Genomic DNA, 57,671 nt, shown 5'->3' on the forward strand with positions numbered 1-57,671 from the left:
CAACTTGCGAGGAAGACCGTGAGGTCTTTTGAGCAAAGGGTAGACTTTCAATTAAAGTTTAGTAAACGAATATTAATACGGCTCGGTAGCTCAGTCGGTAGAGCAAAGGACTGAAAATCCTTGTGTCGGCGGTTCGATTCCGTCCCGAGCCATCAAAAAGGGAGCATGTACTAAGGTACGTGCTCTCTTTTTTTTGTTACATAAATGTAATATTAAACCTTATTACCTATTAACCTCATTGAAATATTAAAAAATAGGTGGAACCGGCCTAAATACTAGCCAAAAGTAATAGAATATCTTTGATATAACTGGATTTTCGGACTATTTATCATCTATAGAATGAGTCGAAATATCCAATATCAATTTCCATGTAGCTGACAAAAAACGTAATAAAATGTCAGGTATTATACATTTTTGTTACATTACAAAGACCAATCATCTTTTCAATAAATGATATGGTAAAGTATAAAGGTATTGTTTTATCGAAAATATTAGTCTATTAGTACTAGCCTATAATGGGTTTCCGGATTGTGGGAGGATTATTCATGGAGAATTTGAAAAAGAAGCTGTCCAGATTTTCGGGCAAATCATCATTTCAAATGAAGCCAGTGATCAAGAAAGCGGTAATCACTGCATTTGCCGTATCCGCGTTGTCGTTTGGTGCAGGGGATGTAACACTTGCTGCTGACTCTAACTTAACTACTGTTTATTATGTATATGCAAATGATAAATTTATCGGCACTGTATCGGACAAAGCGAAAATTGAAAAGCTGGTTCAAGAAAAAATCGATGGAATGAAAGAGGAATTCAAAGATTTAAATTTGTCCCTCGATTCTGACGTGAATTTTGTACCGGAACAGGTATTTCGCTCCGCTGCTGGTGTGAACACAGATCAGGTAGCAAAAGTGCTTGATGAACAATTTAACGTACAGGCAGAGGCGGTGTCACTGGTCATTGACGGCGAAACCGTTGCCCACCTGAAAGACCCGGCTGCGGCGGAATCTGTTATCAATCAACTTAAGCTGCAATTTGTTTCCCAGGAGCAATTAACTGAAATTGAAACAAGAAAGAATAACCCTAATCTATCTTTACCACAATTACAAGAAAACGAAACTCGCATATTAGACGTAAGGCTCTCGAAAAAGGTTTCATTTTCTGAAGAAAAAATTGATCCAAAACAAGTTTTAACCATTGAAGAAGCGGTTAATCTGCTCAAAAAAGGCACTTTGGAAGAGAAAAAATACAAAGTAAAAGAAGGAGACGTGCTTGGAGGAATCGCAGACGCCCATGGCTTGCAGGTTGCCGAGCTGATCTCTTTAAATCCTGGACTCACTGAAGATACTGTTCTAAAAATAGACCAGGAAGTAAATGTAACAGTCCTGGAGCCTTTTGTTGATGTAGTAGTAGATGAAGAGATTTATCAAAAGGAAGCCATTGCCTTCCAAAAAGAAATAGTAACCGATTCTTCAATGTTTAAAGATGACACAAAGGTTCAACAGGCAGGCCAAAATGGGATAAATGGGGTAACCTATCAGGTCTCAAAGCAGAATGGAATTGTTATCCAAAAACAGGCTGTTAAATCAGATGTTCTGCAGGAGCCAGTAAAAGAAATTGTCATTAAAGGAACAAAAGTAATGCCATCAAGGGGGGAAGGGTCGTTTGTATGGCCAGCGTCCGGCGGGTATGTATCAAGCCATATGGGTTATCGCTGGGGCAGGCAGCATAAAGGGATCGATATCGCCAGACCAAGCAATTACACGATCAAAGCAGCTGATAATGGAGTTGTTGTTTCAGCCGGATGGGATGGCGGATATGGAAATAAAGTCATCATTGACCACCAAAACGGTTACCGGACAGTTTATGCCCACCTTGCTTCAATGAATGTAAGCCCGGGTCAGACGGTGCCTCGCGGATCACAAATTGGGGTTATGGGAGCGACCGGTGATTCAACAGGGGTCCACTTGCATTTTGAAGTGTATAAAAACGGAAGTCTTGTTGATCCTATTACAGTTCTCCGATAAAGGTTTAACGAATAATAAATGAAAGTCTCTAGGAAAAATCTAGAGGCTTTTTTATTATCCGTACGCTGCGCAATTGCTATAAGTGGATAAATTCCGTGAATCAGGCTTTGAAGTTGAAAAAAGCATCCAGCTTTTTGTTCTATACCACAATTATTATTTCCAGCCCGGCTATAACAGATGAATTAACTTTTATATCATGTTAAAGTAAAGATATATCATACAATTGTACACTTCCACGTTTTAGATAGAATACAAAGCATTAATTAAAGGAGAAAAGGTATGGAGAAAAAGATCCTTGTAGTGGATGACGAAAAACCAATTGCAGACATTCTGCAATTCAATTTAAAAAAAGAGGGCTACGATGTATATTGTGCCTATGATGGCAATCAGGCGATCGAAATGGTAGAAGAGATCCAGCCGGATTTAATCCTGCTGGATATTATGCTTCCTCTAAGAGATGGCATGGAAGTTTGCAGGGAAGTCCGTAAAAAATACGAAATGCCGATCATCATGCTCACAGCAAAGGATTCAGAAATTGATAAGGTGCTTGGCCTCGAACTTGGCGCTGACGACTATGTGACCAAGCCATTCAGCACGAGAGAACTGATTGCACGGGTGAAGGCAAACCTCCGCCGCCATCAGCAAATAGCTGCAGTGCCTGGTGAAGGTGAGGAGTCCAATGAGATTTCAATTGGAACCCTTACAATCCACCCGGATGCCTACGTAGTTTCAAAACGCGGTGAAACGATTGAGTTGACTCATCGGGAATTTGAACTTCTTCATTATTTAGCCAAGCATATTGGGCAAGTCATGACAAGGGAACATCTCCTGCAAACAGTTTGGGGATATGACTATTACGGCGATGTGCGTACAGTCGATGTAACCGTAAGGCGCCTTAGGGAAAAAATCGAGGATAACCCGAGCCACCCGACATGGATTGTGACGCGCAGAGGAGTAGGCTATTATTTAAGGAATTCGGATCAGGAGTAAAAATATAGAATGAAAAAGGTTGGTTTTTTTCGCTCGATACATCTTAAGTTTGTGATCATCTATGTGCTCCTTATCCTCGTTGCGATGCAGATTATCGGCGTATATTTTGTCAGAAAATTGGAAGATACACTACTATCCAACTATCAGACATCCCTCACACAACGTGTAAATATGCTTGTGTACGACATAGAAGAAGAAATGGTAAAGGAACGTGGCAAGGAAGACCCACCATTGGACGTAGCTATTCGAAAAATCCTGCAAGACTATAAAGGTTCCGATATATCGGAATTACGGGTGATTGATGGTGCAAGCTTTAAAATTATCGCATCATCTGATAACCAGTCGATTGAAGGCCAGAGGACAACTGAATTGAAAATCAAGCGCACGATTGTGCTTGAAAAGGAAGAGGGCGAAAGTCAGATTGACCCGAAAACAGGCCGCAGGGTTTGGGTCCAATTGACCCCAATTAAATCAAAAGGTGAAGTTATCGGTGCCGTTTATCTTGTCGCGAAAGTAGAAAATATATTTTCCCAAATGAAGGATATCAATAAAATCCTTGCCAGTGGTACAGCAATCGCTCTCGTGCTTACGGCGGTTCTTGGCGTTCTTTTGGCCCAGACGATCACCAGGCCGATTGCAGATATGAGGAAGCAGGCGCTTGCCATGACAAGGGGAAATTTCTCCCGTAAGGTAAAAGTGTACGGATATGATGAAATCGGGCAGCTGGCGATTACGTTTAATAACCTGACAAAGAAACTGCAGGAAGCACAGGCAACTACCGAAGGTGAAAAACGGAAATTATCATCAGTGATATCATATATGACCGATGGAGTCATTGCGACTGACCGGAAAGGCCGGGTCATCCTTATTAACGATCCTGCAGCCCAGATGTTGAATGTTTCACGTGAAACAGTCCTTTCACAGCCGATTATTTCGGTTTTAGGATTGGAAGAAGATTATACGTTCGATGATTTGCTGCAGGAAAAAGAATCGGTAATTTTGGATTATAGTTCAAAAAAGAAGCATTTCATCTTAAGGGCAAATTTCTCGGTCATTCAAAAAGACAGTGGATTTGTCAATGGTTTAATTGCAGTTCTGCATGATATTACTGAACAGGAAAAGATAGATTCGGAAAGGCGCGAATTTGTGGCGAACGTGTCTCATGAATTGCGGACTCCGCTCACAACGATGAAAAGCTATCTTGAAGCACTCGCAGAAGGGGCCTGGAAGGATGAAGACATAGCACCCAACTTTCTGCAAATTACCCAGAATGAAACTGAAAGAATGATTCGGCTTGTAAACGATTTGCTTCAGCTTTCAAAAATGGACAGCAAAGATTACCGCCTCTCGAAGGAATGGGTTGATTTCGGAGTGTTTTTCCACAGGATTATCGACCGTTTTGAACTGACAAAGAACCAGAATGTGACCTTTATCCGCAAGCTTCCAGAAGACTCCCTTTTAGTAGAAATCGATGAAGATAAAATTACTCAGATATTGGACAATATAATATCCAATGCCATGAAATATTCACCTGAAGGCGGCCGGATTACCTTTAAGATGTCTGTACATGAAGACCATATTTTGGTTAGTGTATCTGATGAAGGAGTTGGAATTCCGAAAGAAAACATTAAAAAGGTGTTTGACCGCTTTTATCGCGTTGATAAAGCAAGGACGCGAAAACTTGGCGGAACAGGGCTTGGCCTCGCGATAGCAAAAGAAATGGTGAATGCCCACGATGGGGAGATTTGGGCCGAAAGTATCGAAGGTAAAGGGACAGAAATCTTTTTCACCCTCCCATATGATCCTGTGGCGGAGGATGATTGGTCATGACATATGAAAATATTAAAACCGCACTGTTAACGGTTCTGGTAGCTTTAAGCGGAGCCCTCACATGGGGGATTTGGACTTTTCAGCCGAATCTCGAAACGATGGAAAATGCAGATACCGTGAATGAAGTCGCGTTGAGTTCGAAACAGGAATTAAAGAAAGTTGTTAAGCCCCATCAAGTCATCTACCATTACCAGGGGAATGATTATGGGACAATGAATAATAATGATTTGGACAGAGTCATCAACGAGCTGGACAAATGGAAGTTTTACGACGTAAGAAATTATTCTGACAGGATGGCCGAGTTTAATGAAAAAGTTGGCCGTGAAGGAATGGCTGAAATCATTTTTCCAGATGACATTCCAGTAGAATTGTACCAGAAAGTATTGAATTTTGATGATAAAGAGCTTCCGAGATTTGAGTTTGACCGAATCCTGATTAACGTCCACACCTCAGGCAAGCAGGAAGGGGAAGTCTATTTTCTTTCATCCAAAGCGAAGCAGGCCTATATTTGCCACGTAAACCCTGCATTTATTAATGAATTTAATAACGAAATATACCATAATGCGGATGAACTGCCCCAGTATTTCCAGCATCAGTTGAAAAATGGCAGAGTGGTCTATCTGCCTGAAGAGAAAATAGAGATGGCCCAGTATAAATACCGTACTGTTCAGCTTGATTCTGAGCAGTTAAAAAATGCTCTGTTTAAAGATCCGAGATTTGTGCAAAAAAGCTACAGTTCAGGTATAGAGGAGTACACCGACGATACAAGCAAAATGACTGTGAACACCAACATCAATATGATCGAGTATATCAATCCTCTAAGTGACAAAGAATCTGTGTCAGCGACCAGCAATGCAGTACAGAAAAGCATCGATTTTGTCAATGGCCACAGTGGATGGACCGGCTTATACAGATTTGCCGACAGGGATGATTCTGACAGGGCTGTGACCTTCCGTTTATACAGCAAGGATGGCTACCCTGTTTTTAATCCGATTGGCATGTCAGAAATCAAACAGGTTTGGGGACAGACAGAAATTAATAAGTACACCCGTCCCGGGTTCCAATTACAGCTTCAACTCGATACAGCTGAGGAAACAATCATGTCCGGCCGCGAAATCCTGGAAATGCTTGGACAACAGAAAGACATTAAACCAGAGTACCTGGATGATCTTACTCCCGGATACTACATGAGGCAGGATTCTGACAATCCTTCGCTCATCATTCTTGAGCCTGGCTGGTTCTATTCGTATAATAACCAATGGAATGAGCTTACAACGGACGGGACAGGAGGGGCGAAAAGTGGATTGGAGTAAAATCAAAACCATTTTCATCTTGACGTTTCTCCTGCTGGATATTTATCTGGTCTTTCAATTCATGAATACGAGAAACTCAGCAAAATACGAATTTATAAAAGAAGCTCCTTTAGAAGAGAAGTTGAAAAATGATGAAATCACGTATGAAGAGCTGCCAAAAGTAATTCCTAAGGAAAGGTATGTCAGTGTCAAACCCAAAGTTTTTACCGAGGACGACATTAAGGGACCGACAGGCAGCCCGTCAATCCTTGCGAATGGAACGATTCTGAGGGTTGAATTGGACAAGCCAGTAAAATTGAGCAGTAAATTTGATGAGTCCGAATTCAACAGTTCATTTGTAAAGGATGAAGTTCCTTATGGTGACCAATACCGATTCTGGGAAATAAACGAGAAGGACAAGCAAATTACGTATTTCCAGTATTACCGAAATAAAGTACTGTACAAAAATGCGAATGGCCAAATTACCTTTTATTTGAATGATAAAAATGAATTGGTATATTATGAGCAAACTTATCTGGAAGTGGTCGAAGAACTGTCTGAAAAACAGGAGGTTTTGCCTCCATTAAGGGCAATAGAAACGTTATTTAATAAAGATTTATTAAAGCCAAAAAGTGAAATTACACATATAGAGCTTGGGTATTCGACGCTTGTGCAAATCACTGGTTCACAGGTTTTGGCACCGACGTGGAGATTTGTCATTAACGGTGAAAAAAGCTTGTTTGTTAATGCATTTGAAGGCCATGTGATCCCACTTGATGATGAAGAAAAACAAGTAACGGAGTGATGATATGTCGTTGCATTTTAGTGTACTCGCGAGCGGGAGTACTGGGAATGCGGTTTATGTAGAAACGGAGGACCACTCCTTTTTGGTGGATGCCGGTTTAAGCGGCAAGCAGATGGAAGCATTATTCCAGCAAATCGGCAGGGACATGAAGGATTTATCAGGTGTCCTTGTTACCCATGAACACAGTGACCATATAAAAGGAATCGGGGTCGTAGCCCGAAAATATAAATTGCCCATCTATGCCAACGAAAAAACGTGGCGGGCGATGGACGGCCTTATAGGTGAAATTGCTACTGAGCAAAAATTCAGTTTTGACATGGAAACTGTCAAAAGTTTTGGCTCCCTTGATATCGAATCGTTCGGAGTATCACATGATGCAGCTGAACCAATGTTTTATGCTTTTCACCATGCTGGAAGGAAATTGGTGCTGATCACCGATACCGGCTATGTCAGCGACCGGATGAAAGGGATCATTTCAAATGCAGAAACTTATGTCTTTGAAAGCAACCATGATGTACAGATGCTCAGGATGGGACGGTATCCGTGGAATGTAAAACGCCGTATTTTAAGCGACGTCGGGCATGTTTCCAATGAGGATGCGGCGATTGCCATGAGTGAAGTAGCCGGTGACCGGACGAAGCAGATTTACCTGGCTCACCTTAGCCTTGACAATAATATGAAAGACCTGGCAAGAATGTCTGTAGCACAGACACTTGAAAGCAGGGGGTTGATTGTGGGTGAGCAATTCAGCCTGTATGATACAGACCCGAAAACACCCACCGCTCTTACCGCAGTTTAATCAAAACATAAAGGGAATAAAAGTTTTGCCTATGGCCATTCTTTCATTCCTTTTTTGTTATGTCCGGGATACGCGCGATTTTGCGAATATTTTTGTTCTGAAACGGTTTATTTAAAATTTTTAAGGCTACAGAGTATAATTAAGAGAGATAATGTTTGCTGATTAGTTCAACTGTATCGACAGAAAGGATGGGTATACATTGGGTTATTACGATCAAGACTATCAAAGCCGATATAAACCGCAAAAAGGGAACAGGGGCGGATTTTTTCTTGCAAGCCTGGCAGGGGCGATTGTTGGAGTTCTTTTAATCATACTTGCCATTCCAACCCTGTCTGAATATGGTGTCCTGCCTTATAAAGTGGTGCCTGACAACAGCCTTCAGTCTGCTGATGGGCAAAATCAGGATGACAACAATGATGTTATACCTGGGGAAACGAGGAATGTCTCCGTTGATGTCTCTACCGGAGTAACGAAAGCTGTAGACAAAGCCGGGGAAGCGGTTGTTGGAATTACCAATATCCGCAGCGGCGGTTCAGGTTTCTGGTTTGAAAATGACGGCGGCAGACAGGCTGCCGGAAGTGGTTCAGGTGTTATATACAAGAAAGACGGCAACAAGGCCTTTGTGGTAACCAATCACCATGTGATAGAGGATGCAACAGATCTTGAAGTAAGCTTAAAGGACGGTACAAAAATTCCGGCGGAGCTGCGCGGCAGCGATCCATGGACAGACCTTGCCGTTCTTGAAATTCCAGCGGAAAAAGTGAAAACAGTGGCTGAATTCGGGGATTCAGATAAGCTGCGGGTTGGGGAGCCTGTCATTGCCATCGGGAATCCACTCGGAGCCACATTTTCGGGGTCAGTAACACAAGGGATTATTTCCGGACTGGAACGTGCAATTCCTGTAGATATCAACCAGGATGGGGTACCTGACTGGCAGGCAGAAGTGCTTCAGACAGATGCCGCGATCAATCCGGGTAACAGCGGCGGGGCGTTAGTCAATATAGACGGGCAGCTAGTCGGCATCAACTCGATGAAGATTGCCCAGTCAGCGGTTGAAGGAATCGGTTTATCGATTCCAGTGAATTCAGCCCGCCCTATCATCAATGATTTAGAACAGTACGGTGAAGTAAAAAGGCCATACATGGGAGTGGATCTGTATTCAGTGAACGAGATCCCGGCCTATGCCCTCCAGGAAATAAAGCTGCCGAAAGACATCAATTATGGTGTGGCATTGCGGCGAGTAATGCCGAATTCGCCGGCTGATAAAGCAGGTTTGAAGGAACTGGACGTAATCGTGGAAATGGACGGGGAGCAAATTAAGGATGCAGTCGATCTGAGAAAGCATCTTTACAATAAAAAGAAGGTCGGCGACAATATGCAGATCAAGTATTACCGCGATGGGAAACTGGAAGAAACCACATTGAAGCTTTCAGGAGAAATTTTTTAAACAATTGTGGATAACCTAAACAGGAGGCTGAAAGGCTTTCCTGTTTTTTTATGTTAAAATAAGCTGTGGATAAAGTATGTTACTGGCTTTTTCGCCTGAAAATCTTTATTATACGTCGGCCGCGGGCCGGTACAGTGATATGTAAGGAGTGTGCAAAATGATTTATTGCTGCGAGGAACATGTTGAGGTTGCCTTGGATGAGGTCGTAGACGAATACGAAACAGCCCCCAAGCTAACGAGAATAGATGCTGTGGAAAACAAACGTTCCACCTGTGGATACTGTGAACAACTTGCTGTATATATTGTAGCGAACGAGTGATCCCATACAATATGTGGATATCAATGTGAATATGTGGATAACTATTGTGGATAAAGTGTTTGTAAACTGTTTGTAAGCTGTGTGTAAAGAGGGTGTTACATGTGAATATCTCCATTGTTACGGTGGGGAAGCTCAAAGAAAAATATTTAAAGCAGGGAATCGAGGAGTACACGAAAAGGCTCGGCAGCTACGCAAAGGTCGAGATAATTGAGGTTGCGGACGAAAAAGCACCAGAAGAGCTGAGCAAGGTTGAAATGGTTCAGGTAAAACAAAAAGAGGGAGAACGGATCCTGGCAAAAATCAGTGGTGATACATATATGATTGCCCTGGCAATTGACGGGAAGCTGAAGTCATCAGAGGAGCTTGCCGACACCCTTGATAAGCTAGCAACCTATGGTAAAAGCAAAGTCGCCTTTGTAGTCGGAGGCTCGCTCGGCCTTAGTGAAGAAGTCCTTAAGCGTTCCGAAGAACAGCTAAGCTTCTCAAAAATGACCTTCCCGCACCAGCTGATGCGCCTCATTTTAGTGGAGCAGATTTACCGGGCATTCAGGATCAATCGGGGGGAACCGTACCATAAGTAAATGCGGTTTTTGCTTTCTTCTCCATTCATAAGACAAACCTTGCACAATTGTGTTAAGGTTTATTTTTTTAGGGATACCGATGCTGAAAATTTATGGTGACCGCAATATTTTGCGGTGTTTTTCAAAAATTCTGCGGTTTATAACCTGAAAAAAGTCAATACAATAATATTGCTCATAACCTTTTAGCATTGATAAACGAGTATAGGAAAAATCATACGTTATAGATTACTGTCCAGACATAATTCTATTTGGAGGTGAAAATATAAAGATATAAAGACGATAAAACAATACTTTAAATTACCAGGTAATCTATATAGGCATTAAATGGAAGTAGAGAAACTAAAAAAAAGCAAAAGGGAGAGGCTGAAAATGTTAAACGAGAATAGAGCGAAACAAAGGAACAGTTTGATTATTTTCGTTATTGTTGTTCTGGTAAGCGGCTGGCTTGGCGTATGGGTTCATTCTATTCTTCCCGAACAGCCGGAAGGCAACTCTTTGGGTATGCTGCTGTGGCTAGTGTTACCATTTTTAACAGCAATACTAATAAGAGTTTTCAACCGTGATTGGAAGGACATGGGTATTAAGCCCAATTTTAGAGGTAACATTAAGTGGTATCTTGTGTCATTTGCTATCTATCCGTTAATTACAATTATAACCGTTGGCTTGGCATTGCTTTTTGGGGGGATTAAACTATCTCATATTGAAATGTCTGCGTTTTTATCACTTGTAGCTATTTCTGCTGGTGGTAATTTTATCAAAAACATATTTGAGGAGTTTACATGGCGTGGATACCTGACACCAAAACTAATGGAACTAAAGATGAATGACTGGCTTATTTATCTGATTTCTGGGCTTGTTTGGGCGTTGTGGCATGCAGCGTATTACATGGTATTTCTGCCAAATGAGTATTTTGGATCACTTTCAAGAATGGAAATGCTTTTGACAGGCTGTGTGCTTATGGTGTGTTGGACTGTTATGTATGTTGAAATATACAGGCTTACAAAATCCGTCTGGCCATGTGTGTTGATGCATGCAATTGAAGATGCGTTTCCTACTGTTTTGGTAGCAACAAGTGGAATTATTACATTTTTAAACAATGTAGACGTTTGGCTTAATCCAATTAGCGGAGTTATGGCAACTGTTTTATTTCTTGGAATAGGCCTGCTTCTTAGGTCAATAAGAATTAAAAAACAGGCCAATATTAAGGATTTCAGCAATCAACCGTTTACAATATAAAATTTGTCACTTTACTACTTCCACTAATAAATAACTTCATTTAAATACACTAGAACGAACCTTACCATAAGTAGAGGCGTTTTTTAAATAGTTTTATTTAAAAGTATTTATCAAGGTAATCAGTTGCTAAAACATGTAGAAGATAAAATCAAACAAAAAAATAGTGTATATGAAAAAATGGAGATAAAACAACGTTCTTAAACGATTGCATCATCCCCATTTTGTTGGGACTATTGTCGAGTATCCAAAATTTATGTTGTAAATTTTGGAAAAAATTTAATTTAATATAAGCCGTCCATGTAGTACTCTAAAACAGTAAACAAGTTTTGTATGGTTATTACCGAATTAAAGGAGGAACGTGGATGAAAAAACGGCTTTATTCTGCACTGTTGGCTGGGCTGGCCGCTGTTTTACTCTTTTCTTTAATGGGATTCAGCACGCAAGCAAAAGGCAAGCACAGCTTTAACCTAAATCTGATCAATTTAGAAAGTGGAGGGATTGGAGTTCCATTAGGGATGGCTAATGAACAATTTCCTGGGCTTTACCATCAGCCAACTGATGGGATTATCGCTGGTAATGGAGGCATAGGGTTTGGCTGTGTGCCCGATGTACATGAGTTTAACAAAAGTACTGCGGGAGAACATATTGTCTTTACGGCTGGGGTTAAAGAATTTGCTACCCATGCAGCTGCCGCTAAATTTCTGGATTATTTCTCAATTTATGTAGAAATTAGGAGCAATGGGAAAAAAGTTTTAGAGTTACCTTTCCAATATCATGTTAACCACGAAACGGGGGAAGTCGCAGTAGACCCTAATACAGGCAAACCTTTTTGGGTAAGCGCTCTCTATTTTAAAAATGCGTATCCTGGAGCCACGGTGATAGATCTTCCGACAGGTGAATACAACTATAAATTTAAAGCAATATCAAAAGGTATTAAGGGCCATGGTAAAAAGGGCTACGTTCTGGATGTCTGGGCGCCTAAAAATAATAAGTTTACCATCGTAGAATAACAAGTTAATCAAGAAAGGAATGAGGAGCATGTTATGGCTCCTCGTTCTTTATATCGGCATTAATCATTTGAAAAGGAGCAAATATATGGGGAAAACCTATAAAAAAAATAAATTTAATATAATAACAGCATTGATTCTCCTTTTTATAATTACTGGCTGCAGCAATACTACTCTGTCAAAAGAAACAGCAGTAAAAGCAGACAATAATAGTAGTAAAGACAATAATGAAAGTGAACAATCAGAGAAAGATAGGGAACCTGTTTTCCCTGGTGAAATTACCCTTTCCACTGCCAAAGGTGAGGTAGGGACGCCTGTCCACTTTTCAATTAAGGGGCTTCAATCGAATACAGAAACAAAATTAGAGTGGAAAACGGTAGAGGGGAAATTCGATCTAAATGGATTGTATGAATTCACTGGCGTCTTGTTTAAGGACAAAGTTGTTCCATTAACTAATGGGAAAAGTGATGCAAAAGGAATACTGGAAGGAGATTTTGCTATTCCAAGCGGATTTGGTGGAAACCATACCATTTATGTCAAACAAGGTAATAAATTAATGACACAAGCCAACATCCATGTTAACCCAACATTTAAAATGTCACCTGAATCCGGTCCGATTGGTACAGAAATCACTATTACTGCTGATGGAATTGGTTATGAAGATATGGAACGAAACTGGCAGCTAACTTATGATAACAAGTTTACAGGTCTTCTAACGGCTATTGCCACAGATGGGAAAGCTGTTGCCAAAATTCGGGCTGCAGGCCCAGTTGGAAAGCATACCTTGACAATCTGGCATGGATATTTAGGAATGGCTTATATCAATCATGAACAAGCACCAACCTCCTATTTGCCTGTTCCCTCCTTTACATTTGAAGTTACCGAAGGAACAGTTGATAAGAATCAATGGGTCGAAGCCATTCCAACAGCTGCTGACGGTGGTGTAGTCATGCCTGAACTAAAGAATGAGTCTGGTGTAACAGTAAGTTTAGATAAGGATTCAGGTGTTGTAGGGGAACAAGTTACAATGAAAGCTCATGGACTGCCTAAAAATCAAAAAGTTGAAGTAATCTTTAATACAATGAGAGGAAGCCGTGTTTCTGGAAATGGCTTCGGAGAAAAGCAATTAAACCTATTTTCTAGTGAAACGGATAGTAAAGGCTCATTTACGAAAGCATTTCCCGTACCAGATGATCTGGGTGGGATCCCACACCGGATCGACCTAAAAATGAATGGAAAGATTTATGGACAGACATATATAAGTATTACACCATCCATTGTGAAAGTTACGCCAACATCCGGCCCTCCCGGAACTCCTATCCAGATTGAATTAAAAGGGGTTGGATGGACTGAATACGATAACACCTATAATATTACCTACGATAATGGGTATGTTGGTTATGTTTGTGGATTTAATACTGCAGGTACAGTGATTGTCAATATGATCGCCTCTGGAGAGCCTGGATACCACATTATCGACTTTTACCCCGGAATTTATAGAGGAAAACAGCAGAAACCTGATATCTATCTTGCACCGCAGCTGACATATGGAGATGACCACCCAGGCAGTGCAATCCCTGCCATACGGTTAGGCTTTGAAGTCGTTAAACCATGACCCTCTGAAAAATAAAGGCATCGTTAAAATAATGAAGGCACCTTTTTTAGGGGCCTTTATTTTAGTTAATAACATGGGCGAAGGAATAATATTAAGAAAAGAATGTAAAAGTATCCCATTCCTGTTCCATTACGTTTAAAAGTAGAACGGTGTACCAAGATGTTTAACTTCCTCTTCTGATTAGTATAAATCTAGATTAATATTAATTCTAATTAGTGCAACCCTTTTTACTGTAAAAATATTCTGATAAGAGGTAAGATAGGGTTGATTAATTTTAAGGAGGTTTTCATTTTGGCAGAGAACAAAGATATCAATGCTTCAAATGGACAAGACGTAAAACGTGACACGTTGACTACGCGGCAGGGCCATCCTGTGACGGATAACCAGAACATCCGTACCATTGGTAATCGCGGTCCGGCCACACTTGAGAACTACCACTTTATTGAAAAAATTTCCCATTTTGACCGGGAAGAGGTTCCGGAGCGTGTCGTACACGCAAGAGGAGCTGGAGCATTCGGGTATTTTGAAACGTACGGAAAAGTCGGGGATGAACCGGTAGAGAAGTACACCCGCGCGAAAGTATTTTCGGGTTCCGGGAAGAGAACACCGTTAATGGTTCGTTTCTCCACCGTAGCAGGGGCGAAGGATTCACCGGAAACAGCAAGAGACCCGCGCGGCTTTGCGGTAAAAATGTATACGGAAGATGGCAACTGGGATCTCGTTGGGAACAATCTTAAAATTTTCTTTATCCGTGACGCGATGAAGTTCCCTGACATGATCCACGCATTTAAAGTCGATCCGGCTTCGAACGTGCCAAATCCTCAGGGGATGTTTGACTTCGTTTCGCGCTCTCCTGAGGCAACGCATATGATTACATTCCTGTTCTCTCCATGGGGTATTCCAGCTACATACCGCCACATGCAGGGTTCAGGTGTAAATACTTATAAATGGGTGAATGACAAAGGCGAGGCAGTGCTCGTGAAGTATCACTGGGAGCCGAAGCAAGGAATCCGCAACCTTACACAAGAAGAAGCAGACGCCATTCAGGCGAAGAATGTCAGTCATGCCACACAGGATTTATATGAAGCGATTGAGCGCGGAGAATATCCGGAATGGGAGTTATTTGTGCAGATCATGGAGGATGATTACCATCCTGAGCTCGATTTTGATCCGCTTGATGATACCAAACTCTGGCCGGAGGATAAGTTCCCATGGCTGCCGGTCGGCCGCATGGTCCTTGACCGCAATCCAGTGGATTACCATGCTGAGATTGAGCAAGCCGCCTTTGGTACAGGGGTTCTTGTCGATGGAATGGATTTCTCGGATGACAAAATGCTGCAGGGCCGCACCTTCTCTTATTCAGATACGCAGCGCTATCGTGTAGGTGCGAACTATTTGAAGTTGCCTGTGAATGCGCCGAAAGTGCCTGTCCGCACGAACCAGCACCGTGGCCAAATGGACATACGCGACCCTAAGGAGTCAGGGGAAAATCCACATATCAATTATGAGCCATCGATGATCGGCGGCTATCAGGAAGCGAGCAAGGAAGAGCGTCCACAGCATCGCCCAACATATACTGCAGCGGCAATGAGCGCACAGATTGACCGTCCCAACAACTACGGCCAGGCGGGTGAAACGTACCGCAGCTTTGAAGACTGGGAGCGCGATGAATTGATCAAAAACCTTTCCGCAGCGCTTGTGGTATGCGACAAACGCATTCAGGAAGCCATGATTGAACATTTCACACAAGCCGATGAAGACTATGGCCGCCGTGTGCAAGAAGGCATCGAAATGAAAATGAAAGAAATTCAAGAAATGGCGAATGAAAACAATGTTCCAGGCCGTGAATCCGGCAAATCGAAATTCGGCCAGGGTTCACTGGATGCGAACGAAGCAACAAAACAGGCTGTGGAGAAAAGCCACGAAGCTGATCCTTATTAATCAATGAGGTAAGTATTGCAGGAGGCTGTCCAGAATGTCAGTGAAAACTGACTGACTGGCAGCCTTTTTTGCTTTTTCCGCATAAAGTGATTTCTAATTTCACTACATACTATGAGTTATAAGCGGGCGTCATTTTTTTGTGGAAGGGTATAATATATAGGCAGACATATGTTTTTATTAGAAAACAATGATAAATAGGAAACTATTGTTATGTATAAAAGACAAAAGAGGAAAAGGAGACACGATGAAAAACGAAAAGATTGAAACAGGATGGAACTTAGATACTAGCTACGCCCGGCTTCCGGAACTGTTTTTTACCATTCAAAAACCAACTCCTGTAAATTCACCTAAATTTGTAGTTCTAAATGAACCACTGGCAACATCCCTGGGGTTGAAAGCCGAGTCGCTAAGAAGTGAAGATGGTGCAGAGATATTTGCAGGAAACCGGCTTCCTGATGGCGCTACGCCTCTTGCCCAAGCATATGCGGGGCATCAATTCGGGCACTTTACAATGTTAGGGGACGGACGGGCTATTCTGCTGGGTGAACAGATCACCCCTGATGGTGAGCGGTTTGATATCCAGCTCAAGGGTGTGGGCAGAACGCCTTACTCCCGCGGTGGTGATGGCCGGGCTGCACTTGGCCCGATGCTGCGCGAGTACATCATCAGTGAAGCAATGCACGGGCTGGGTATCCCCACCACCCGCAGTCTTGCCGTGGTCTCAACAGGTGAGCCGGTTATCCGTGAAACCGAACTTCCTGGTGCCATTCTGGCCCGTGTGGCTGCCAGCCATCTGCGCGTCGGCACCTTTCAATATGCTGCAAGGTGGGGGACGGCTGAAGAACTCCGGTCGCTTGCTGACTATGCGATAAAGCGCCATTTTCCTTATATAGAAGGTGACGAAAACAGGTACCTTTCGCTGTTAAAGGAAGTAATCAAGCGCCAGGCTGCGCTCATTGCAAAATGGCAGCTCGTTGGCTTTATCCACGGGGTGATGAATACCGACAACATGACCATCAGCGGGGAAACCATAGATTACGGCCCTTGTGCGTTCATGGACACCTATGACCCGGCAACAGTATTCAGTTCCATTGACAGGGAAGGGCGCTATGCGTATGCTAATCAGCCTTATATCGGCGGATGGAATCTCGCGCGCTTTGCGGAAAGCCTTTTGCAGCTGCTGCATGAAAATCAGGAGCAAGCTGTGGAATTGGCCCAGGATACTGTTACAGGATTTACGGAGCTGTATAAGTCCAATTGGCTATCAGGCATGAGGGCTAAACTGGGGCTATTCAATGAAGAAGAACAGGATGAAGCCTTAATCGCGGACCTGCTCGGCATGATGCACAAGCATCGTGCGGACTACACAAATACTTTCCGTGCATTAACTTTAGACAGGCACGAGGATACAGTCCTATTTGGGACACCGGAATTTACCCAGTGGCATGAACAGTGGCAGTCGAGGCTCGGCAGGCAGGAGGAATCAAAGGAGTCCTCGAGCCAGTTGATGCGCGACAGTAATCCCTCGGTAATCCCGCGGAACCACCTGGTAGAAGAAGCACTTGAAGCGGCTGTAGAGCAGGGGGACTACAGCGTGATGGAAAGGCTTGTTGATGTTCTTTCAGACCCATACGCATATTCTCCCGAACAGTGCGAATATGCTACACTGCCAGCAGAAACAACCCGTCCTTACCGCACCTTTTGCGGTACCTGATATAGGACAAACTAATGGTTAGAAGAACTGTTACTTTTTAAACAAAATAGAGCATGTATTTTGGTGTAAGTTTTGAATGAAAGAACGATACCTAGTGTTTGTATCGGAAACCAACTTTATCAAGAGCCTTTTCAGAGCATAAGTTCTAAAAAGGTTTTTTTAATCTTTCATAATAGCATGAATAATCTTGAGGAAATACCAATAAATTGGCAGTTTGAATATCTAAAATCTGTATACAAAAATGTTTGCACGTCTACCATTTTGCAAACTTCTCTGTATACAAAAATGTTCACATGTATACAGTGCTGTTTACAATCAATAAGGACACGATGTATACATATTTGTAATCAATGTTTACACTATCGTTTACAAAAAACTGAATAGTTACAATATGTTTACAGCTTTACAATTTAGTGTTTTTTAGGCAGGTATCATTGAAGAATATAGTAATCCCCTTTAACCTTAAAATAAAGAAATTGGATTATGCATAATTACTTTTAACACTCGACTAAACGAAAAGGGATGGAAATATCTATGTCTAAATCAAGAATTGCAGCTATTGATGTTGGAAATGATTCGATTAAGGCGATTTTTGGGGACGCAGAGTACGAACTAAACGTTCCCAACATTGTCGCAAGGGATACGGAAGATCGTCCAGTTATCGGAATAGAAGAATTAGATAATAAGAATCCGCTAGAAGGAATTCATATTAAGGTGCATTCCCCAGCATTGAAAGAGAATAATGTTATTTATCGCGTGGGTGTTTTAGCAACAAAGAGTAACAATGCGACAGAACTCGATCCAGGCAGCAGTAAATCTGAAGAAGACCAAACATTAGTCATGCTTTTTGCTACATTAGCTTTAGATGCGGTTAGGGCAGAAAATAAGAGTGTTTTCCAACGAACCAAAAATGTGATTGATGGAAGATATACACTGGGAACAGGTCTGCCTCTTCGCGAAGTTAAGGAGGGTAAGGATGCTGGTTATCGCTCTAGACTAATTGGCTCTGTCCACCAAGTTGAATTTCTGGTAACCCCAAAATATCAAGGATTAAAAGTAAATATAAAGTTTGATGAAGTAAAGGTCTATCCTGAGGGCTTTGCTGCCTACATTAACCTTGTGATGGATAACAATCTAAAAATTATTAATAAGGATTTAATTGATAAGAAGATATTAATCCAAGATATTGGAGGACTATCAACAGATATTGCGGTTATCAGGAATCGAAATGTCGATGATGATAAGGCACAAGGATTTAATCTTGGTGTATCGGAATCATTAGAAGCCATAAGAGAAGAAATTAGAACCAAACATGGTGTGGAATTAGACAGTCGCAGAGATGTTGTTGAAATCATTACGAAGAAAAATGATCGAAATCATATAATGGTTAAAGGCAGCCGGACAAGTGTTCATGATATTATCGATCGTATTCTTCTTGATTTAGCGAAGAAGCAATATCGGTTATTACGTAATATATGGCAGAAAAACTCCCAGACAGAAATTTGCTATTTTGTAGGCGGCGGAGCCAATGTTTTAAAGGATTATATTAAAACATTAAATAATAATTTAGATGGTTACAATATCGATTTCTTTGAAGATGAAAAAGAAAGTGTTTGGATGATGGCGAATGCTTATTATAAGTTAATTACCGACTTTGTAAGAAAAACAGAGAAGGAAAAAATGGTTAAAGAGCCCATTAAGAACTAAGGTGATCCCATGAAAAAACCCAAAGCGGGTGAAGTTAAGAGGGGGCAAACGATTTCTTTTCGAGTCCCTTCTGACACACCTGACCATGTACTAAAGCATTTGCAAAGGTTAAAGGAAACGGAAAGGAGAAATTTCTCAAGCAAAATTGCTGATTTTGTGATGCAAGGAGTCGGGAATTCCTATGCAAGAGAAAGGGAAACGATAACAATCCCGCTTCCCCATAAATTAAGTAAATCACAGCGAGATTGGTTGAAGCATGAACATTCTGAGGCATTGATAGGCAATATAATTTATCAATTATTATCTGACCCAGTTCGTTCTACTATTTTACTCGCTTCATTTAATAGTAACACTTTGGATATCGACGAGGCATTATACTTGCAAGAAGAGATAGCAATCAATGACAATATGGTTGCAACTGTACAGGGTAATAGCGATTTTTCTGAAGACGGGACATCATTAGCTGCTGAATTAGATGCAATGGATGATGACTTAAGTAATTTGGACTGGGATGAGGCAAAAGAAAAACAGCCACGAATCCTAGAAGAAGCAAATGAAGAAATAGAAAATGATCTAGAAGACCTCCTGGGGGATTTTCTTGCTAAAATGAATAAATAGATCATTTTAAACAGCGAAGAAGCGAAAAGATTTTGTCCTTGAATCCCGACGCTCAAGGATACTTTTTCCATTATAGCAACGGGTTTAGTCCGTGAAATCCCCGCCGAGGAAAGAAATAGAAGTCTTCATTCAGTCATGCCAGGTTGACAGATTCAATATGATATTGTAGTGTATATAACATAATTTAATAGAACCTCACTTTTAACAGTGAGGTAGAGGCGCGATGTTTAACAGTCTTTGGCGGAGTTTGAGAAGCCATGATGCTAAAGAGAAGGAAATGTCGCCGAAGTGGGTAATACTTCTCTGTTTTGCTTGCTGGGTCTGCAGTTAATAGCTGCAGGACTGTCTCAATAAATTACCCGGTTTATTGAGTTGTGCTATCTCATTTGGGAAAAGAGAGGGATTTAGGGGCAACTATACATAGTGCGACCTGAGTTTATCTCAGGTCGCTTTTTTGTTGTGTAAATTGTCCCGGGAAAACAGGAGGAGAGATTAGGATGAAAAAAGCTTCGTTATTATTCATGCTGTTTATTTCAGCTATGATTCTATTAGCAGGGTGCGGGGGCAGTGAAACTGGTTCCGGATCAGCCGAAAAAGATACATTTAAAGTAGGCCTTGAGGCAGGATATGCGCCATTTAACTGGACTCAAAAGGATGATTCCAATGGTGCTGTCAAAATACAGGGCACAAAAGAATATGCAGGCGGCTATGACGTAGAAATCGCCAAAAAAGTGGCAGAGGGTCTTGGAAAAGAATTAGTGATTGTGAAAACAGAGTGGGACGGTCTTGTACCAGCCCTGACATCCGGAAAAATTGACGCCATCATCGCAGGTATGTCCCCGACAGCGGATCGCAAAAAGACAATCGACTTTTCGGACAACTATTATCAGTCCAATCTGGTGATGGTTGTGAAAAAAGGCAGCAACTATGAAGGAGCTAAATCGATCCAGGATTTCAAGGGCGCAAAAGTTACAGCTCAATTAAATACATTCCATTATACGGTTATCGACCAAATCAAAGGTGTCGCGAAACAGCCAGCCATGGACAACTTCCCGGCTATGAGAGTCGCACTTGAATCTGGTGTCATTGATGCATATGTTTCAGAACGGCCTGAAGCAGTCAGTGCTTCAGCCGCAAACGAAAACTTTGCGATGGTCGAATTTACAGAAGGATTTAAAACGTCACCAGAAGATACGACAACTGCTGTCGGCCTTGAAAAAGGCAGCAAGCACAGAGAAAAAATCAATGAAATTTTAGCTGGCATCTCTGAGGAAGAACGTACAAGCATAATGGATAACGCGATAAAAAATCAACCAGCAGCAGAATAACCAAATATAAAACCGGCTGTGCTTCATGCAGTCGGTTTTATGATGAGATGAAGGGGGAGAAAGATGAGTGTTGAATGGATTGTAAAAATAGTTTCGGAAAACTGGCCAATGTTCCTTCGCGGGGCTGGCATGACGCTCTTTATTGCTCTAATCGGTACTATATTTGGTGCGGTCATAGGTTTGATTGCCGGGATAATACGTACGATTCCTGTGCCTGAACGCGGAGCAAAAAAAGTTATTCTTAAATTGATTAATCTCATTCTTTCTGTTTATATAGAATTTTTCCGGGGAACACCGATGATTGTTCAGGCGATGGTGATTTATTATGGATCGGCTCTTGCATTTGGCATAGATATGAACGTGATAACTGCAGCACTTATCGTTGTTTCCATTAACACAGGTGCATACATGGCTGAAATCGTGAGGGGCGGGATTGTGTCGATTGATAAAGGGCAGTTTGAAGCAGCCCAGGCGATTGGCATGAACCATATACAAACGATGATCAATGTCGTTTTGCCGCAAGTAATTCGCAATATTTTGCCTGCAACCGGGAATCAGTTTGTCATCAACATAAAAGACACTTCTGTACTGAATGTCATATCCGTTTCAGAATTATATTTCCTGACGAAATCAGTTGCAGGAAATAACTTTAGATACTTCGAATCATTCTTTGTCGCGTGTGTTATCTATTTTGTCATGACCTTTATCGTGACAAGAATCCTGCTTTATTTTGAAAGAAAAATAGATGGCCCAAAAAATTACCAGATTCTTGGTGAGGAAATAGACGTGCCAGCGAAATAGTGTTCATAGGGAAGGGGGCGAGAATATATGGAGAAAGTCATTGAAGTTCAGCATCTAAATAAATCCTTTGGAACCCATGAAGTGTTAAGAGACATTGATTTTTCTGTCAATAAAGGAGAAGTAGTCACCATCATTGGTTCATCGGGATCTGGTAAATCGACTCTTCTTCGATGTATCAATCTATTAGAAATGCCGAGCGGCGGTCAAATTATATATAAGGGTGAAAATATTTTAGACGACAAGCATGATATTTTCGCCTACCGCAAAAACCTGGGGATGGTATTCCAGCAATTTAACCTTTTCAACAACCATAATGTGTTAAACAACTGTATGGTTGGCCAGATAAAAGTGTTAAAGCGCTCAAAGGAAGAAGCTGAAAAAGTAGCCTTGAAATATTTAAAGGTTGTTGGAATGGATAAATATATTAACGCCAAACCAAACCAGCTATCCGGCGGTCAAAAACAGCGGGTGGCGATTGCAAGGGCCCTTTCGATGGAACCGGATGTCATGCTGTTTGATGAGCCAACATCGGCACTTGATCCTGAAATGGTTGGGGAAGTTCTAAAAGTAATGAAAGAGCTTGCGGAATCGGGCCTGACAATGTTGATTGTGACTCACGAAATGGAATTTGCCCGTGAAGTATCGGACCGTGTTGTATTTATGGAAAAGGGCGTTATAGCCGAAGAGGGAAGCCCGGAACAAATTTTCAGCAATCCAAAACAAGATAGAACGAGGGAATTTTTAAAACGGACGTTAAAACAGTCTTAAAGTTTTTTCAATAAAATTCTTTTATAAAACCGAAAACAAACGTTTGGAAATGAATGTTATAAAATCAGCGCTGACTATTACATTCGTAGTTGTAGTAGTCAGCTTTTTCTTTTTTTAATATAATTTCATAATTGTGTATTTTTGTCCGAGTGAATGAAATACAAGTCTTAACGAAATAAAAATGGTGTTGAGTGGACGGATTCCATGTTTCAAGAATATTGGACACTGTTTACAGCTTATGATTTGATAAAAAAACAGGTTATATTTTCCTATGCTAATATTCACGGTTTTGTGGTAATAAGTGTTTGAAGGATTCATGTTAACAATGCAGAAAAGGGGATGGCTGCCACAATAAAACTTGCTCAGAATGGTAAATTGAATTTTCATCGCAAGGTGGAGAGCCAACCGCAGGAACCTACAAATAAAATAAAGTTAAAAGGACTATCATATGTTAAAACATTTTAAATTAAATATCAGAAGTAAACTCATTTTAGCCTTTGCAATCGTATTAATTATACCCAGCATTTTGATTGGGCTGATTTCCTATAATTCCGCAAAAGCTAAAGTGGAGGGGCAAATTCTTAATGCAGCGGAACAAAATGTTCAATTGATCAACCAGAATGTGAACTTGTTCTTTGAAGACAAGATAAAGGTGATAAATTATTTAGCAACATCATTTGACAGCAGCCAGGTTGATCCAGCCTTATTGACGCAGCTAACAGGGTTTAAGGAATTATATCCAGAAATCCAGTCGGTTTATATAGGTACAGAAGCGGGTGCCTTGCTTAGTTCCTCTGAAGACCAGCTGCTGGCAAACCCTGAAGAGAAAACATGGTACCAGCAGGCAATGGGCAATTCCGGCGAAGCAATCATCACAGATCCGGGCGTGAATGAAACGGGTGAAGTCACTGTTACCATTGCAAACAGGCTCCAGGATAATAGCGGAGTCGTCGCTTTTGACGTGAAGATTAAAACACTTGCAGATATGGTAAACGAGGCGAAAATCGGCAAGGAAGGGTATCCGCAGGTTCTGGACAAGAACAGCAAATTTTTGATTCACCCGAAACAGAAAGCCGGTGCGGACGCTTCTAATCCTGAGCATAAATATATGTTTAAGCATAATTCAGGAACAACCACATATATGCTTGATGGTGAAGAAAAGAAATTAATCTTTGAAACTAATAAACTTACAGGCTGGAAAATTTCCGGCACGATGTATTCAGCTGAAATAGATGATGAGGCCAGTTCAATCCTTACAACTACATTAATTGTGATCAGTGGTTCTACCATTGCTGCCGCCGTATTAGTCTTTTTTATCATAAGGTCGATCATGGTACCCTTAAGAAGGCTCATGGCTGCCACAGTAAAGATTAATGAGGGAAACCTGGATGAAAATATCGATGCAAATGGCACCGATGAACTTGGACAATTAAGCCGCAGTTTTAATGTAATGGTGGGCTCCCTGCGTTCTATTTTGGAGCAGGTGAACAAGTCAGCCACTACTTTAACGGCCTCATCAGAGGAGCTGACAGCCAATGCGGAACAAAGTACGCACTCAGCCCAGCAAATTGCTGCAGCGACACAGCAGCTTTCCGCTGGTTCCGATGAACAGTTGAACAGTATTAATGGGGCGGCAACGGCGATCACTCAAATGTCGGCCGGCATACAGCAAATAGCCGCGAACAGTGAGGAAGTATCCTCGTTAACCAAAAGGACCCTTGAAATATCCGCAGAGGGAGCCAGCAGCGTGGAGGATGTTATTTACCATATGGGTGATATCCATAAAACGGTTCAGTCTACCTCAGCGGCCATCGAAAATCTTGGGGAACGATCCAAGGAAATTGTCAATATTGTGTCACTTATTACGGACATCTCTAGCCAGACGAACTTGCTTGCATTAAACGCGGCAATCGAAGCTGCCCGTGCTGGTGAGCATGGTAAAGGGTTTGCTGTTGTGGCGGATGAAGTCAGGAAGCTGGCAGAGCAATCGGCTGCTTCTGCACAGCAAATTTCCGAATTGATTAATGCTATTCAAACTGAAACGAATGACGCCGTAGCATCCATGTTGCTCGGGACAGAAAAGGTAGCGGATGGTGTCGTGAAGACACAGAAATTCGGTCAACTGTTTAAAACGATAGATGAACGGGTAACAGAAGTGAGTGATAAAGTGCAGGAGGTTACAGCTTCTATCGCACAAATGTCTGAAGGAAGCCAGCAGATAGTTGAAGCCATTGATGTTGTTAAACTGGTAGCTGAAGAAGGGGCAAGTGCGAGCCGGCAGAACTCTGCCACAAGCGAAGAACAATTAAGCACAATCGAAGATGTTTCTGCTTCAGCACAATCCCTGTCTGTGTTGGCTGAGGAATTGCAGATGACTTTGGCGAAATTTAAATTGTAAACCTTAGGGAAAAAATCCTTGTCCAGTATTGGGTAAGGATTTTTTTTCGGCCGCATTAACGGAGTTCAATACAGTTTAATCCCGCCAGTGGAATGACAGGATTAAACTGGGTGTTGACACTTAATGGTAGTGTATGTTATTTAATTATTGATTAGCACTCGATCAGGAAGAGTGCTAATGTGTTGTGGTGAATATGTCGCATCAACTTTATCATTTTCGAAAGGGGAAATTTAAATGGAAAAAAAGCAATTCCAGGCAGAATCTAAAAGACTATTAGAGATGATGATCAATTCCATTTATACTCATCGGGAGATCTTTTTAAGGGAATTAATCTCAAATGCCAGTGATGCAATCGACAAGATTTATTACATAGCATTGACTGATGATTCGCTAAGCTTTGACAAAGACAGTTATTACATAAAAGTGGTGCCTGACAAAGAAAACCGGACATTGAAAATCGTCGACACTGGTATCGGAATGTCGAAGGAAGAGCTGGAGACAAACCTTGGGACGATTGCCAAAAGCGGTTCGTTAGCATTTAAAAAAGAAAATGAGTTGAAAGACGGGCATGACATCATCGGCCAGTTTGGTGTGGGTTTTTATTCCGCGTTTATGGTTGCTGACGTTGTTACGGTGATCAGCAGGGCCTTAGGGAGCGAAACTGCATATAAGTGGGAATCTACCGGCACTGATGGGTACACGCTAGAACCATGTGACAAAGATGCAGTAGGAACAGAGATTATTCTAAAAATAAAAGAGAACAGCGAAGAAGAAAATTATGACGAATACCTGGAAGAGTACCGCCTAAAAGCGGTCATTAAAAAATACTCCGACTTCATCCGCTACCCGATCAAAATGGACGTTAGTGGAAGAAGGCCAAAAGAAGGCAGTGAAAACGAATTCGAGGATTATATCGAAGAACAGACCATCAACAGTATGGTTCCAATTTGGAGAAAGAACAAAAGCGAGCTTACTTCTGAGGATTATGAGAATTTTTATACGGAAAAACACTATGGTTTTGACAAGCCAATCAAGCACATCCACATCAGTGTGGATGGCACTGTAAGATACAATGCAATTTTATTCATCCCGGAAAAAATCCCGTTTGACTACTATTCGAAGGAATACGAAAAGGGATTAGAACTGTATTCTAACGGCGTGCTGATCATGAGCAAATGCGCTGACCTCCTTCCAGATTACTTTAGCTTTGTAAAAGGGATGGTTGATTCAGAGGATCTTTCGTTGAACATTTCGAGAGAGATGCTCCAGCATGACCGGCAATTGAAGCTGATTGCAAAAAATATCAACAAAAAAATCAAAAGTGAATTGCAAAGCCTGCTAAAGAACGAAAGGGAAAAGTACGAGGAATTTTATAACTCATTCGGAAGGCAATTGAAATATGGGGTCTACAGCGACTTTGGAACCCATAAAGAAGAACTGCAGGATTTGTTGATGTTCTACTCCTCCGAGGAGAAGAAGCTCGTGACCCTGGATGAATATGTGTCAAGGATGCCTGAGGACCAAAAGTATATTTATTATGCATCCGGAGAGTCCAATGAAAGAATCGAAAAACTTCCACAGGCAGAACTGGTGGCGGAAAAAGGGTATGAAATCTTATATTTCACCGATGAGATCGACGAGTTTGCCATTAGGATGTTAATGTCCTACAAGGATAAAGAATTCAAATCGGTATCAAGCGGCGACCTCGGGATTGAAGAAGAGAATCAGGACGATGAGGGTTCACAGGACAGTGACAATAAAGATCTTTTTGACTACATGAAGAATATTTTAATCGGAAAAGTTAAAGACGTAAGGGAGTCAAAAAGATTGAGGACCCATCCTGTATGTTTTGCCACAGACGGCGAAGTAACGATTGAAATGGAAAAGATCCTGAAATCGATGCCGAATAACCAAAACATCCAGGCGGAAAAAGTGCTGGAAATTAATCCAAATCATGAGGTATTCCAGTCATTAAAGGATGCCTATGAAAAAGATAAAGGGAAATTAGACCTCTATACTAATTTATTGTACAATCAAGCCCTGCTGATTGAAGGCCTGCCAATCAATGATCCAGTTGAATTCACTAATGGTATTTGTAAAATAATGGTTTAACCATACAAAAATAAAAGCATGGGAAATTTCCCATGCTTTTATTTTGCGAAAATTTAACGTACACCCTTCATATAAGTCTGAATTTTTGGCGATAGTGCAAAGAGCAGGATACTCAGAAGGATGGATGCTCCCCCGATCACACCAAAGTACAGCATTTCGTTTTCAGGTGTATAGAATTGGACCAATTGCGCATTTAGTGCCTGGGCTGCAGCGTTTGATAAGAACCATAAGCTCATTGTCTGTGCCGAGAAGGCTGCTGGTGCCAGTTTTGTTGTGGCAGATAGCCCTACAGGTGACAGGCATAATTCCCCAAACACGACAATCAAATAGCTGAGAACCAGCCACATTGGATTCACCAATGAATCACTGCCGCCAAAGTAAGCCGGTAAAAGAATGACCAGGAAAGACAGGCCAGCAAATAATAGTCCTAAAGAGAATTTCTTAGGGATTGATGGCTGGCGATTTCCAAGCTTCACCCATAACCATGCAAACACAGGAGCTAAAAAGATAATAAATAGCGGATTCAATGATTGGAACCAGGCAGGTGAAATATGAATTCCTGCAAAGTCCAGTTGTGTACGTTTATCCGCATAGCTTGCAAGGATGGTTGATCCTTGCTCTTGAATAGCCCAGAACATAACAGAAGCAAGAAATAGCGGAATATAAGCAATAATTCTTGAACGTTCCGTTTCTGTTGTTTTAGGACTGCGGTACATGGCAACGAAATAAGCAGTTGGAATTAAAAATCCTAAAATTCCTACTAGATTGATGAACGTTTTAAATGAAAGCAGGCCATTTGGAATGGCAATAGCAATTAAAATAGCGATAAGGACAGCACTTAAACCAATCGTGGTAAACACTTTTTTCTTTTCTGTTTGTGAAAGGGGATTTGCGACAATTGTACCCGCAAGTCCGAGGTTTTTCTTTTTCGTGAACATGAAAACTAATAATCCCAGGAACATACCGACTGCGGCAATGCCAAATCCGAGGTGGAAATTATATTTCATTCCAACTGTTCCGACAATCAATGGAGCAAGGAATCCGCCGAGGTTGATCCCCATATAGAAGATACTGAATCCGGCATCGCGGCGATTGTCTTGTTCACTGTAGATTTCACCTACAACACTGGACACGTTAGGCTTAAGCAAGCCAGTACCAAGCACGATCAGAACCATGGATACGAAGAACATCGTCACGCTTCCCGGTACCGCCAACACAATGTGGCCAAGCATAATCAATATTCCGCCGTAAAAGACTGCCTTGGATGTTCCAAAGATTCTGTCGGCCAGCCAGCCGCCAATGATTCCCGACATATATACAAGTGACCCGTAGATGGACATAATGGCAAGAGACATATTTTCATCAAGCCCCAGGCCGCCTTTTGAAACCTCATAGTACATATAGAAAACGAGAATTGCTCTCATTCCATAATAAGAGAAACGCTCCCAAAACTCAGTAAAGAACAGAGTGAATAGGCCCTTAGGATGTCCAAAAAAGCCTGTCTGCGGGACACTGTCCGCAATTTTCTGTTTATTTAAAACTGACATTCTACTAACCTCCTTGTTATCTTAATATAATACTTTTAAACCTACTAAATTGTCAAAAAAATTTTTTGGTAAATCAAATAAATGTTGGATTGAGAGTTTTAATCATTATTTAAAAATAATAAATATTTTCAAAAATATTCCTGCCTGATATTCCGGTTCAAACCAAAGATGCTGCTCTCAGCATTTATCTGGCACTATTTACAAACATTCAAAGGATGAAACCAGGATATTAAACTATCAATTGGGGGTATAACACTATATGTAAATCTGTACGCTCCATGACAGGGAGGAAACACGATGAAATGGCAAGGAAGAAGAGGGAGCTCAAACGTTGAGGACCGAAGGGGTATGGGAGGCAAAACTCTCGCAGGAGGCGGTATCGGGGGCTTGATCATCGTCATCATCTATACGCTGCTCGGCGGGGATCCGGGGGCTATATTGAATAACATGCCAACGACGGGTTCAGACCCGGCCGTGCCCTATGAGGAAACCGCACAGGAAAAGGAACATGCTGAGTTCGTCTCGGTAGTGCTCGCGGATACAGAGAAGGTGTGGACTGAAGTTTTCAGGGAGGAAGGCCTTGTTTATAAAGAGCCGACCCTCGTGTTGTACACCGACAGCGTCCAGTCAGCCTGTGGTGCAGCCAGTTCGGCAGTCGGCCCATTTTATTGTCCGGGTGACCAAAAGCTGTATATTGACCTCAGCTTCTATGAAGAGCTTCGGCAAAAATTCGAAGCTCCGGGGGACTTTGCGATGGCTTATGTGATCGCCCATGAAGTGGGGCACCACGTGCAAACCCTGCTGGGGACCACACAGAAGGAAATGCCCCATAGCAGCAATGAGAAATCCGTACGTTTTGAATTGCAGGCTGATTATTTGGCTGGTGTTTGGGCCCACCATGCTCAGGGAATGGATTTACTTGAGGAGGGTGATCTTGAGGAAGCATTAAATGCAGCCAGCGCGGTCGGGGATGACACCATCCAAAAAAGGGCCCAGGGACATGTTGTGCCTGAGAGCTTCACCCATGGGACTTCCGAGCAAAGGAAGCGTTGGTTTTATAAAGGATTCAAATCAGGCAGCCTGGACGGAGGAGATACCTTCAATACAAGCGGCCTGTAGAGAACCGTCATAAGCCTGCGAAGCCCGGTGAAGCTCCGGATCGTTTGTAAAAGGTAATATTTGAAACAAGAAAGGAGTCCTTTCGATGAATGCTCAGGAAAGATCATTTTTTCTAAAGGATGATGGCCAAATTCCAAATAATCCGGAACTGCCTGTCATCGTATACGAAGGCATTTTCAGTGATAACCCGAATGAAATAGAGTCTGCATTCAACCGTCATAATTGGGGTGGCAGCTGGAGCGGCGGCATTTATGATTACCACCATTACCACAGCAACGCCCATGAGGTACTAGGTGTGAAATCAGGCAATGCAACTGTTCTTCTTGGAGGAGATGCTGGAGAACACCTGGCATTGAAGGCCGGGGATGTTATGCTGCTACCGGCAGGGACAGGCCACAAGCTGATTCAAAGCAGTGAAGATTTTGAGGTCGTCGGAGCGTATCCGGAAGGCAGCAGCCGAATTTGCGGGAACGGGATCCCGCTCTTCGTGCACAGTCATTGGCAGAGATCCGGAATGTCCCGGTTCCTGAAACTGACCCAGTTTATGGGGATAGCGGCCCGTTGATCCGGAAGTGGAAGAAGTGAGACCCCCGAAAGCAGGAGGACAGATGGGGGATAATGCCACTTTTGATTTTGAAAACCACCTTCACCACAAAGACAAGCGACAGGAATCTCATGTTCCTGTCGCTCCTTTTTGTGCGAATTCTTTAGATGATTCGCTATTTCCGGTGCATTTTGAATTGCAGGAACAGCTCATTGTAATAAGCCAGGTTCTTTTTCCCAAGGTTTTCGTACACTTCCAGTTTTTCAGTCAGTGCAGGTGGTGGATAGAAACGTTCATCGTTGACCATATCTTCCGGCATGTATTTCAGAGCTTCCTTATTCGGTGTAGAATAGCTTACGTATTCTGCGTTTTGAGCGGCAATCTCAGGATCCAGCATAAAGTTGATGAACTGATGGGCAGCTTCGATATTTTTTGCGGTTTTCGGAATGACCATGTTATCGAACCATAGGTTGGAGCCTTCCTTCGGAACCACATATTCCAAGTCTTCATTCTCATACATGATTTCGGAGGCAACACCCGACCATACAAGGCCGATGGATGCTTCCTGGTTTTCAAGGAGCATCCGGCTTTCATCCCCCACAATCGCTTTTATGTTCGGTGTCAATGAGTCCAGCTTTTCCCGCGCTTCCTTTAAATGATCTTTATTAATATCGTTAAGTGAATAACCAAGGCTGTTCAACCCCATTCCGATGACTTCCCGGGCACCGTCAATCAGCAGGATTTCATTTTTTAAATCCGGATCCCACAGGTCATTCCAGCTCGTAATTTTCTTGCCATTGATCATTTTAGGGTTGTAAACGATTCCGACTGTGCCCCAGAAATAAGGGATTGAATATTTATTCTCCGGATCAAAAGGGAGATCCATAAACCGCTCATCAATGTATTTTAAGTTCGGAAGCTTCGAATGGTCCAGGGGAATAAGCAAATCCTCCTGGCGCATTTTATCAATCGTATATTCAGAAGGTACTGCAATATCGTAAGTTGTGCCGCCCTGTTCAATTTTTGTCATCATTGCTTCATTTGAATCAAATGTTTCATAAACCACTTTGACCCCGGTTTCCTTCTCAAAGCGTTTTACCAGCTCGGCATCAATATAATCTCCCCAGTTAAAAACAGTCAAAGTATTGCCGCTGGAATAGCCCTGCGATGAATTAAGACCGGAAATGGTGTATAACAGCACCGCGGATACAAGGACAACGGCCAGAAAAACCTGAGTAAGCTGCCTCATTTTCTAACCCCCAATCCGTTCGTCCTGTTTCGTTGCGTTAAAAAATAATATATGACGACAAGCAGCATCGTGAACAGGAAGAGCAGGGTAGACAAAGCATTGATATTCAAGGAGATTCCGCGGCGTGCCAAAGAGTATATTTCAACAGAAAGTGTCGTGAATCCATTGCCCGTCACAAAAAAAGTAACCGCAAAATCATCCAATGAATACGTTAGCGCCATAAAGAACCCCGCAAAAATCCCGGGAGTAATGAACGGCAAAATAACCTTCGTCACCACATTCCAGCGGCTCGCACCAAGATCCCGTGCGGCATCGATAAGAGTCGGGCTCATCTCCATTAATTTTGGAAGCACCATCAGTACAACGATCGGAACGCTGAATGCGATATGGGATAGCAGCACTGAAGAAAATCCTAGCTTGATTCCGGCCATGGTGAACAAAATCAAAAAGGAAGCACCAATGATCACATCCGGGCTGACAATCAGGACATTGTTCAATGATAGCAATGCGCTTTTTGCTTGCTTTCTTTTGACTGAGTGGATAGCAAGGGCGCCAACCACCCCGATGATGGTTGAAATTAAAGCAGATAATAAAGCAACCACCGCCGTGTTCAAAACAATAATCAGGAGCCTCGTATCCTGAAAGAGCTCTTTGTACCAATCAAAGGTAAAGCCTTTGAAATCGTGCATTGTCCCCCCGCTGTTAAAAGAGTAGAAAACCAGGAACAAGATCGGTGCATACAGGATGAAAAAGATCAACGCTAAAAAGAGTTTTGATAATGGTGATACTTTTCTGTCCAATTTACACACTCCTCTTCCGGTTGCCCGTAACAATCATGATCACGAACATAATGATGATCAAAAAGACAGCAATGGTCGAGCCCATGCCCCAGTCCTGAGTGACGAGAAAATGCTGTTCAATCGCTGTGCCGAGCGTGATGACCCTGTTTCCGGCAATGAGTCTGGTCAGCATGAACAAAGAGAGCGCGGGAATGAATACAACCTGGCAGCCTGACATTACACCGTCAATCGTCAGCGGGAAGATGACCCGGCGGAAGGTGGTCCATTTCGAAGCACCCAAATCATGAGCCGCATCCAGAAGTGTTGGATTCAGTTCGTTTAACGAATTAAAAATCGGCAGAATCATGAACGGAATAAAGATATACACCGATACAAAGACGAAGCTGAAATCAGTAAACAATATTTGCCTCGAACCGATGCCGATTGCTTCCAAAAAGCTGTTCGCGAAACCATAGGTTCCGAAAATGCCAAGGAAGGCATAGGCTTTTAACAGCAAATTAACCCAGGACGGGACAATGATGAGTAAAAGCCAAAGCTGCTTATGCCTGGTCTTTGTTAACAGATAAGCTGTCGGATAGGCAACCAATAACGAGATCGCCGTAATGAGGAAAGCATACCAGAACGAACTGAATGCCATCTTCAGGTAGGTAGGTGTGAAAAAATTACGGTAATTGGCAAGTGATAAATTTCCTTCTATATCATTGAAAGAATAATAGAGGACAAGGATGATCGGCGCAATAACAAATAAAGCGATCCAGAGTGCATAGGGGAACATATACAGTCTGCGCGTAAGATTATTTTCCATCGTTTTCCCCATCCGCATAAGCTTCCAAACGCCTGTCGAACTCTTCCTCTGTCTCGCCGAAGCGCATGACATGAATGGCTTCAGGATCGAAATACAGGCCAATTTCGTCCCCGACTTTCACTTTTTTTGTTGAATGGACAAGCCATTCATTTCCGTCCTGGTCGTAGCTGCTGATTTCATAATGCACCCCGCGGAACAACTGGGAATCGACGCGGACCCGCAGCTTCCCGCGCTCCAATGAAGTGATTTCCAAATCCTCCGGGCGTATGACGATTTCTACCGGCTCATTCTTGTCCAGTCCCTGGTCTACGCATTCGAATTTCCTTCCGGTAAATTCCACAAGATAGTCTTCAATCATGCGCCCTTTTACAATGTTAGATTCACCAATAAAATCGGCGACAAACCGGTTGATAGGCTCATCATAAATATCAGTTGGAGTACCGCTCTGCTGGATCTTGCCTTTATTTATGACGAAAATTTCGTCAGACATGGCGAGCGCTTCCTCCTGGTCGTGGGTCACAAAGATAAACGTGATCCCAAGGCGGCGCTGAAGTTCACGCAACTCATACTGCATTTCAGTGCGCAGCTTCAAATCCAGTGCCGACAGCGGCTCATCAAGGAGAATCACTTCCGGCTCGTTCACAATCGCCCTGGCAATCGCAACCCGCTGGCGCTGGCCGCCGGACATTTCCCTGATTTCACGATTTTCATAGCCTTGAAGGTTGACGAAGCTTAGCGCTTCATTCACGTTTGATTCTATTTCCGCATTCTTCATCTTTTTGATCCGCAAACCGAATGCAACATTTTCAAATACATTTAAATGAGGAAAGAGTGCGTAGTCCTGGAATACAGTATTCACCTGACGTTTATTGGCAGGTACATCATTGATCTTTTCTCCGTTAAAATAAATTTCTCCTTCGGATGCCTCTGTAAATCCGGCAATTAACCGCAGAATGGTTGTCTTACCGCATCCAGAAGGGCCGAGAAGGGTGTAAAACTTGCCTCTCTCAATCTCGAAGCTTACATCATCCAGTACGGCTGGATCATTATCATACTGCTTTGTAACGTTCTTAAATTGAATAATGGCAGTGTTTGTCATGGCAACCTCCAATCTTCCTGGCAAGCTAATTAAGTTTCTCTCAAATTTGTTCTATCTAGCTGTTAAAATAGAATATACATGCAGTTCATTCGACATGGTTCTGTTATATTCGATTCGGAACAATTATACATTAATAGCTGAAAAATTCAATTATTCTTTCAAGTTAGATACAATCATACATTGAGGTGGTTATATATGAGAACTAGACCTGCAAATAATAAATTAATAAAGGCAATAGGCTTTGCTGTTCTATTTTTGCTCATCAGTACACCTGCCGCCCTGTACTATTCAAAATATTACAAAGAACGTAAAGAGATTCCAGATTTCGCTGTGCCTGTGGAGCACATCCAGTATCAGTTTCAAAATGAACAGCTTCAAGTGTCTTATGATAACGGCAGTCACTGGCGAACAGTCCCTGTTTCATTTGAGGATTTATTTTTTGGGGAATATAATGGTTCAAAACAGGAGCTGATCGAGGGGAGTTATATGATCAACCCTGAGCGGACAGCCTTTGTCGTCGGTGATGAAACTGGCTTGAGGCTTATCCAATCAGAGGATAGGGGGAAAACTTGGACGGAAGCTGATGTGCCCAGCCCGATTCCAAGGGTACGGCTACGGCTGCTGGGCTTTACGTCGGAAAAGAATGGCTATTTGATCCTGACCGGTGACCGTGCGATGAGCTTTGAGGCTAATGCCATCCTTAAAACGAACGATGGCGGCAAAAGCTGGTATCAGGCAGGGTCTGTACAAGCAACGAATACCTTGCTAACAGACGGAGGTTTTGTGAATGACCGCCTTGGGTTCATTTCTTTTGGCACATTTTCCGCACTTGATCACCCGGACCGTCCATTCCTGTTCCGGACAGCAGACGGAGGACGGAACTGGAGTGAGGTGCCAGTTCAGATTCCGGCAGAATACCAAGGGATCTTTACAATTGCTGAAGTGCCTGCCTTTGATGGGAACCAGGGCACTTTGCTCGTTAACCAGGGGCCAAACGGTGATTTTCAAGGCGGTAAGGTGCTGGCAAAATTCATCTCGGCTGACGAGGGTGCCACATGGTCGTTTACCGGCATTGTTGACCGGGAAGGTAATGCATTAGAAGATTAATGATGCTTTGTAAAAAAAGATTTCTACATAAATGGTAAGCAAAATACATGCATGGGAATCAGTATTTCTGGGGCCAAAAAGACGCGGCCGCAAAAATTAAACATTAAGCTGGGAGGAGACTGAAATGCCAATATTTAATTGGGACCACACTGTCCATAATGTAAATGATCTGAAGGTTGCATTGGAAACGTTCAAAGAACACGGGCTGATTGCCTTCAAAGGCGGGTCACATAAACAGTGGGGCACCTACAATGCACTCAGTTATTTTGGGTTGACCTACATTGAATTTCTTGGAATTGAAGATCCTGAGTTGGTCGAAAAAGCAAATGTGTTCGACGTGGTTGCCAAAGATGCATTTAAAATGCTGCCTTTGCATGAAGCCTTTAGCCGTGTTGCCATCAGAACCGACAATATTGACGAAACAGCTGCATTATTGAAAAACCACCAACTGAAGCTATCATCCATCATCGATGGGAAGCGTTTGAACGCACAGGGGCAACTGATTGAATGGCGGATGATGACGATTGACGGGGACTTTCAAGGACTTCTTTATCCATTTTTCATTCAGTGGAAAGGATCCGATGCAGAACGATTGAAAAAACTTACTGAATCTGGCATTATACAACCTCATCCAGCCGGTAAGATCACGTTAAGGGACGCGGTTTTCCATGTGTCCGAGCCAGCTGCTGTAGCAGATCATTGGAAAAAGGTATTTGGACTACCAATGATTGAGTCTGATGACGACAATGCTGTAACACTCGGCATTGCTGACAAACTCTTTGTTTTTAAACAAGGTGATGCCAATCAGCTAACCCAACTGGTGTTTAATACAGATGCTCCACACTTGAAAGGGAAGACCATTACAATCGGCGAGGCCCAGTACGTTTTTTCATAACTAAGTCTTAACATAATAAATACAAAAGGCTAATCCCATTCGAAACAGGATTAGCTTTTTGCTTGTTTAAACAAAGGGGAGAATTTATCTGGTTATGCTTCAGCGCGCTGCTCAAACAGCTGAACAATCTCAACGATTACATTCACCGCTTTGATCATGTTGTCGACAGAAATATATTCGAATTTGCCGTGGAAGTTTTCGCCGCCGGTAAAGATATTTGGCGTAGGCAGTCCCATGTAGGAGAGCTGCGAGCCATCTGTACCGCCGCGGATTGGTTTTACGATTGGCTGGATATCCAGGTTTTCCATCGCCTGGTGGGCAATGTCCACGATTTCTTTGACTGGTTCGATCTTTTCTCTCATGTTGTAATACTGGTCGTTCATGTCGAGGAGAATGTTATCCTTGCCGTATTGGTCTCTTAATTCCCCAATGATTTTCTCGATATAGGCTTTTCTCTCATTGAACTTGTCCCTGTTAAAATCCCTGATTATGTAACGCAGTTTTGTTTGCTCAACATCCCCATTGATTGAAAGAAGATGATAGAAGCCTTCATATCCTTCTGTATATTCGGGTGCTTCATCATGAGGCAGCTTCCCGTTCAGTTCCATCGCAATCTTGGCGGAGTTCACCATCTTGCCTTTTGCAGTACCGGGATGTACATTTGTTCCTTTAATTGTGATCTTTGCAGCAGCGGCGTTAAAACTCTCATATTCGAGTTCTCCAAGCGGTCCTCCGTCTACTGTATATGCAAACTTCGCGTCAAAAGCCTCGACATCAAACTTATGCGGGCCTCGCCCGATTTCTTCATCCGGTGTAAAAGCGACTCTGATTCTGCCATGCTTGATTTCAGGATTTTGGATCAAATAAGCCATCGCCGTCATAATTTCCGCGATGCCGGCTTTATTGTCGGCCCCAAGCAGGGTGGTCCCGTCTGTTGTAATCAGTGTGTGTCCAATATAATTGGACAATTCAGGGAATTCACGTGGTGACAGTACAACAGGATGAGTTTCGTTGAGGGTAATGTCTTTACCGTCATAGTTTTCAACGATCTGTGGATTGACATTGGCCCCCGTAAAATCGGTCGCTGTATCAACATGGGCCAAAAACCCGATCGTCGGCACTTGTTTTTCCGTATTCGCTGGCAAGGTGGCCATCACATATCCGTTCTCGTCAATCGTTACTTCCTCCATGCCGATAGTCTTTAACTCATCAACCAGCATGTTGGCCAGTGTCAGCTGTCCCGGAGTTGACGGGCATGTTTCACTGTCTTCGTTGGACTGCGTGTCCACTTTTACATATGTAGTAAATCTCTCAATGATTTCGTCTTTCAATTTTATTTCAACTCCTTTAAATGTATGTTTTCATATTATCACTTTGATGAAATTTAAACACTGATAGAAAAAACGGTTTTTTTCAAAAAAGGAATTTAGCCGCTTCATATAGTATTTAATATACAGCGTGTAGATATTGCCTCTGTTTGGAAAAGGAGTGCTGATTATTAATGGCAAGCAGCTTGCAGCCCCATATAAGAATTGCTGACAATCATGGCATCCGCTACGCTTTACTGCCGGGGGATCCCGGCCGTGTTAACGAAGTGGCCAGGTTCTTAGAACATGTAAAAGATATCGCTTACAACCGTGAGTATAAAACGATAGCCGGCTCATATAAAGGAGTAGAGGTATTTGTGACCTCCACCGGAATCGGCGGCGCATCTGCCGGCATTGCGATCGAGGAACTGAAAAACATCGGGGTAGACACTATGATCCGGATCGGAAGCTGTGGGGCCTTGCAGCCTGGCATCCGGCTGGGCGATTTGGTTATAGCCACGGGTGCGGTCAGGAATGACGGGGCTTCAGCCGCATATGTCGATAAGTCATATCCTGCCATACCTGATGCGGACCTGCTTTTTCATCTTATCGAATCGCCCAAAAGATTGAATTATACATACCACACCGGCATAGTCAGAAGCCATGACAGTTTTTACACTGATGATGAAGAGGAAATTGACAGGTACTGGTCCAGCAAGGGGATTTTGGGGTCTGACATGGAGACAGCAGCCCTGTTTGTCATCGGCGGGCTGCGCGGCATCAAAACCGCTTCCATTTTAAATGTGGTTGTAGAAAAAGAAGGCAATCTGGAAGGAGGGATCAACGACTATTTAGATGAAATGAACGAAGGCAAACTGGGCGAAGAAAGGGAGATTATTACTGCATTGGAAGCAATCTTAGCCAATCATCAATTTTCTAATAAGTAAGGGAGGTTTTTATTATGGAAAAGCAAAGCATGTGGTCATTCCGATTTTCAACTGCATCACTCGTTCTTATCCCGGCAGCAGTAGGAATCAACTATATTGGTAAGTTATTTGCAGAGCTTTTAAAGCTGCCGCTATGGCTTGACTCCATCGGTACGATACTGGCCAGTATGCTGGCGGGCCCTGTCATTGGAGCATTGGCCGGAGCGATTAACAATGTTATTTACGGCCTCACCGCCAGCCCCATCTCGTTTGTGTATGCCATTACAAGTGTAGCGATTGGCCTCACTGCCGGAATATTGGCCGCAAAAGGCTGGATTTCAAGCTGGTCCCGAGCGGCCGCGGCAGGCCTGATCGTCGGCCTTGTCGCAACTATCGTTTCCACTCCAATCAATGTTGGATTTTGGGGAGGACAAACAGGTAACGTATGGGGCGATGCATTATATGCACTCGTTCTTGCTAAAACAGACTCAATATGGCTCGCTTCTTTCCTTGATGAGGTGGTGGTCGATATACCTGATAAATTAATTGTTGTACTTGTGAGTTACGGTATATTCAGGGGATTGCCTCAAAATATTACCCATATGTACGACAGCAATAATAAAGTGGAGACGCTTGATTAACGCTTTTGATTAAGAAAGATGGTGAAGGCTTGAAATCAATCAGTTTATATACAGAGAAAGACTCATGGATCCATGATATAGACCCGATCAGCAAGCTTTATTATATTCTTTTTTCAATATTGGTTCCGGTCGTTCTTCCATCGTTTACTTTTTCGATTATTTGTGTGGCACTCAGTATCGGCTTCCTTATTGCAGGGAAGGTTTTCCGGCGGGCATTGGCTGCATTTGGTTTTGTTTTATTCATTTTATTCACAGTTGTGATCATCCAGGGTTTTTTTAAACCTGATAATGAAACCGCTCTCTTTCACCTTGGCCCTTTCACGATGTATAAAGAAGGATTGTTGTATGGGTTGGAAATTACTCTCCGTGTCATCAATATTGTTGGGGCGTTCATGATTCTCGTCCTTACGACGAAGCCTTCCGATCTCGTGGAGTCACTAGTTCGGAAGGGACTTTCTCCTCGCATCGGATATGTAATTAGTTCTGTTTTTCAAATTATCCCCGAAATGATGTCTGCCATGTCCACGATTACGGATGCTCAGCGGGCTAGGGGAATGGAGACAGAAGGGAAACTGTGTGTCAGGGTGAGAGCATTTTTGCCATTGATGGGTCCGGTGGTGTTAAGCTCATTAATTAATACGAAGGAAAGAGCCATGGCCCTTGAAGTCAGGGGCTTCAATTCTCGTGTGCCAAAGACTTACTTAAATGAAGAAAAAAAATACCGGCATAGCAAACTGATCCAGTGGGGGCTGTCGCTTCTCACCGCAGCGGCTTTAGCATGGAGGATTTTCGCATGAAAAAGATCATTGTAAAAAACCTTAAATACAGATACCCCCTCACTGAAAAGCTTGTGCTTGATGATGTGTCTTTTGATGTAGAACAAGGTGAGTTCATTGGGATTATCGGCAAAAACCAATCGGGAAAATCGACGCTTTGCCAATCAATTGTCGGGCTCATTCCCCATTTTTACAAGGGTGCATACGGCGGTACAGTATTGGTTGATGGCCTCGAAGTGAGAAATACTCCTGTTTCGGAAATGTCTCTGAAGGCAGGTATTGTTTTTCAGAACCCCTTTAACCAGGTCACTGGCGCAAAGCTGACTGTCTATGAAGAGATTGCCTTTGGGCTCGAAAATATCGGCCTGCCTCGTTCCGAAATGATTGAACGTATTGATTATGCCCTTGATCTTTTACGTATCACCGAATATAAAAACCGAAATCCATTTGACTTGTCAGGCGGGCAAATGCAACGGACGGCCATTGCAAGCATGATTGCAATGAAGCCACAGATCATAGTTTTGGATGAACCAACCTCCCAGCTTGACCCGGAAGGCTCCGAAGAAGTGTTTCAGGCAATCAAGGACCTAAGCAGTCAAGGGATGACGGTCCTCATAGCTGAACATAAGATGGAAAAGCTCGCCGAGTTTTGCGACAGGGTTTTACTGCTAAATGATGGAAAATTGGTCGATATTGATTCCCCTGAGAAAATTTTCTCCAGGGAAGATTTGCAGGAGCAAGGAATACAGGCTCCAATCTATACAAGGGTTTGCAGGGCCCTTGGCATCAAAAAAAAGGGTTCCGATTATTATCCGGTAACATTGGATGAGGCTGCAGCGGCATTAGGGGGTGAACTCCCATGATTCGAGTGGAGAGTCTTTCTTTTACATATGGACAGGGGCCAGCTGTCCTGAAGGAAATCAATTTGGACTTTGATCATAGGACAACGGCGATTATCGGCCAAAATGGCGCCGGAAAGACGACCTTTGTGAAATTATTAAAGGGCCTTCTGAAACCGGACGTCGGTGAAATTATTATTCAAGACAAAAGTGTCAAAGCGACGACCGCCGCAGAACTGGCAAAAACGATCGCGCTTGTCTTCCAAAACCCGAATGACCAAATTTTTAAACGGAATGTCCTGGATGAAGTGATGTTTGGCCCGCTCAATATTGGCCTTGATGAAAAAACAGCAAAACAAAATTCCATCGCAGCTCTTGAAATGGCAGGGCTTCAAGACAAACTGCATATAAACCCCCATGATTTGAGCCTGTCGGAAAAGAAACTGCTTTGCATCGCCTCCATCGTTGCCATGGACACCGATATCATTATTTTTGATGAGCCAACGATTGCCCAGGATCATGAAGGCAAGGAAAGAATCAGGAAAATCATCCATACGTTAAAGCAACAGGGCAAACTCGTCATGACCATCATCCACGATATGGACTTCGTTGCGGAGAACTTTGAGAGAACGATTGTTTTTAATGAAGGGAAAGTGATTCTTGAAGGACATACCCGTGAGGTATTTTCGCAAAAAGAGATCCTCAAGAAAGCCCACGTTGAGACGCCGGGGATAACACAATTGGCGGAAAGACTGGGATATACAGAAACATTCCTAACACTGGAAGAGTTCAATGAGAAAAGAAAATCGGAACAAATATAAAGCAGCCTACGTGGCTGCTTTGCTTTTTGCCTTCCCATTTGACAGGCACACGCGTTTTCTCCTTCCCCTTGTCCGAAAGAGCGCTGTATTCAGGCATGCTCAGGCATTCTCTCCCTTCTCTTATCCGAATGACGCCAGCATCCAGACTTCCCTCTTAAAAAAAAAACAAATGACAAGTGTCAAGACAGGTGTTAATATGTTGAGTGGTAGTGATATTCTCACTTTTTGGGAAAAATACATAGACAAGTGTAAAGATCGGGGGTAATGATGGGGAATAATCATGAAATATCAAACAGAAAATTGCTTGCGATCTCAGGACTGGGATGGATGTTTGATGCGATGGATGTTGGGATGCTGTCATTTATTATTGCAGCTTTACAAGTGGACTGGGACTTAACGGTCAAACAAATGGGCTGGATCGGCAGCATTAATTCAATCGGGATGGCAGTGGGTGCCTTAGTGTTTGGGCTGCTGGCAGACCGTATCGGGCGGAAAAATGTTTTTATCATAACGTTATTGATGTTTTCTATCGGTAGTGGGCTCTCGGCATTCACTACGTCCCTCGCCATCTTCCTCATTCTCCGTTTTTTTATTGGAATGGGACTTGGAGGGGAACTTCCAGTCGCTTCGACACTTGTATCTGAAAGTGTCCCCGCTGAAAAACGCGGACGAGTGGTGGTCTTATTGGAAAGCTTCTGGGCAGGAGGCTGGTTGATTGCAGCTGTCATTTCCTATTTCGTGATTCCGAAATATGGTTGGGAGCTCGCACTCATTTTAAGTGCTCTTCCGGCATTATATGCCCTCTATTTACGGTTGAAGCTGCCGGATTCACCAAAGTTTCTTTCGGCAAAGGAAAGAGGCAGGCTCACTTCTTTTGAAAGCATTGCAAAGGTTTGGTCAAAAGTGCAAAGGCGGAAGACGGCGATGCTTTGGATTCTCTGGTTTAGCGTTGTGTTTTCTTATTACGGAATGTTCCTCTGGCTGCCAAGTGTTATGGTCATGAAAGGGTTCAGCATGATTAAAAGCTTTCAGTATGTATTGATCATGACTGTTGCCCAATTGCCCGGTTATTTTACTGCAGCATGGCTGATTGAAAAAATGGGCAGGAAGTTTGTCCTGATCGTTTATTTGATTGGAACCGCATTGAGTGCTTATTTCTTTGGTACAGCAGAATCACTCTTGTTATTGATAACAGCAGGGATTTTCCTTTCATTTTTTAACCTTGGCGCATGGGGAGCACTTTATGCCTACACTCCGGAGCAATACCCGACAACCATCAGGGGGACAGGTGCCGGAATGGCGGCTTCATTCGGACGTGTCGGAGGGGTGCTGGGTCCATTGCTGGTGCCTTATCTTGCAGCACAGGATATTTCCATGACAGCAATTTTCACGATTTTCTGTATCTCACTCTTAATAGGTGCGGCAGCCGTTTTTCTTATGGGAGAAGAAACGAAAAGAAAAGAACTGGTATAAAAATAAATTTCAAACATTTGATAAAAGGGAAAACTTTCGTGGTTTTCCTTTTTATATAATCGGATTCAGGACTTTCAACCTAGTGAAAAAGTTTGGATATTCGGTTTCCAACCTGTTTGTAGTTGAAACTTTGTGGGAATATGTGGTAGTAATGAATTATGGAAATAGGCGATAATCTCGAAAGGAGATTTCATTTTGAAAATATATCTGCAACTGGGATTACTTTTAACAATGATTGTTTTAGGAGGTTGTGGAATGACTCAGGCAGAGGGCGGCAAAAGTACAGGTACTACGGCGAAAAAGCTCCCGAATACTGTTGCTTTTAAAAATAAGTTTACACAGGAGTTTATGGATTCACCTGAGGAAGTTAAAGATGGATACTACTTATTTAAATCTAAAACTGGCGGATACAACATGCTGTTTCCTATTAATGCTGAAATTTCGAAAACAGCTTTTGAAAAGCATGATAACCATTATGAATCGTTAAGTTTCGGGGAAGAAGTGTTAGATGAAAATATCTCGCATTATTTCAATATCACTTATGAAAATAGCTCTATAACAAACAATGTAAGCGCAAATCTAGATTTACTCTCTTCGTATGCAGGCTACAAGGGAAAATACGAAGAATTCAAGCATGATAATAAAACTTATTACTACGCTAAAGAAGTAACAAAGGATGGCAATACAGATTATTACAGCTATTTTAGTTACATTAAATCAGATAAAAGTGAAAAAGCGGTCAGATACTTTGTAGATAGCACATGTTCGAATCAAAATAAAAAATGTACTCTAGACCAAACAGAACTGGAAAAGAGATTTTTGATCATGATGAAATCGGTTGATTTTTTAGAGTAGCTCGGGAACGCAGGTGAACTACATTGAAAAATGAGGAGATTCTAAATACCGACATATTGCGGGCAAGGATAGCTGAAGTAGAATATGGAAAATCAGGTAAAATAACTGTCGAGCAAATAAGAAAGATTATTATTGAAGAATCAGGGCAGGCACCTTCTGGCGAAATTACCGTTTACCGTTCAGCTGATATTAAAGAGATTAGTAATTTAAAGATATCAAACAAGGATTCCGGATTTGACGGAACAGTCATTCACTTTTATGACCCACGAAAGGGTATTAACCAGTCTTATACAATTACCCGTGGTAGCGAAGGTTCAGAAGACAACGGTGAAGGTGACCCGCTTGATTGGATTTACAATGGTCTGGGAATTTTTGAAGGGAAAATTAAAAACCAATACGAACACGCTAGTCGTTTCGATACGATAGTAACTCTAAAAATTAACGAAAAGATTAAAGAGGACATCAGGACAAGAAATGAAAATGGTGAACAAAATAAGCCTTCCGAGCTAAAAAAAATAGGGATTGGCCACTCGCTTGGTGGAAATTTAATTCAAATGCTTCAATTGATGTCCGGGTCGTTTGTAAAGGTCCATGCAATTAATGATGCCCCACCAAGTGCGTATCAGTTGGCACTCGTTGATATTAGATTTAAAAGAAAACTATCTAAAGAGTTCGGTATCAACCCTAGTAAAGATGACCAACTCTACTCCATCCCCCCAGCCGAACTCAAAAAATTCACCGAAGAATACTACAAAGAAAAGGGAAAGAACATCCACCATCTGACTGCTGAAGAGGATATGTTGTTTGCAGCAAGAAATATCCGAGGTTTCCTGGATCTCGGAACCCGAAATGTGATTGATACTGACCCTGGGTTTGATGGGATCAAGCATGTAGTTGACCGTATTTCAGATAAAGATTTACAGGTGCAAGTCTTTTTGGCCCCTTATGCACCGGCCTATCAGCAAAACGGCCTGGAGGGGCTGATCCGGGCGATGACCGGCTATGATAAAGAGCTTCTTACTTTAATTGACACAATTGAACAAGAGTGGGATCAGCTCAAAGATGGTCCAGACTGGAGGGCAATCACCGTCAAGGTTCCAGTTGGCGGTCCGATTGCGGGAATAAACATGGAGTTTCCGGTGTTTGCTATACCGGAGATGCCTACTGAACTGTTAATGGCACTCAATGAATTTGCAAAGCGATTAGCTGAAATCAGTGTTAAATTAAGAGCCCTTGCCGAACAGCTGCCCACACTCCTCAACATCGTGGGTGACCTATTACCTGTTCTTGGAGAAAAAATTATGTCTTATGTTAAAGAAATCCAAGGGCATCTAAATAATATACTGGAATCCATTGGTGAAGTTGCTGGCCTGATCGCAGAAGATATCCTTTCTTTTGATAAGCCTGATTATGCTCGATACTTAGTTGGTTTGCTAAAGACGGCTGCTGTCATCAAAGTGGAGACCGCCAACATTAGGGAAAAGATCAATAAGATTTTGGAATCTCCGTTGGAAATCTGGGAAGATATTCAAAAAGCAGTCCACGCACACGGAGTCAGTACTGTCGCCACTGCACTTGCTCTGGAACAGAATAAAAGCAGGCGCTACGAAGGCGGAGATATGATTTTAATGCATAGCGGCGAAAAAATTGAAGTGAACCTCTCATCGTCCGTACGAGTTTACCAGATTGGGATGGATAAGTATGAACAAAAGGCGGACCTCCTAGACCGGATAAAGGAAGCCTACTACAGAGATTATATAGATGATTTTCAGGACAGAAAACAAAGGCTGATCAACGAGGTTCATTATATGGAATCAAACCCGCATGCTTTCAGCTACTTGCTTCCCACCGGTAATGTTGAAATGAGAGGGATTAGCGTCCATGAACAGATCCGTCCTTTAGAATCCTCTTTCATGGACACATTTGAGGATATGTTTAACTACTACGACAAGGAACGGGAAGAGGGGGTAGAACTTCTCCGCAAAATGAGGTCAGCAATTGAGCAGTTGTTTGATGAGGACAAAAATATATCGGCAATTTTCGATTTAAGGTAAAAAGGAGGCAGCCATGGCTGAGATCACAAGAACGCACGACTTTGAACCGTTCCAGGACCTTAGAGGAAAAGCCGGAAGTTTTAAATATCAGCTGGAAGAAATGGGAGCGCTCAATGTAGATATGTTAAACCTGATCCAAAATGAGCTGAAAGGCAGCCACGGAAAAATCATTGAAGAGATAAGAAACACTCTTGAGAACAATTACAAGGACAAAAAGCGGATCATCAATGACCAAATTTCTATGATGGACATTTTGGCAGGCCGCTATAGCACACATATTAACGACATGAACACACAGGATATTACCATCTATTATGAAAAAATAAAAACTGCAACGACATAATATTCCCGAACAAAAAACTTTTGTAAATTCATGGGCCATTGGACCTGTCGAAAAATGCATTTAAACTAGGAAAAAAATATTGTTTTATAGGTTTGAACTTTTGGTTTAAGAGGTAAATATAGGCATTAATTCCTTTTTTACTATATTCATAGGGGTTTTTGTTGACCTCCATAGGACGTTATTTTTACAATTAAGGTAATTTCAGGGAAAGGGAGAGATGTGGTATGTCAGGGATCATTCGTGTAACACCAGCAGAGTTAGTAAGTATGTCACAACGCTACAATAGCGAGAGCAGCCAGGTTGGGGACCAAATCGTGCGCCTGGATAACATGATCAGCGATCTTGAAGGTATGTGGGAAGGGGAAGCGAGCAGGGCCTTCAGCGAGCAGTACACTTCATTAAGGCCTTCCTTCATTCAAATGCAGCAATTGCTTCAGGATATTTCCGCACAGCTTAACAATACAGCGAAAGCCCTTGAAGATGCAGATACCCAAATTGCCAACCAAATCCGCGGTTAACTTCATCTGAAATGCAACAAGAGAAAAAGGAGCGCCATTCTCATCAGATGAAGGCGCTCCTTCGTTATGTTAACACGTTCCGAGGTGAAAACTTTTGTACATAGAAATAACAGTTGATTTAAAAAATTATAATGGCGACACGTTTGACCTTCGGCTCTCGAACTACCACTCTGTAAAAAAAGTCGTCGATATCGTTTGGCAGGCCAAATCCATTTCTAGCTCACCCCGGGAAGGCTATTGGGCCCGGATTCCCAACAAGCAGATCGTCCTTTCAGGCAACGATATACTTGTCGAATCAGGAATTACTACCGGTGACCGTTTAGAAATATTGTAAAGGAGCCTAACAGAATGTCAGATACGAAACAAACCTATCTGGAGCAGCAGCTTGAGGCCGTCATTTCCAAAGAAAATAACAATTTCACATTCACCTTCCAAAAGGGAAAAATAAAATTGGATGATGCCGTGGAATTGGAAATGCTGAAGGAAATCGAACCTTCCATTTATAAAGAAATTTCTTTGACGGAAGATGAAGTGACCCTGAATATTCAGCCGCCTTTAAATTACATCAGCTTCTCCCAACTCAAGAAGAAAGATGAACAAAGCAAATGGGTATTTGCCTCGCAGCTTGTGAAAAAAGTAAAGGAACATTCCCTTACAAGGCTGCATTTGGTTGTTTGCCCTGAAAATATTGTATTCGATGAAAGCCTGACACCGTATTTTCTCCATTACGGCTTAAAGGAAAGCATTCCGCCTTACGAAAAGGATTCAGAGCGGCTCTTGAAAGAAACAAAAGCAACTGTTACGGCCGCTGTGGACGAGAAATTTACTTTTGACCAATACATCAAGTTCCATGAAACCTTACAATTATCCCCGCTTGCGGCCAGTTTGCTGGCAGCTGGAAATGAAGACGAACTGCTGCATTTGATCCAGCAAAACATCAAACAGCTGGAGGAAAAGGAGAAAACCCTTGTCCATATCCCCCAGAAAAAATGGAAGCTGACCCGTTACATTGCTTTAGGACTGTTTATGCTTTTTATGCCGGCCTTTATTTATGCATTATATTCCCTCTTTTTTGTACAGCCTAAACATGCGGCTTTCCTGAACAGCCAGGAGCATTTCCTGGAAAGTGAATATAGCGATGTCGTTAACGCTCTCGCAGACTATGATATTGATGACATGCCAAAAATAGTTCAATATCAATTGGCGCGATCTTATATAATCAACGAATCCCTGACAGAAGAACAAAAAGAAAATGTCGAGAATGCAGTTACCCTGCAGTCCGATCCACTTTATTTCAGGTATTGGATCCTGACTGGAAGAGGAAATGCAGGTGAGGCTCTGGATATAGCCCGCTCGCTTGAGGACCGGGATTTAATTCTGTTCGGCCTGCTGAAATACCGCGAGGAAATCAAGGCGGATGATGAGTTGACCGGGGAAGAAAAACAGCAAAAGCTGAAGGAGATTGAATCGGAAATAGAAGAATATATGGAAGAACAGAAAGCTAAGCAGGAAGAGGAAGCGGAATTGGAAAAAGAAAAGCAGGATGAAGAATCTGAAGCCCAGCCTGAGGACAGTTCTTCGGAACCTCCTTCGGAAGGCAGCCCGGAAGCTCAGCCAGGAAATGGATCAACACAGCCTGGACAAACACAGCCATCCGGGCAACCAGCAGGAACAGGGCAATCTGGAAACGCCCAGCCGAGTGAAGCCGGACAGCAGCCCGCAGCCTCTTCTGGCTCAAATTAAGCCATCAATGACATGGGAGGTGAAATGATGAGCAATCTATGGATCTTTCATAACGATTTTTATCAAAAGGTGTCCGTTGGCACAGATATACAGCAGCATCCAATTACGGTGGGTTCGGACCTTTCGAATACACTGACGGTGAGGACATTTCCTTTCACTCATGGCCCGCTGACCGTTGCGGCATCCGAACACGGATTAAAAGTCCTGCAGAACGGAAGAGCCTTGGGCAGTGTCACAGAGGAGGCCCCATTCCGGTTGTCGGACAAGGAAGAAACAATGCTGTTGTTTCTTACCCCAGACTATGCAAAGACTGAAACTTATTTTACAGGCTTCAACCGCGAAATCATTTTTTCTGTAAACGATGAAGAAGCGATCGTCCGGAAAAGAAAGCTGGCATTCGCGGCGTTGGAAGAAGGATCCTTTATGCTGGCAAAAACCAGGCATGGGTGGAGGGTCAAGCCAAATGGCAGTGTTCTTTACCTGAACGGACAAAGGATTGATGAAACAGCCAACTTAGAAGTGGGAGACCTGCTTTTCTGGCCCTTCATGACCATTCGGCTTCTTGAAGAGGATTTGTTTGAGATATCGAGTTTTGAAGAGTACGAGACCAGGCTGCCGCTGACGAAACAGCCTAAATCAGAAATGAGCAAAAAGTACCCTTTATACCGGCGTACTCCAAGGATGGTTTACGAGCTTCCGAAAGACAAGGTCAATTTGTCCTTCCCGTCCCAGGAGGCAGAAGATCCGAACCGGGGGTTATGGATGGTAATCCTGCCACCGCTCGTAATGCTGATTGTCATGGGGATTGTGGCGCTTGTCCAGCCGCGAGGAATTTTTATTATCGTGTCGATGGTCATGTTTATAACCACGCTAGTCACATCGAGCGTTCAATACTTTAAGGATAAAAGCAACCATAAAAAGCGGAAGGAACGGCGCCGCAGGATCTATACCCAATACCTGGAAGCCAAAAGGCAGGAGCTTCAGGCGCTTGCTGAGCAGCAAAGACATGTACTTACCTTTCACTTTCCATCGTTCGAACGGATGAAATACCTCGTCGGCCAAATATCGGACCGGCTCTGGGAACGCACCATGGAGAGCACGGATTTCCTGCAATTTCGGCTTGGTATCGGAACAGTGCCTTCCAGCTATCACATTTCGGTGAATTCCGGGGATATGGCTAACCGGGAAATCGATGACTTGCTTGAGCAATCCCAGTTGATGGAAAATGTTTACCGTGAAATTGAAAATGTACCGGTAGTCGCAAGTCTCTCTGAAGGTGCAATGGGATTGATCGGAAAGGAATCAGTTGTCAAAAAAGAAATCCATCAAATCATCGGCCAGCTAGCTTTCTTTCACAGCTATCATGATCTCAGGTTCGTGTTCATTTTTGATGAAAAAGATTACCGCCAGTGGGAATGGGTAAAATGGCTGCCGCACTTCCAGCTCCCGCATGCCCATGCAAAAGGGCTGATCTATAACGAACAGACTCGCGACCAGCTGCTGTCTTCCATTTATGAAATCGTAAGGGATCGTGATTTTGAGGAGGATAAGGAGAAGAAACGATTCTCCCCGCATTTAGTGTTTATCGTCATGAACCAACAGCTGATATCAGATCATGTCATCCTTGAGTACCTGGAAGGAGAGCATCCGCATCTCGGCATTTCGGCGATTTTCGCTGCAGAGGCAAAAGAAAGCCTGACCGAAAATATACACACGCTTATCCGGTATATTAACGACGGTGAAGGTGATATTCTGATCCAGCAGAAAAAAGCCGTCCAAATTCCGTTTAAACTTGATGAGCATCATAAGGATGGAAACGAAACATTTGCCCGGATGCTCAGGACGCTCGACCATCAAGTCGGCATGACCAACTCGATTCCGGCAAGTGTCTCATTTTTGGAAATGTTCAATGCGAAAGAAGTGGACCAGCTTCCAATCAGGGAAAACTGGCTTACAAGGGAATCTTCCAAGTCACTGGCTGTGCCAATCGGCTTAAAAGGGAAGGATGACCGTGTAGAACTGAACCTTCATGAGAAGGCACATGGCCCGCACGGACTGCTTGCGGGTACAACAGGCTCCGGGAAGAGTGAATTTCTGCAGACTTACATACTTTCGCTTGCTGTTCATTTTCACCCTCATGAAGTAGCGTTTTTGCTGATTGACTACAAAGGCGGCGGCATGGCCCAGCCGTTTAAAGACATGCCGCACCTGCTCGGGACGATTACCAATATCGAGGGGAGCAAAAATTTCAGTGCCCGGGCGCTGGCCTCAATTAAAAGTGAGTTAAAGAGGCGCCAGCGTCTTTTCGACCGCTATCAGGTGAATCACATTAACGACTACACAGATTTATATAAAAGCAACCTCGCAGACGAACCGCTGCCGCATTTATTCCTGATTTCGGATGAGTTTGCAGAACTGAAAAGTGAAGAACCTGAATTTATCCGTGAGCTTGTCAGTGCGGCCCGCATCGGAAGGAGTTTGGGAGTCCATCTCATTCTTGCGACACAGAAACCAGGCGGGGTCATTGACGACCAGATATGGAGCAATGCCCGGTTCCGGGTGGCGCTTAAGGTACAGGATGCGGATGACAGCAGGGAAATCCTCAAAAACGGTGATGCGGCATCCATTACCATTACGGGGCGCGGTTATCTTCAGGTAGGAAATAATGAAGTTTATGAATTGTTCCAGTCAGCCTGGAGCGGCGCGCCTTATTTGGAGGATACATTTGAAGCGGAGGATGAAGTCGGCATTGTGACGGATCTCGGACTCATTCCTTTGTCTGCGGTAACGGCCCGTGAACGGAAGAAATCGGAGCGTCTTTCCCAGATTGAGGCAGTTGTGGACAGAATTGAAGAACTGCAGCACGAAATGGGCATCCAGAAGCTGCGAAGCCCTTGGCTGCAGCCACTGGCAAGCCGCATGTCAAAGGCAGGCTATTCTTCTTCAGACCTTCACGAAATTTACTTCGGAATGATCGATGAACCTGAGAAGCAAAGCCAGACACCTTATGGCTATAACATGATGGAAGACGGAAACATCGGGATCTTTGGCTCTTCAGGCTACGGGAAGTCATATACGGTCATGACCCTTCTGCTCGGGATTGCGTCAAGGCTCGGTCCGGAAGAGGTCCACTACTATGTTCTGGACTTCGGCAACGGGGCCCTGCTGCCATTGAGGCAACTGCCGCATACGGCTGATTATTTCCTGATGGACCAGGAGCGGAAAATTGAAAAGTTCATGAGGATTTTAAAAGATGAAATTGCCAGCCGAAAACAGCTTTTCCAGCAAAAAGAAGTAAGTAGCATCAAGATGTATAACGTACTGAGTGACAAGAAACTGCCGCTTCTTTATATTACGATCGATAACTTTGACCTCGTTAAAGAAGAGATGATGGATCTTGAAACACAGATTAACCAGTTGGCAAGGGATGGCCAGTCACTCGGAATCTACATGATTTTTACGGCGACCAGGGTAAATGCGATCCGCCAGTCTCTGATGAATAACTTAAAAACAAAAGTCGTCCATTATCTGCTTGACCAAACAGAGGCATACTCAATTCTCGGGGGCAGGATTCCGTTCACACCGGAGCCGATTCCGGGGCGAGCCATCATCAAAAAAGACCAGGCACATTTCGCCCAGGTCTTTATGCCGGCCGATGGACAAGATGACTACGAACTGATCGAAAGTATCAAACAGGAAATCGTCCAGCTCAAGGAAAAGTATGCAGGATTCCGGGAACCTGGACCTGTGCCGATGCTGCCGGCTGAATTAAACGTACTGAGCTTTGCGGAATACACTGGCGGATTCACAAGGCCAGGCTTGATTCCAATCGGGCTGGATGAGGAGTTTGTAAAACCTGTCTTTATTGACTTTGTAAAAGGAAAACATTGCATGGTGCTTGGCCAGGCCCAGAAAGGGAAGACGAATGTCCTCAAAGCCATCCTTAACCATGCACTGATGCAGGATTCAAAAATGATAGCTGTGTTTGATTCATTTGACAGAGGGCTGTCAAGCTTCGCCGCAGAACAAAAAGTCACCTACATGGAAACAAAAGAGCAAATCATTGCCTGGCTTGATGAGGCCGAGAACCTTTTGGCTGCAGCTGAACAGGAGTATCTAGGCAGTCTTCAGCAAGGCCTTGGCCAAGAGGTTTATTCTCCAATCCTGCTTGTGGTCGATGGCTATGCGCGGTTCTCGCAAACGCTTGACAATATGGCGCAGGAACGGATTGCGAAGCTGTTGAGGAATTACAGCCATTTGGGCTTTAATGTCGTTGTTTCCGGTAATAATAACGAGCTTTCGAAGGGCTTCGACTCGCTTACAGCCGAAATCAAGCAAATTCGCCAGGCACTAATTTTAATGAAAAAATCGGAACAAACGCTGTTCACCCTTCCTTACAACAGGAAGGAAGAGGAAATCCATCCTGGCTTCGGATATTACGTGTTGAATGGAAAAGAAGTCAAAATACAGATCCCGCTTGCTTCTATCGAAAGGAAGGTGTATTCATGACAGCAAAAACCATCTATTTGATAAAAATGATTTCTGCCGTATTCCTGATTGTGTCGACCCCTGCGTTTTTTTTCCGTTCAGTCGGCCATAACCCGATGGAGGTCAAGGAAAATGTAACGAGAACCATTGCTGTCGTCAACGAGGATAACGGGGCGGATGAGGAACAACAGGCGTTGCAGTTCGGAAATGACGTCATCCCCCTGCTTGAGGACGAATCAGATTATAAATGGACAGTCCTCGGCAGGAGTGCAGCCGAAAACGGACTGAAGGGTCTAAAATACGATGCGGTCGTCTACATCCCTTCCGATTTTTCGCGGAAAATCATGACCTACGACGAACAGCAGCCAGAAAAAGCCGATTTCGGCTACAAAGTTCAAGACCAATTGAACGCGATTAACAGGGAAAAGGTGACACGTGAAATCGAGCATGCTACCAACCGTGTAAACCAGAAGATGTCTTCGCTTTTCTGGAGCTATGTAGCACAGGACATGGACAATGTCCGCACAGAATTTGATGAAATCCTGCAAAAAGAGATTGATTTCCAAAATACGATGGCAGCATTCTATAAGCCAAGTTCACTGAATCTTGCCGGTGAAATCGACCGCCAAAAGCAAATGCTCGAACACCTGCGCACCAATATCCAGCAGACAGGCGCAAACTCACCAAGCAGGCAAAATAACGTAAAACAATTCGAGCAAAACCTCGCTTCGTTTGTAAAGTATGTTGAAGAATACAAGACCTACCAGGACAAACAGCAGGAGGTCCTGAAGAAAATACAGGATGAGAGTGTTGCGGGCATCCAGAAGACCACTGCCGATCAGGGACCGAGGTATGAACAATCAAAAGAAGGCTTCAAAAAGCAGGAAGAACAACTATTTGCCGGAGTGACCCAAAACATTCAGATGAAGGTTGAGAGCAATAATAAAAATTATGATGACCTTTATGATTTTCGCACCAGGCAAATTGAGTCACAATTAACAACACTGCCGCAATTACAGGAACAATACCTGGATACTTATAAACAAAAGCAGGATGAAGCGATACTGGCATCATTGGAATTAAGTTTGGCTCCTTTAAGAGAAGAATTGGGTGAAGAAGATGCTGGGGAAGGTGGAACACCAGCTAGTCCTGAAGCTTCGGTTAGTTCTAATGGAACACCTGGTGAAACAGTTATAAAAAAACCAGGTGATATACTGCCGCCAGCTGTTACTGATATATCAGAAACGCTAAATCAGTTAGAAACTACTATGAAAAATCTTGGGAAATTGGAAAGAGAACTAGCTAAAATTTATCTACCTCCTCAACAAATGCCAATTGAAATAAAAGCCCCGTTAGATGGGTTGAAAGCAGATATATCCCAATCAATCTTAGTATTGAAACCCAAGATTGAAACGGATAAAAAAGTAGAGGAGTTTATAAAAGAATTAATAGGTACCGATTATACACATTTATATGCTACGTATGAAAAGCAAAAAACTGAATATGAAAATGAAAGAACGGGTATAACCAACAAATTTAATCTTTTCTCGTCGAATTTAACTGATATGATTCAAGGGGTTAATAAAAAAGAAGAAATTCTGCCTAACTTAAATGATGAGGTAAATTCAATTTTAGTAAACCCGGATGAAAAAGATGTATGGGAAAAATTAAAAGCGGGTATCCCATTATCTCCTGAGGAACTTAGCAGCCTCGAAGGTGAGTTTGCCAAGTTTGTAGATGAATATAACAAAAATTTAGAAACAGAACATACAGCTACGATGGAAAACTTATCTTCCATCCAAGAAAGCGCATCGAAAGTACTGACTCAAATCCTGAATCCATCCACCATGCTGGCCTCAAATGCGCCTGAACCTAGCCCAGGAGCCAATGATACAACGGTAGTTGCAGACCAGAAGAGCATCGGACAGGAAATGCTGATGATCAATGAGTGGATGGGGTCGCTTGGAGAGAGCCAGGATAGCATCGTCGCTTATACAGGTGAACTGCAGGATAAGGTGAAAGGCGTCCAGAACGATGCGGATGCTCTGAACAATAAATGGGCGGACAATGTGGCCTCTACTAAACTCATCAGGGACGATGTCTTTAATGTACTCGGCAATACGTTTGTCGATGGCCAAAACAATGGCTATGTGTATGAGCATCTTTCAAATCCGCTCAAAATCAGTGGAGATGCGCCAATTAAAGAGGAAGCTAAGAAAGTACCTCCTGTTGTCATTTTGGTGATAATCCTGATCAGCAGCCTGCTGATCGGATACTTCAGCCATTATTTCTCTGGAGCGCCGTTGTTGGTTCAAGGTTCTATGTTCATCCTGCTGAACTTAATTGTGGGGTTGATTATCAGTTTGTTCGGCTTGAATATTTATTCGCTTGAACAAGAGCGTGCCATTGAATGGTCGATTTTCACGATTCTTCTACTGACAGCCGGGTCTACGCTTATACGGGTTGGCTTCTCACTCGGAAACTTTATTGGATGGCTTGCGGGTGTCGGGCTTGTCGTATTCTTTGTCAGCCCGCTGCTTGCACTTACAGCACCAAACATTGAATATACGGATCCGATGTCTGAAGTGTATATGTCAATCCAATATGGCATTGATTCCATGTTCTCCACCGGTGTGCTGGCGCTCAGCGCAATCATCATTATCCTGTCTGCCATACCTTTTGCAATGGGTTATATGAAAAACGCCCGCCCCGGTGCAGGAAGTGAACAGGCAAATGAAGTGTAATGCAAAGGGGATCCTTTTTCTCATCGCGGCTTTCTTAATCGTTTATAAAAGCGATCCAGCAATGGCTGAACCAAACATTGACCAATTGACGCCAAACACCTATGAGAAAAAAGAGTTCAACAAGAACACAGATTTTTTACATGAAAAATCCCTTTCGGAAAGAAGGCAATCCATTCCGGAGGAACAAAAGGGTCTGACGTTCATAAAACCATCGTCAGATCCAATGGAAAAAATCCAGGAGCAGTTATTTTCGCAAAGTACAAAAGAAAATAATACAATCAGGGCCAAAGCGCAGCAAATGCAGCTGTTCTCCGGGGAAGAAGAACGCCAGTTCATAACTGAAGAAGACACCGGTACTACAGCAGAGAAAGAGTCAGGACTATCCCTTTTATATATTGTCCTGCTAGTCGCAGGAATACTGGTCGTATTCGCCTTCCTGATTCCAAAAATGGCTCAGAGTAAAGAATTTGAAAAGAAAGTAATTTAACAACAAGAAACACAAATAATGGACGTACCAGCACGTATGCACGTGAAGGTACGTCTTTGTTTTTCTAAACATAGCCTAATAATAATATGTTGAATTATGTCGTAATTAAGCACAAATATATTATTTTAAAAACAAGAAAAAATCTTTACTAGACGGATGCCAACTTATCATGTACAATATTTTCAGAATATTATATGTATTGTAAAAAGTGAAATTGTTCATTCGGCGATGGTGAAAAAGGGGGAGCAACGTCAACGGAAACACTTATTGGCAGTAAGAAAAATATTATTTGAAAATGGGGGGCGTTAAGAGTGAAAAAGAAAAAATTAGCTGGAATATTTTTATCATTATCACTAATAGCTGGAGCTCTTGCAGGCTGCGGCGGTAAAGAAACTGGTGGGTCCGGGTCAGGTTCATCAGGAGGAGGAAAAACGATCAAGGTAGGTGCCAACATTGAACTATCAGGTGGTGTGGCATCATACGGTCAATCAATCTCTCAAGGGCTTGAGCTTGCTTTCGATGAGATCAATGAAAAGGGAGTAGACGGAAAAGAATTTGAAATTGTAAAATTCGATAACAAATCAGAAGCTGCCGAAGCTACAAATGGTGCAATTAAACTGGTAAGCCAGGATAAAGTAGCGGTAATGGTCGGTGCTGCGACCAGTACAAATACACTTGCCCAAGTCCAGATTGCTGAGAAAAACCAAATTCCTTTAATCACTCCGACTGGAACAAATCCAACGATCACCAACAAAGACGGCAAGGTAAATGAATATGTATTCAGAACCTGCTTCATCGATCCTTTCCAAGGAACAGTTGCCGCAAATTTTGCAACTAAAGACCTGAAGTCAAAGAATGCTGCCGTATTTATTGACAGCGCAAGTGATTATTCAAAGGGCCTTGCAGATTCCTTTAAAAAGGCATATACGAAAAATGGCGGAAAAATTGTTGCTGAGGAAGCTTATGTTGCAAAAGACACTGATTTCAATTCAACACTAACACGAATCAAATCTGCAAACCCTGATTTTATCTTCCTGCCTGGTTATTATGAAGAAGTTGGATTAATCATCAAGCAGGCACGTGCTTTAGGCATTACTGCTCCATTCATGGGTGGAGATGGATGGGATTCTCCTACACTTGTAGATATCGCGGGCGGAGAAGC

At 42.9% G+C, this 57,671-nt stretch carries 46 protein-coding genes, 1 tRNA gene, 2 pseudogenes and 1 riboswitch (1 of these 50 running past the window's edge); of the genes and pseudogenes, 43 read left to right on the forward strand and 6 right to left on the reverse strand.

Annotation, left to right across the window (positions count from 1 at the left end; genetic code table 11):
- Positions 1–79 precede the first annotated feature (79 nt).
- From CVD19_RS10790 to htpG, 23 genes and pseudogenes are all read left to right on the forward strand, one after another.
- Positions 80–152: transfer RNA gene (locus CVD19_RS10790), tRNA-Phe, on the forward strand.
- A gap of 393 nt (positions 153–545) precedes the next feature.
- Complete coding sequence (locus CVD19_RS10795) at positions 546–2,021, forward strand: M23 family metallopeptidase (protein ID WP_101581876.1); 1,476 nt, start codon at positions 546–548, stop codon at positions 2,019–2,021.
- A 279-nt stretch (positions 2,022–2,300) separates the two neighbouring features.
- The gene (gene yycF, locus CVD19_RS10800; protein WP_101581877.1) at positions 2,301–3,011 is read left to right on the forward strand and encodes a response regulator YycF; all 711 of its coding nucleotides are present in this window, start codon (positions 2,301–2,303) and stop codon (positions 3,009–3,011) included.
- Between the two features lie 9 nt (positions 3,012–3,020).
- Entirely contained in the window at positions 3,021–4,841 is a 1,821-nt protein-coding gene (gene walK, locus CVD19_RS10805; protein WP_101581878.1) for a cell wall metabolism sensor histidine kinase WalK, read from the forward strand.
- Entirely contained in the window at positions 4,838–6,154 is a 1,317-nt protein-coding gene (locus CVD19_RS10810) for a YycH family regulatory protein (protein ID WP_101581879.1), read from the forward strand. Before walK ends, CVD19_RS10810 begins: the two co-directional genes overlap by 4 nt.
- Positions 6,141–6,938 (forward strand): two-component system regulatory protein YycI, encoded by a 798-nt coding sequence (locus tag CVD19_RS10815; RefSeq protein ID WP_101581880.1) that lies wholly within the window; start codon positions 6,141–6,143, stop codon positions 6,936–6,938. Before CVD19_RS10810 ends, CVD19_RS10815 begins: the two co-directional genes overlap by 14 nt.
- A 4-nt stretch (positions 6,939–6,942) precedes the next feature.
- A complete protein-coding gene (locus CVD19_RS10820; protein ID WP_101581881.1) occupies positions 6,943–7,737 on the forward strand; it encodes an MBL fold metallo-hydrolase in 795 nt (264 codons plus the stop codon).
- A 199-nt stretch (positions 7,738–7,936) separates the two neighbouring features.
- Positions 7,937–9,184: a S1C family serine protease gene (locus CVD19_RS10825; protein WP_101581882.1), complete on the forward strand. Its 1,248-nt coding sequence runs from the start codon at positions 7,937–7,939 to the stop codon at positions 9,182–9,184.
- Positions 9,185–9,341: 157 nt separating this feature from the next.
- The gene (locus CVD19_RS10830) at positions 9,342–9,503 is read left to right on the forward strand and encodes a CxxH/CxxC protein (protein ID WP_101581883.1); all 162 of its coding nucleotides are present in this window, start codon (positions 9,342–9,344) and stop codon (positions 9,501–9,503) included.
- A 101-nt stretch (positions 9,504–9,604) separates the two neighbouring features.
- On the forward strand, positions 9,605–10,084 hold the full coding sequence (rlmH, locus tag CVD19_RS10835) for a 23S rRNA (pseudouridine(1915)-N(3))-methyltransferase RlmH (protein ID WP_101581884.1): 480 nt from the start codon (positions 9,605–9,607) through the stop codon (positions 10,082–10,084).
- Positions 10,085–10,453: 369 nt separating this feature from the next.
- Positions 10,454–11,320, forward strand: coding sequence for a CPBP family glutamic-type intramembrane protease (locus CVD19_RS10840; protein WP_101581885.1), 867 nt, complete (start codon positions 10,454–10,456; stop codon positions 11,318–11,320).
- 362 nt (positions 11,321–11,682) lie between these two features.
- On the forward strand, positions 11,683–12,330 hold the full coding sequence (locus CVD19_RS10845; protein ID WP_101581886.1) for a hypothetical protein: 648 nt from the start codon (positions 11,683–11,685) through the stop codon (positions 12,328–12,330).
- 85 nt (positions 12,331–12,415) lie between these two features.
- The gene (locus CVD19_RS10850; protein ID WP_142383518.1) at positions 12,416–13,942 is read left to right on the forward strand and encodes a hypothetical protein; all 1,527 of its coding nucleotides are present in this window, start codon (positions 12,416–12,418) and stop codon (positions 13,940–13,942) included.
- Between the two features lie 291 nt (positions 13,943–14,233).
- The gene (locus CVD19_RS10855) at positions 14,234–15,883 is read left to right on the forward strand and encodes a catalase (RefSeq protein ID WP_101581888.1); all 1,650 of its coding nucleotides are present in this window, start codon (positions 14,234–14,236) and stop codon (positions 15,881–15,883) included.
- Positions 15,884–16,127: 244 nt separating this feature from the next.
- Positions 16,128–17,597: a protein adenylyltransferase SelO gene (locus CVD19_RS10860; protein WP_101581889.1), complete on the forward strand. Its 1,470-nt coding sequence runs from the start codon at positions 16,128–16,130 to the stop codon at positions 17,595–17,597.
- A 534-nt stretch (positions 17,598–18,131) separates the two neighbouring features.
- Positions 18,132–19,304, forward strand: a complete 1,173-nt coding sequence (locus CVD19_RS10865; protein ID WP_101581890.1) for a ParM/StbA family protein — start codon at positions 18,132–18,134, stop codon at positions 19,302–19,304.
- 9 nt (positions 19,305–19,313) lie between these two features.
- Positions 19,314–19,922 (forward strand): hypothetical protein, encoded by a 609-nt coding sequence (locus CVD19_RS10870; RefSeq protein WP_101581891.1) that lies wholly within the window; start codon positions 19,314–19,316, stop codon positions 19,920–19,922.
- A 205-nt stretch (positions 19,923–20,127) separates the two neighbouring features.
- A riboswitch (Lysine riboswitch) is annotated at positions 20,128–20,310 on the forward strand.
- A gap of 109 nt (positions 20,311–20,419) precedes the next feature.
- On the forward strand, positions 20,420–21,250 hold the full coding sequence (locus CVD19_RS10875) for a transporter substrate-binding domain-containing protein (protein WP_101581892.1): 831 nt from the start codon (positions 20,420–20,422) through the stop codon (positions 21,248–21,250).
- Between the two features lie 63 nt (positions 21,251–21,313).
- Complete coding sequence (locus tag CVD19_RS10880; RefSeq protein WP_101581893.1) at positions 21,314–22,051, forward strand: amino acid ABC transporter permease; 738 nt, start codon at positions 21,314–21,316, stop codon at positions 22,049–22,051.
- A 27-nt stretch (positions 22,052–22,078) separates the two neighbouring features.
- Positions 22,079–22,819 (forward strand): amino acid ABC transporter ATP-binding protein, encoded by a 741-nt coding sequence (locus tag CVD19_RS10885; RefSeq protein ID WP_101581894.1) that lies wholly within the window; start codon positions 22,079–22,081, stop codon positions 22,817–22,819.
- Positions 22,820–23,267: 448 nt separating this feature from the next.
- A pseudogene (locus CVD19_RS25850) lies at positions 23,268–24,275 on the forward strand (HAMP domain-containing protein); the annotation flags it as partial.
- On the forward strand, positions 24,270–25,217 hold the full coding sequence (locus CVD19_RS25855) for a methyl-accepting chemotaxis protein (RefSeq protein ID WP_374702884.1): 948 nt from the start codon (positions 24,270–24,272) through the stop codon (positions 25,215–25,217). The pseudogene CVD19_RS25850 and the gene CVD19_RS25855, both read left to right, overlap by 6 nt.
- A gap of 234 nt (positions 25,218–25,451) precedes the next feature.
- Complete coding sequence (gene htpG / locus CVD19_RS10895; protein WP_101581896.1) at positions 25,452–27,329, forward strand: molecular chaperone HtpG; 1,878 nt, start codon at positions 25,452–25,454, stop codon at positions 27,327–27,329.
- A gap of 53 nt (positions 27,330–27,382) precedes the next feature.
- Here htpG and CVD19_RS10900 read toward each other — a convergent pair whose 3' ends face one another.
- Entirely contained in the window at positions 27,383–28,876 is a 1,494-nt protein-coding gene (locus CVD19_RS10900) for a peptide MFS transporter (protein WP_101581897.1), read from the reverse strand.
- A 297-nt stretch (positions 28,877–29,173) separates the two neighbouring features.
- On the opposite strand from CVD19_RS10900, the gene ypfJ reads away from it, so the two are divergent.
- Together ypfJ and CVD19_RS10910 are read left to right on the forward strand one after the other, a co-directional pair.
- Positions 29,174–29,995, forward strand: a complete 822-nt coding sequence (gene ypfJ / locus CVD19_RS10905) for a KPN_02809 family neutral zinc metallopeptidase (RefSeq protein ID WP_101581898.1) — start codon at positions 29,174–29,176, stop codon at positions 29,993–29,995.
- Between the two features lie 85 nt (positions 29,996–30,080).
- Positions 30,081–30,580: pseudogene (locus tag CVD19_RS10910) on the forward strand (cupin domain-containing protein).
- 134 nt (positions 30,581–30,714) lie between these two features.
- On the opposite strand, the gene CVD19_RS10915 reads toward CVD19_RS10910, so the two are convergent.
- The 4 genes from CVD19_RS10915 to CVD19_RS10930 are packed head-to-tail and all read right to left on the reverse strand — an operon-like array spanning position 30,715 to position 34,492.
- On the reverse strand, positions 30,715–31,788 hold the full coding sequence (locus tag CVD19_RS10915) for an ABC transporter substrate-binding protein (RefSeq protein ID WP_101581899.1): 1,074 nt from the start codon (positions 31,786–31,788) through the stop codon (positions 30,715–30,717).
- Positions 31,785–32,588, reverse strand: coding sequence for an ABC transporter permease (locus CVD19_RS10920; protein ID WP_101581900.1), 804 nt, complete (start codon positions 32,586–32,588; stop codon positions 31,785–31,787). Before CVD19_RS10920 ends, CVD19_RS10915 begins: the two co-directional genes overlap by 4 nt.
- A 1-nt stretch (position 32,589) precedes the next feature.
- A complete protein-coding gene (locus tag CVD19_RS10925) occupies positions 32,590–33,393 on the reverse strand; it encodes an ABC transporter permease (protein WP_101581901.1) in 804 nt (267 codons plus the stop codon).
- Positions 33,383–34,492, reverse strand: coding sequence for an ABC transporter ATP-binding protein (locus CVD19_RS10930; RefSeq protein WP_101581902.1), 1,110 nt, complete (start codon positions 34,490–34,492; stop codon positions 33,383–33,385). The genes CVD19_RS10925 and CVD19_RS10930 overlap by 11 nt, the downstream gene beginning before the upstream one ends.
- Positions 34,493–34,687: 195 nt before the next feature.
- Here CVD19_RS10930 and CVD19_RS10935 point away from each other — a divergent pair, with 195 nt between their 5' ends.
- Both CVD19_RS10935 and CVD19_RS10940 read left to right on the forward strand, forming a co-directional pair.
- Positions 34,688–35,599 (forward strand): WD40/YVTN/BNR-like repeat-containing protein, encoded by a 912-nt coding sequence (locus CVD19_RS10935; RefSeq protein ID WP_101581903.1) that lies wholly within the window; start codon positions 34,688–34,690, stop codon positions 35,597–35,599.
- Positions 35,600–35,723: 124 nt separating this feature from the next.
- The gene (locus CVD19_RS10940) at positions 35,724–36,494 is read left to right on the forward strand and encodes a VOC family protein (RefSeq protein ID WP_101581904.1); all 771 of its coding nucleotides are present in this window, start codon (positions 35,724–35,726) and stop codon (positions 36,492–36,494) included.
- A gap of 92 nt (positions 36,495–36,586) precedes the next feature.
- Here the strand turns inward: CVD19_RS10940 and pepT are convergent, their stop codons facing one another.
- A complete protein-coding gene (pepT, locus tag CVD19_RS10945) occupies positions 36,587–37,825 on the reverse strand; it encodes a peptidase T (protein ID WP_101581905.1) in 1,239 nt (412 codons plus the stop codon).
- 170 nt (positions 37,826–37,995) lie between these two features.
- On the opposite strand from pepT, the gene CVD19_RS10950 reads away from it, so the two are divergent.
- The 16 genes from CVD19_RS10950 to CVD19_RS11030 all read left to right on the forward strand — a co-directional run.
- Entirely contained in the window at positions 37,996–38,748 is a 753-nt protein-coding gene (locus CVD19_RS10950) for a nucleoside phosphorylase (protein ID WP_101581906.1), read from the forward strand.
- A gap of 14 nt (positions 38,749–38,762) precedes the next feature.
- Entirely contained in the window at positions 38,763–39,368 is a 606-nt protein-coding gene (locus CVD19_RS10955; protein WP_180953596.1) for an ECF transporter S component, read from the forward strand.
- Positions 39,369–39,397: 29 nt separating this feature from the next.
- Positions 39,398–40,165, forward strand: a complete 768-nt coding sequence (locus CVD19_RS10960; protein WP_101582031.1) for an energy-coupling factor transporter transmembrane component T family protein — start codon at positions 39,398–39,400, stop codon at positions 40,163–40,165.
- Positions 40,162–41,007 (forward strand): energy-coupling factor ABC transporter ATP-binding protein, encoded by an 846-nt coding sequence (locus tag CVD19_RS10965; protein WP_101581908.1) that lies wholly within the window; start codon positions 40,162–40,164, stop codon positions 41,005–41,007. Before CVD19_RS10960 ends, CVD19_RS10965 begins: the two co-directional genes overlap by 4 nt.
- Positions 41,004–41,804, forward strand: a complete 801-nt coding sequence (locus CVD19_RS10970; protein WP_101581909.1) for an energy-coupling factor ABC transporter ATP-binding protein — start codon at positions 41,004–41,006, stop codon at positions 41,802–41,804. The genes CVD19_RS10965 and CVD19_RS10970 overlap by 4 nt, the downstream gene beginning before the upstream one ends.
- 267 nt (positions 41,805–42,071) lie before the next feature.
- Entirely contained in the window at positions 42,072–43,277 is a 1,206-nt protein-coding gene (locus tag CVD19_RS10980) for an MFS transporter (protein ID WP_101581911.1), read from the forward strand.
- 195 nt (positions 43,278–43,472) lie between these two features.
- Complete coding sequence (locus CVD19_RS10985; protein ID WP_257985096.1) at positions 43,473–44,132, forward strand: hypothetical protein; 660 nt, start codon at positions 43,473–43,475, stop codon at positions 44,130–44,132.
- A 23-nt stretch (positions 44,133–44,155) separates the two neighbouring features.
- On the forward strand, positions 44,156–46,186 hold the full coding sequence (locus tag CVD19_RS10990; RefSeq protein WP_101581913.1) for a DUF6792 domain-containing protein: 2,031 nt from the start codon (positions 44,156–44,158) through the stop codon (positions 46,184–46,186).
- 13 nt (positions 46,187–46,199) lie between these two features.
- Positions 46,200–46,529: a hypothetical protein gene (locus CVD19_RS10995; RefSeq protein WP_101581914.1), complete on the forward strand. Its 330-nt coding sequence runs from the start codon at positions 46,200–46,202 to the stop codon at positions 46,527–46,529.
- A 224-nt stretch (positions 46,530–46,753) separates the two neighbouring features.
- Positions 46,754–47,047, forward strand: a complete 294-nt coding sequence (locus CVD19_RS11000; protein WP_101581915.1) for a WXG100 family type VII secretion target — start codon at positions 46,754–46,756, stop codon at positions 47,045–47,047.
- A gap of 94 nt (positions 47,048–47,141) precedes the next feature.
- Positions 47,142–47,381, forward strand: coding sequence for an EsaB/YukD family protein (locus CVD19_RS11005; protein WP_101581916.1), 240 nt, complete (start codon positions 47,142–47,144; stop codon positions 47,379–47,381).
- 14 nt (positions 47,382–47,395) lie between these two features.
- On the forward strand, positions 47,396–48,790 hold the full coding sequence (gene essB / locus CVD19_RS11010; RefSeq protein ID WP_101581917.1) for a type VII secretion protein EssB: 1,395 nt from the start codon (positions 47,396–47,398) through the stop codon (positions 48,788–48,790).
- A 27-nt stretch (positions 48,791–48,817) separates the two neighbouring features.
- Positions 48,818–53,299 (forward strand): type VII secretion protein EssC, encoded by a 4,482-nt coding sequence (essC, locus tag CVD19_RS11015; protein ID WP_101581918.1) that lies wholly within the window; start codon positions 48,818–48,820, stop codon positions 53,297–53,299.
- Positions 53,296–56,022, forward strand: a complete 2,727-nt coding sequence (gene esaA, locus CVD19_RS11020; RefSeq protein WP_101581919.1) for a type VII secretion protein EsaA — start codon at positions 53,296–53,298, stop codon at positions 56,020–56,022. The genes essC and esaA overlap by 4 nt, the downstream gene beginning before the upstream one ends.
- Positions 56,012–56,509: a type VII secretion protein EssA gene (gene essA, locus CVD19_RS11025; RefSeq protein WP_101581920.1), complete on the forward strand. Its 498-nt coding sequence runs from the start codon at positions 56,012–56,014 to the stop codon at positions 56,507–56,509. The genes esaA and essA overlap by 11 nt, the downstream gene beginning before the upstream one ends.
- Positions 56,510–56,820: 311 nt before the next feature.
- Positions 56,821–57,671, forward strand: the 5' portion of a protein-coding gene (locus CVD19_RS11030) for an ABC transporter substrate-binding protein (RefSeq protein WP_101581921.1). Its footprint extends 334 nt past the window's final position; the window shows 851 of its 1,185 coding nt (coding positions 1–851); it begins with the start codon at positions 56,821–56,823; its stop codon lies beyond the right edge, outside the window.

This window comes from Bacillus sp. T33-2 (assembly GCF_002860205.1).
Classification (GTDB): Bacteria; Bacillota; Bacilli; order Bacillales; family Cytobacillaceae; genus T33-2.

Coding starts and splice junctions, on each gene's coding strand:
- CVD19_RS10795 (WP_101581876.1), top strand. CDS start 546: ATGGAGAATTTGAAAAAGAAGCTGTCCAGATTTTCGGGCAAATCATCA.
- yycF (WP_101581877.1), top strand. CDS start 2,301: ATGGAGAAAAAGATCCTTGTAGTGGATGACGAAAAACCAATTGCAGAC.
- walK (WP_101581878.1), top strand. CDS start 3,021: ATGAAAAAGGTTGGTTTTTTTCGCTCGATACATCTTAAGTTTGTGATC.
- CVD19_RS10810 (WP_101581879.1), top strand. CDS start 4,838: ATGACATATGAAAATATTAAAACCGCACTGTTAACGGTTCTGGTAGCT.
- CVD19_RS10820 (WP_101581881.1), top strand. CDS start 6,943: ATGTCGTTGCATTTTAGTGTACTCGCGAGCGGGAGTACTGGGAATGCG.
- CVD19_RS10830 (WP_101581883.1), top strand. CDS start 9,342: ATGATTTATTGCTGCGAGGAACATGTTGAGGTTGCCTTGGATGAGGTC.
- CVD19_RS10840 (WP_101581885.1), top strand. CDS start 10,454: ATGTTAAACGAGAATAGAGCGAAACAAAGGAACAGTTTGATTATTTTC.
- CVD19_RS10845 (WP_101581886.1), top strand. CDS start 11,683: ATGAAAAAACGGCTTTATTCTGCACTGTTGGCTGGGCTGGCCGCTGTT.
- CVD19_RS10850 (WP_142383518.1), top strand. CDS start 12,416: ATGGGGAAAACCTATAAAAAAAATAAATTTAATATAATAACAGCATTG.
- CVD19_RS10860 (WP_101581889.1), top strand. CDS start 16,128: ATGAAAAACGAAAAGATTGAAACAGGATGGAACTTAGATACTAGCTAC.
- CVD19_RS10865 (WP_101581890.1), top strand. CDS start 18,132: ATGTCTAAATCAAGAATTGCAGCTATTGATGTTGGAAATGATTCGATT.
- CVD19_RS10870 (WP_101581891.1), top strand. CDS start 19,314: ATGAAAAAACCCAAAGCGGGTGAAGTTAAGAGGGGGCAAACGATTTCT.
- CVD19_RS10875 (WP_101581892.1), top strand. CDS start 20,420: ATGAAAAAAGCTTCGTTATTATTCATGCTGTTTATTTCAGCTATGATT.
- CVD19_RS10880 (WP_101581893.1), top strand. CDS start 21,314: ATGAGTGTTGAATGGATTGTAAAAATAGTTTCGGAAAACTGGCCAATG.
- CVD19_RS10885 (WP_101581894.1), top strand. CDS start 22,079: ATGGAGAAAGTCATTGAAGTTCAGCATCTAAATAAATCCTTTGGAACC.
- CVD19_RS25855 (WP_374702884.1), top strand. CDS start 24,270: ATGGTGGGCTCCCTGCGTTCTATTTTGGAGCAGGTGAACAAGTCAGCC.
- htpG (WP_101581896.1), top strand. CDS start 25,452: ATGGAAAAAAAGCAATTCCAGGCAGAATCTAAAAGACTATTAGAGATG.
- CVD19_RS10900 (WP_101581897.1), bottom strand. CDS start 28,876: ATGTCAGTTTTAAATAAACAGAAAATTGCGGACAGTGTCCCGCAGACA.
- ypfJ (WP_101581898.1), top strand. CDS start 29,174: ATGAAATGGCAAGGAAGAAGAGGGAGCTCAAACGTTGAGGACCGAAGG.
- CVD19_RS10915 (WP_101581899.1), bottom strand. CDS start 31,788: ATGAGGCAGCTTACTCAGGTTTTTCTGGCCGTTGTCCTTGTATCCGCG.
- CVD19_RS10925 (WP_101581901.1), bottom strand. CDS start 33,393: ATGGAAAATAATCTTACGCGCAGACTGTATATGTTCCCCTATGCACTC.
- CVD19_RS10930 (WP_101581902.1), bottom strand. CDS start 34,492: ATGACAAACACTGCCATTATTCAATTTAAGAACGTTACAAAGCAGTAT.
- CVD19_RS10935 (WP_101581903.1), top strand. CDS start 34,688: ATGAGAACTAGACCTGCAAATAATAAATTAATAAAGGCAATAGGCTTT.
- CVD19_RS10940 (WP_101581904.1), top strand. CDS start 35,724: ATGCCAATATTTAATTGGGACCACACTGTCCATAATGTAAATGATCTG.
- CVD19_RS10950 (WP_101581906.1), top strand. CDS start 37,996: ATGGCAAGCAGCTTGCAGCCCCATATAAGAATTGCTGACAATCATGGC.
- CVD19_RS10955 (WP_180953596.1), top strand. CDS start 38,763: ATGGAAAAGCAAAGCATGTGGTCATTCCGATTTTCAACTGCATCACTC.
- CVD19_RS10965 (WP_101581908.1), top strand. CDS start 40,162: ATGAAAAAGATCATTGTAAAAAACCTTAAATACAGATACCCCCTCACT.
- CVD19_RS10970 (WP_101581909.1), top strand. CDS start 41,004: ATGATTCGAGTGGAGAGTCTTTCTTTTACATATGGACAGGGGCCAGCT.
- CVD19_RS10980 (WP_101581911.1), top strand. CDS start 42,072: ATGGGGAATAATCATGAAATATCAAACAGAAAATTGCTTGCGATCTCA.
- CVD19_RS10995 (WP_101581914.1), top strand. CDS start 46,200: ATGGCTGAGATCACAAGAACGCACGACTTTGAACCGTTCCAGGACCTT.
- CVD19_RS11000 (WP_101581915.1), top strand. CDS start 46,754: ATGTCAGGGATCATTCGTGTAACACCAGCAGAGTTAGTAAGTATGTCA.
- essB (WP_101581917.1), top strand. CDS start 47,396: ATGTCAGATACGAAACAAACCTATCTGGAGCAGCAGCTTGAGGCCGTC.
- essC (WP_101581918.1), top strand. CDS start 48,818: ATGAGCAATCTATGGATCTTTCATAACGATTTTTATCAAAAGGTGTCC.
- esaA (WP_101581919.1), top strand. CDS start 53,296: ATGACAGCAAAAACCATCTATTTGATAAAAATGATTTCTGCCGTATTC.
- essA (WP_101581920.1), top strand. CDS start 56,012: ATGAAGTGTAATGCAAAGGGGATCCTTTTTCTCATCGCGGCTTTCTTA.